We start from the raw sequence: 57671 nt of genomic DNA on the forward strand, positions 1-57671 counted from the left end.
GATATCGGCATCCTGCGCACCATGGGTGCGACGCGCGGGGCGATCATGCGGGTCTTCCTCGTCACCGGCGCCGCCATCGGCGTCGTTGGCACCATCGCCGGCTTCCTGCTCGGGCTGGTGGTGTGCCTGAACGTGGAGGAAATCCGCCAGTTCATTTCCTGGCTCACCGCAACCGAGCTCTTCTCGCCCGAGCTCTATTATCTCAGCCGCCTGCCCGCCGAGATGAACGCCGGCGAGACCGCGACCGTCGTGCTGACCGCGCTCGTCCTGTCCTTCCTCGCTCCGCTCTACCCCTCGTGGCGCGCCGCGCGCCTCGATCCGGTGGAAGCGCTACGCTACGAATAGGGGACCGGTCGTGTCCGCATCGCCGCAGACCGTACTCCGGCTGGAACAGATCGAACGCCGCTACATGCAGGGCGAAGGTACGCTCGACATTCTGCGCGGCGCCGATTTCACCGTTATGGAAGGCCAGTCGGTGGCACTCGTGGCGCCGTCCGGCACGGGCAAGTCCACGCTCCTCCACGTCGCCGGTCTGCTGGAGCATCAGGATGCCGGGGAGGTCTATATCGGCGGCAAGGCGACGGCAGGCCTGCCGGATGCCGAGCGTACCCGTATCCGACGGGTCGACGTCGGCTTCGTCTACCAGTTCCATCACCTCCTGCCGGAATTCTCTGCGCAGGAAAACGTGATGCTGCCCCAGATGATCCGGGGTCTGTCGAAGCGCGAGGCGGCGGTGCGCGCGAAGGAACTGCTCGGCTATCTCGGCCTCGGCAAGAGGCTCGATCACCGGCCGGGCGAACTGTCGGGCGGCGAGCAGCAGCGTGTCGCCATTGCGCGTGCCGTGGCCAATGCCCCGCGCGTGCTATTGGCGGACGAGCCGACGGGAAATCTCGATCCGCACACGGCCGACCATGTCTTTCATGCCCTGTCCCAGCTTGTCGAGGCGACCGGCCTCGCGGCGGTGATCGCGACCCACAATCTCGAGCTCGCGGGGCGCATGCACCGTCGCGTGACGCTGCAGGACGGGCAAGTCGTGGAATTGCCATAGACCTTGCCGTCGTCGCTCCTGTTCGGCGGTAATCTCATGCTATTCTCACCCGCAGCGCCGTAGCGCTCCGGAGTGTCGCCATGCTGGACCGTCTTCTCCAGTACGATCACATGACATTGCTGGCGGGCGCCGTCGCGGGTGCGGTTGCCCTCATCATCCTGCTGCGCTGGGTCGGCCAGCGCGTCGTCGTGCCGAAAACGCGTCTGGCGCTCGTGGGCGACGGCTCCTTCGACTACGACATTGCCGGAACGGACGGCCATCAGCCCGTCCTCGCCCGCATCGCCGGCCGGACGCCATCGTCTCTGGGTGAGGAATGCATCGCCGAACTCCTGACGGCTGTCACCAAAGCTGGCGAGGTCGAGGCGATCGTCGTCCATGTCGAAGGCGCCCGCGTGGGAGAGATCCCGGCACGCGACCTTCTTCATTTTCACGCGGCGGCGAAAGGGCGGCCGGCGCGTTGCGAGGCGGTGGTGCTGCGCGGCCATGCAGAAGATCTGCGGGTCCGGCTCGATGTCGCGTGGCCTCCGCGGCTGAGCTAGCCGGACTGTCCGTTTTCCTTTCTGCTCGCGGGAATCGGCGTGCCGCCGGGCACCGCCGTTTGCCATTTGTCAACCATAGACTGGAACGAAAGAGGAACATGGCTTGATTGTGGGGGTTGCGGGAGTCATGTTCTCTGTATGTTCCATGGAGGTCGACATGATCCGCATCCTCGTTCAGGAAGTTGCCGCGCTCACATCCATCGGGCTGTTCGTTGCCATGATCGGCATCTGGGCAGGGGTCATCACCGGCGTCTGAGGACAGCGGGGAGGACAGCCCCGCATGGGTGGACGCGGCGCCGTCGCATGCTCACCATCTAGACGGCGAGTCGCGGGAGGAAAGAAATGGCTGAGGCTGATGTCGGGTTCGTTCATCTGCATGTCCATTCCGCCTTCTCGCTGCTCGAAGGGGCGCTGACCATCGGCAAGCTGGCCGAGCTCGCCAAGAAGGATCGGCAGCCTGCCATCGCGCTCACCGACACGGGCAATCTGTTCGGTGCGCTGGAATTCTCCGAGAAGATGGCCGGAAGCGGCATCCAGCCGATACTCGGCTGCTCGCTCGCGGTGGACGTGCCCGGCCCCGCGCCACGTGGCCCAGCAGGGCAGGAGCGCCCGCGCATCGCTCTGCTCGCCGCCAGTGAGCAGGGGTGGAAGAATCTGATGGAGCTCGTCTCGCGCTCCTATCTCGACACCGCCTCGGACGGCGCTCCCCACATCAAGCTCGATTGGCTGCAGGGCTTTTCCGACGGCCTGATCGTTCTTACCGGCGGTCCCGCGGGTCCCGTGGACCGTGCGCTCGCCGCGGGTAGTGCGGATCTTGCCGAGCAGAGGCTGGTCGCGCTTTCCGAGCTGTTCGGCGACCGGCTCTATGTCGAAGTCCAGCGCCATGGCGTTGCCGACGAGCGCAAGGTCGAGCCGGCACTGATCGAACTCGCCTACCGGCTCGAGCTGCCGCTCGTGGCGACCAATGAGCCGTTCTTCGCGGCGCAGGAAGACTACGAGGCCCATGACGCGCTGATCTGCATCGCGGAGGGGCGGCTGGTGGCCGAACCCGACCGCCGCCAGCTCACCCCTGAGCACCGGTTCCGCACCAGGGCCGAGATGACGGCGCTGTTCGCAGACCTGCCCGAGGCGCTCGCCAACACCGTCGAGATCGCGCGGCGTTGCGCCTACCGTCCGCGCACGGTCAAGCCGATCCTGCCGCGCTTCACCATGGAGCGCGACGAGGCGGAGGAACTGCGGGTACAGGCGGAGGAGGGGCTCCGGCGGCGACTGGCGATCCACGGCCCGGCGCATGGGCTGGCGGAAAAGGACTACGAGGATCGCCTCGCCTTCGAGCTCGGCATCATCGAGAAGATGAAGTTTCCCGGCTACTTCCTTATCGTGTCGGACTTCATCAAATGGGCGAAGGCACAGGGCATTCCGGTGGGGCCGGGCCGTGGATCGGGTGCCGGCTCGCTGGTCGCCTATTCGCTCACCATCACCGATCTGGATCCGCTGCGCTTCGGCCTGCTGTTCGAGCGCTTCCTGAATCCCGAGCGCGTGTCCATGCCGGACTTCGATATCGACTTCTGCCAGGAGCGTCGCGACGAGGTTATTCGGTATGTGCAACAGCGCTACGGTCGCGATCAGGTAGCGCAGATCATCACCTTCGGTACGTTGCAGGCGCGCGGCGTGCTGCGCGACGTCGGCCGCGTGCTGGAGATGCCCTACGGGCAGGTCGACAAACTCTGCAAGCTGGTGCCGCAGAATCCGGCCAACCCGGTGACGCTGAAGCAGGCGATCGGCGACGAGCCGCGCTTGCAGGCGGAAAGTGAAGCAAACCCCGTCGTGAAGCGGGCTTTCGACATTGCTACCAAGCTCGAAGGCCTGAACCGCCACGCCTCGACCCATGCGGCGGGCATCGTGATCGGCGACCGGCCGCTGGCCAAGCTCGTGCCGCTCTACCGCGATCCGCGCTCCGACATGCCGGTCACGCAGTACAACATGAAATGGGTCGAGCAGGCCGGTCTGGTGAAGTTCGACTTCCTCGGCCTGAAGACTCTCACCGTGTTGCAAACGGCGGTGCGTCTGGTTGCACAGCGTGGCATCCAGCTCGACCTGTCGACTATCCCACTGGGCGACGAGAAGACCTACGCCATGCTGACGCGGGGCGAGACGGTCGGCGTGTTCCAGGTGGAAAGCGCGGGCATGCGCCGCGCCCTCGTCGACATGAAACCGGACCGGCTGGAGGACATCATCGCGCTCGTCGCGCTCTACCGTCCGGGCCCGATGGCCAACATTCCGGTGTATTGCGCGGTGAAGAACGGCCAGGAGAAGGCGGCCTATGCCCATCCCGCGCTGGAAGCGAGCCTGAAGGAAACTTACGGCGTCATCATCTACCAGGAACAGGTGATGCAGATCGCGCAGACGCTGTCCGGCTATTCGCTGGGCGAGGCGGATCTGCTGCGGCGCGCCATGGGCAAGAAGATCCGCGCCGAGATGGACAAGCAGCGTGAGCGCTTCGTCACCGGCGCGGTGGAGCGCGGCGTGCCCAAGGCCAAGGCGTCGGAAATCTTCGACCTGCTCGCCAAGTTCGCCGACTACGGCTTCAACAAGAGCCATGCCGCCGCCTATGCGCTGGTCTCGTACCAGACCGCCTATATGAAGGCGAACTACGCCACGGAATTCCTTGCCGCGTCGATGACGCTCGACATGGGCAACACCGACAAGCTGGCGGAATTCCGCCAGGAATCGCAGCGGCTCGGCATCGAGGTGGTGCCGCCCTCGGTCAACCACTCCGGCCGGGAGTTCGCGGTGAAGGACGGGCGCATCCTCTACGCGCTCGCCGCCATCAAGGGCGTGGGCGTGCATGCGGTGGACGCCATCGTCGAGGCGCGGGGCGACCGGCCCTTCGCCAGCCTTTCGGACTTCGCCTCGCGCATCAACGCCAAAGCGCTGAACAAGCGCACCATGGAGAGCCTCGTCAACGCCGGGGCCTTCGATGCGCTGGAGCCGAACCGCGCCCGCGCGACGGCGGCGATCGAACCGATTCTCGCCCATGCCGCTTCGGTGGGGGCGGAGGTGGCTTCCGGTCAATGGAACATGTTCGGCGGGCCCGCGCAGGCGACGGAGCTGCCGATACCCAACACCGCGCCGTGGCTGCCGGCCGAGAAGCTGCAGCGCGAATATGATTCCATCGGCTTCTTCCTCACCGGCCACCCGCTCGACGACTACGGCAAGGCGCTGGAGCGGCTGCGCGTGCAGCGCTGGACCGATTTCACCCGCTCGGTGCGTGCCGGCTCCATCGCCGGGCGCCTCGCCGCGACCGTGGTGAGCCGGCAGGAGAGGCGCACCAAGACCGGCAACAAGATGGGCATCGTCGGCCTGTCCGATCCTTCCGGGCAGTTCGAGGCGGTGCTGTTCTCCGAGACGCTGGCGCAGTTCCGCGAGCTTCTGGAGCCCGGCAAGGCGCTGCTTCTGCAGGTCTCGGCGGAGCTGCAGGGCGAGGATGTGCGCGCCCGCATCCAGACGGCCGAACCGCTCGACCAGGCGGCCTCGAAGATGCAGAAGAGCATGCGTATCTTCTTGCGCTCGCCCGATCCGCTGGAAAGCGTCGCCTCGCGCCTCGGCTCTCTCGCCAGCGGACGCGGGGACGGGGAGGTGGCGCTGGTACTGCTGCTCGGCGAACAGGGCGCAACGGAGGTGGAAGTGAAGCTTCCCGGCCGCTACAGCCTGTCGCCCCAGATCGCCGGGGCCCTCAAGGCGGTTCCCGGCGTGGTCGCCGTCGAGGCGCATTGAGCGGATGAAGGGGTAGGTCCGGCGCGTTGCCCGGCGGTAGAGCCACACGGCGCTTGCGTGTCGGGGTGTGGTCCCTTATAAGCCGCGCCATTCCGCACGCGGACTCGCGGCCGGGCTCCCATTGTCGTGACTTGTGACGGTGGGTGCCTATCGGTCGCTCCGGTGCCGTAGCCGAATCCCTCGGCACGGCCATGTCCGCGGAGGCTCAACCGGACGAGAGACGACAATGGCGCTTCCTGAATTCTCCATGCGCCAGCTCCTGGAAGCTGGCGTGCACTTCGGGCATCAGTCCCACCGCTGGAACCCGAAGATGGCTCCCTTCATCTTCGGCACCCGCAACAACATCCACATCATCGACCTGGCCCAGACCGTGCCGGCGCTGCATCGCGCGCTGCAGGCGGTGTCCGACACCGTGGCCCGCGGCGGCCGCGTGCTGTTCGTCGGCACCAAGCGTCAGGCGGCGGATGCCGTGGCCGATGCGGCCAAGCGTTCGGCCCAGTACTACGTCAACTCCCGCTGGCTCGGCGGCATGCTGACGAACTGGAAGACCATTTCCCATTCGATCGCCCGCCTGAAGAAGCTGGAAGAGCTTCTGAATGCCGGCGAGGGCGTCGGCTACACCAAGAAGGAGCGCCTGACGCTCCAGCGCGAGAAGGAGAAGCTCGATCGCGCCCTTGGCGGTATCCGCGACATGGGCGGTATCCCGGACCTGCTGTTCGTGATCGACACCAACAAGGAAGACCTGGCCGTCGCCGAAGCGCGTCGCCTCGGCATTCCGGTCGCGGCGATCCTCGACACCAACTGCGATCCGGACGGCATTGCTTTCCCGGTGCCGGGCAATGACGACGCCGGCCGCGCGATCAACCTCTATTGCGACCTGATCGCCCGTGCCGCCATCGACGGCATCGGCCGCGCCCAGGGCGATCTCGGCATCGACATCGGCGCCGCCGATGCGCCGCTCGTCGAGGATCTGCCGGCCGAGACCGTCTGGTCGGGCTTCGAGCCGCTCTCCGGCCCGCGCGGCATTGCCGACGACCTGAAGAAGCTGACCGGCGTGTCGCCGGCGATCGAGAAGAAGCTGACCGATCTCGGCATCTTCCACTATTCGCAGATCGCTGGCCTGAATGCCGACGACGCTCACCGTCTCGGTGAGGAAGTCGGTCTTCCGGGCCGTGTCGACGGCTGGATCGCGCAGGCCAAGGAGCTGACCGCCGAGGTCGAGTGACCACGGCGCCGGTTTCGCAACGGCGTCACATGCGGGCGCCAAACGTTTGGGCGTCAGCCTTTGCATTGCACGGCCGGCCCGGAATTCCTCCGGCCGGCCGTGTCGTCGATTGATACAGAGATCGTTGAGGAACGGAACATGGCCAACATCACCGCGGGCATGGTGAAGGAGCTGCGCGACAAGACCGGCGCCGGCATGATGGACTGCAAGGCCGCGCTGAACGAGGTCGAGGGTGACATCGAGGCCGCCATCGACTGGCTGCGCAAGAAGGGCCTTGCCAAGGCCGCCAAGAAGGCCGGCCGCGTCGCGGCCGAGGGTCTGATCGGCGCCGCCGTCGACGGCGGCAAGGGCGTCGTCGTCGAGGTGAACTCCGAGACCGACTTCGTGGCCCGCAACGAGCAGTTCCAGCAGCTGGTGCGCGGCATTGCCACCGTCGCGCTGACCGCTGGCGCCGATATCGAGGCGATCAAGGCCTCGACCTTCCCGGGCGGCGGCAAGGTCGAGGAGGTCCTCTCCTCCGCGGTTGCCACCATCGGCGAGCACATGACGCTGCGCCGCGCTGCCGCGCTCGAAGTCTCGCCGGGCGTCGTCGGCTCCTATGTCCACGGCTCGGTGGGCGAGGGCCTCGGCAAGATCGGCGTGCTGGTCGCGCTCGAATCCGCCGGCAAGCCGGATGAGCTGGCCGCCCTCGGTCGCCAGATCGCCATGCACGTCGCCGCCGCCAACCCGCAGGCGCTCGACGCCGCCGGCATCGACCCTGAGGTCGTCGCCCGCGAGCGTGGCGTGCTGTTTGAGAAGGCCAAGGCCTCCGGCAAGCCGGACAACGTGGTCGAGAAGATCGTCGAAAGCGGCCTGAAGACCTTCTACAAGGAAGTCACGCTGCTTGAGCAGCCCTTCATCCACGAGCCGTCCAAGACGGTCGCCCAGGCGGTGAAGGAGAGCGAGGGCAAGGTCGGCGCGCCGATCAAGCTCGTTGCTTTCGTGCGCTTTGGCCTCGGTGAGGGCGTCGAGAAGCAGGAGAGCGACTTCGCCGCCGAAGTCGCCGCCGCGGCCGGCGTTTGAGACCTATCTTGCGTTGATAACGTCACGCCGGGCCGCCCAAGGGCTGTCCGGCGTGTTTTACTGTGCGCGCCGCTCGCGAGTCGCGCCAAGCCAGAGGTGCCTCATGTCGACCCCGCCAGACCGCAATGAACTCGCTTATGGGCGTGTCCTGGTGAAGGTTTCCGGCGAGGCGTTGATGGGGAGCGAGGCATTCGGCCTGCACTGGCCGACCATCGAGGGCATCGCGCAGGATCTCGTCGAGGCCCATTCCACGGGCGCCGAGATCGCCGTGGTGGTGGGTGGCGGCAATATCCTGCGCGGCGCCAGCGTGGCGGGGCAGGGGCTCGATCGCGCCACCGCCGACCATATGGGCATGCTGGCCACCGTGATGAACGCGCTGGCACTGGAGAAGGCCGTCGAGCAGGCCGGCAGCCCGGCGCGCACGCTTTCCGCCATTCCCATGCCGACCATCTGCGAGCCCTATGCCCGCCAGACGGCTTCGCGCCACCTGTCGCGCGGGCGCATCGTGCTGCTGGCGGGCGGTACCGGAAATCCGTATTTCACGACTGATACCGGCGCCGTCTTGCGCGCCGCCGAGCTGGAATGCGACGCGGTGATGAAGGCGACCAATGTCGATGGCGTCTACACCGCCGATCCCAAGCGCGATCCCTCCGCGCGCCGCTACGACCGGCTTACCCACGACGAGGCGCTGGCAAAGGATCTGAAGGTGATGGACGCCGCAGCCTTCGCCCTCGCGCGCGAGGCGAAGCTGCCGATCATCGTCTTTTCCATCCGCGAGCCCGGTGCGATCGCGGCGGCCATTCGCGGCCAGGGGCGGGCGACGACGGTGGCGCCGTAGCGCCCCCTCGAGATGCCGGGTGCCGCGTACCGCTTGCCACGCGCGCCGTTAGGTTGGATATAGCCGCCAACCGGGAGCGGTCGGTCGCGTGCCGGACAGATAAGAGAAGAGGTTCGACATGAGCAGTGATCCGATCGACATCGCCGATCTGAAGCGGCGCATGCAGGGCGCCATCGGGGTCCTGAAGCAGGAACTGTCGGGCCTGCGCACCGGCCGTGCGTCGGCCAGCCTTCTGGAGCCGATCCAGGTCGACGCCTATGGCAGCCACATGCCGCTCAACCAGGTCGCCTCGGTGAACGTACCCGAGCCGCGCCTGCTGTCGGTGCAGGTCTGGGATCGCGGCATGGTCGCGGCGGTCGAGAAGGCGATCCGTGAATCCAATCTCGGCCTCAACCCGCAGACCGAAGGCCAGGTGCTGCGCGTGCGCATTCCCGAGCTCACGCAGGAGCGCCGCCAGGAACTGGTCAAGGTTGCCCACAAATACGCCGAGGCGGCCCGCGTCTCGGTGCGCCATGTGCGCCGCGACGGCCTCGATTCGCTGAAGAAGGCGGAGAAGGACGGCGAGATGAGCTCGGACGATCTCGATCGTCTGGCCGATCAGGTGCAGAAGGCGACGGATCAGTCCATCACCGAGGTCGATCAGGTCCTGGCCGCCAAGGAAAAGGAAATCCTGGCGGTCTGACGTTCAGGTCCCGAGACGGGGGCCAGGTCCCGAAGGGGGGCTCCGTGAACCTTGCGAGGCTCGGCGTGCCGTCAGGGGCCGCCATCGAGACGGATACGCGGCAGGCGGCGACGGTCGGCGTGCCGCGTCACGTCGCGATCATCATGGACGGCAATGGCCGCTGGGCGAAGAGTCATGGCCTGCCCCGCTTCGAAGGTCATCGCCGGGGCGCCGAGGCGGTGCGGCGCAGCGTCACCGCTGCGCACGAGCTCGGAATCGAGGCGCTGACGCTCTACAGCTTCTCCAGTGAGAACTGGTCGCGTCCCGAGACGGAGATCGGCGAGCTGATGGGGCTGCTCAAGCGCTTCATCCGCTCCGACCTCCGGGACCTTCACGCCAAGAATGTGCGCCTGCGGATCATCGGGGAGGGGCACCCGACCGATTCCGAGGTGCAGGCGCTGCTCGACGAGGCGCAGGAACTGACCCACAGCAACACCGGGGTCAAGCTGACGGTCGCCTTCAACTACGGCTCGCGGAACGAGATCGCGCGTGCCGCGCAACAGCTGGCCCGACAGGTCGCCGACGGCGTGCTGCGCCCGGAGGACATTACTCCGGAGCGTTTCTCCGATGCGCTCGACACCGCCGGCCTGCCGCCGCTCGATCTGGTGATCCGCACCAGCGGTGAGCAGCGGCTGTCGAATTTCCTGCTTTGGCAGGCCGCTTATGCCGAGCTGGTGTTCCTGCCCGTGTTCTGGCCGGATTTCGACCGGGACTGGATGGAGCGGGCGCTGGTCGAATATGGGCGGCGCGAGCGCCGCTTCGGCGGCGTCGAGGCGAGCGGAAGCTGAGCCGTTGCGGATCGGGGCCGATTTCCTGCCGCGCGCCTGCTCGGCCCTCGTGCTGGCGCCGATCGTGCTGCTGGTCGCCGGCTGGGGCGGGTGGGCCTTCGGCATTCTCGCCACGCTCGCGGCCCTGATCATCCTCTGGGAATGGCTGCGCATGATCGCGGCGAAGCCCAACACCGTTCTGCTCGCGATCGGCGGCGCGGCTCTCGTCGTGGCGATGCTGATGCTGGCCATCCGTCCGCCGCATATGGCCATGGCCATCGTCATTCTCGGCGCGGTCGCGACGGCGCTGGCCGCCCGTGGCGGGCGCGAGAAGCGGCTTTGGGCGCCGTTCGGCCTCGTCTATGCCGGGGCTCTGGCACTGCCGGCGGTGATCCTGCGGGGGGACGCCACCTTCGGGCTGATCAGCCTGATCTGGCTGCTGGCCGTCGTCTGGTCCACTGATATCGCCGCCTATTTCTGCGGCCGCCTCATCGGCGGCCCGAAACTCTGGCCGCGGGTCAGCCCGAACAAGACATGGTCAGGCGCCATCGGCGGCACGCTCTTCGGCATGGTGGCGGGGATGGTGACGCTGTATGCCGCCGGCGTTCATTCAATCCTGCTCGCGGCGCCGGTGGCGCTTCTCGCCAGCGTGGCGAGCCAGGGGGGCGACCTGTTCGAATCGTCCATGAAGCGTCGCTTCGGCGTGAAGGATTCGAGCGCTCTGATTCCCGGCCATGGCGGGCTGATGGACCGGCTCGACGGCTTCATTGCCGCGGCGGCCCTCGCGCTGCTCATCGGCCTGCTGCGCGATCCCGACGCTCCGGCCCGCGGGCTGCTGCTATGGTGAGCTGCCGCTTCCCGACACATGACTGCGACGCTATCACCCGACCCCCGCTATCTTGCGCGAGCGCCTGCGCTTAGCCCAAGTTCGCCTTAAAGCCGCCCTATGGATCACGGGTCGCGCATCCGGCGCGCCTCTCTAGGAATTCGCTGATGGAAATTCTCGCCTCGATGGGAGGCAATGCGAGCTGGCTTCTGGGCTATCTCGTGCCGTTCCTTTTCGTGCTCACGATCGTCGTCTTCTTCCATGAGCTGGGCCACTTCTGGGTGGCGCGGCGCGCGGGGGTGAAGGTGGTGGCCTTCTCCATCGGCTTCGGCCCGGAGATCGTCGGCTTCAACGACCGGCACGGTACGCGCTGGCGTCTTTCGGCGATTCCCCTCGGCGGCTACGTCAAGTTCCTGGGCGACGATAACGCGGCGAGCACGCCCGATCGCGGCGCGCTCGACAGCATGAGCGAGGAGGACCGCCGCGGCAGCTTCTTCCACAAGCCTGTCGGCGCCCGGGCCGCCATCGTCGCCGCCGGCCCCATCGCCAATTTCATCCTGGCCATCGTCATCTTCGCAGGGCTGTTCATGACGGTCGGCCGGCAGGTGACGACGCCGCAGGTCGATGCGGTGCAGGCGGGAAGCGCCGCCGAGCGGGCGGGTTTCCAGCCCAACGACCTGATTCTGACGATCGACGGCACGCCCATCGATTCTTTCGGTGATATGCAGCGCATCGTCAGCACCAAGGCCGACCAGAAGCTGGCGATCGAGGTGGAGCGCGGCGGCCAGCGTCTGACGCTGGAGGCCACGCCGGATCGCCGCGAGATCACCGACAGCTTCGGCAATGTCCAGCGCATCGGCGTGCTCGGCATCTCGCGCAACACGGCGGGCGGTCAGGTCAAGACGGAACGATTCGGTCCCGTCGAGGCCGTCGGCATGGCGACGAAGGAGGTGTGGTTCATCGTCGATCGCACCTTCAGCTATCTCGGCGGCGTGGTGACGGGGCGCGAATCCGCCGACCAGCTCGGCGGCCCGATCCGCATTGCCCAGGTCTCGGGGCAGGTCGCCACTTTCGGCTTCGCCGCGCTGCTGCAGCTCGCCGCCGTCCTGTCGGTCTCGATCGGACTTCTTAACCTCTTTCCGGTACCCCTCCTTGACGGGGGGCACCTGCTTTTCTACGCCATAGAAGCGCTGCGCGGACGTCCGCTCAGCGAGCGGGCGCAGGAGGTCGGATTCCGCATCGGTCTGGCGCTCGTCTTGATGCTGATGTTGTTTGCGACGTGGAACGATATTCTCAGTATATCAAAATCTTGAGCCGGATTCGGGCGGCGTTGCCGACAGGCCACGCCGCCCGGAAAAGGCGTTGATGACGGCCCGTTCGGTTTGCAGCTTCTAGAAAAGTCTGTATCAACGGGATGCAGGGTGAGGATCGCCCGTTTGTGCGCCATGGTGCGTGCCGGCGGGCCGATCCCAGAACAACGGTAAGGTTGCGCACCAAATGGCTCGTTTCCGGTTCGTGAGTAAAATGGCCTCGGTCGTCGGTGTTGTTGCGCTGATGGCTGTGGCGGGGGTCGCCGGATCCGCCGTCGTGCCGGGTGCCGCAATGGCGCAATCGGCCAGCTCCATCATCGTCGAGGGCAATCGCCGCGTCGATGCGGACACCATCCGTTCCTATTTCCAGTCCAAGCCCGGTGAGCCGCTTACCGCGTCCCGCATCGACGAGGGGCTGAAGTCGCTCTACGCGACCGGCCTGTTCTCCGACGTCAATATCAGCCATCGCGGCGGCCGCCTCGTCGTGTCTGTGTCCGAGAACGAGGTGATCAACCGCGTCGCCTTCGAGGGCAACAAGAAGGTCAAGGACGACCAGCTTTCGATGGAAGTGCAGTCGAAGGCGCGCAGCCCGCTGTCGCGGACCACGGTCCAGGCCGACACGCAGCGCATCATTGACGTCTATCATCGCGCCGGCCGGTATGATGTGCGGGTCGAGCCCAAGACCATCGAGCGTGGCCAGGGTCGCGTCGATCTCGTCTTTGAGATCAAGGAGGGCGACAAGCTCGGCGTCGCGGAGATTCGCTTCGTCGGCAACAAGGCCTTTTCGGCCTACAAGCTCCGGGACGAGATCAGCACCACGGAGAGCAACTGGCTCTCCTGGCTGAAGAACACCGACATCTATGACGTCGATCGCATCAATACCGACCAGGAGCTGCTGCGCCGCTTCTACCTGAAGAACGGCTATGCGGATTTCCGCATCGTGTCGGTGACGGCCGATCTCGACCGCGCGCGTGATGGCTTCATCGTCACCTATGTCGTCGAGGAAGGCCCGCAGTACCGGGTCGGTACCGTCGATGTCGTCTCCGGCGTGAAGGACGTCGATGCGTCCCGCCTTCGGTCGGCTCTGCGCGTGTCGCCCGGTCAGGTCTACAATGCCGAGCTGGTCGAGAAGTCGGTCGAGAACGCCACTATCGAAGTGTCGAAGAGCGGCTACGCCTTCGCGCAGGTTCGTCCGCGTGGCGACCGCAATGTCGAAAACCGCACCATCTCGCTGATCTTCTCGGTTGAGGAAGGCCCGCGCGTCTACATCGAGCGCATCGAGATCCGTGGCAACACCCGTACCCGCGACTGGGTCATCCGCCGCGAGTTCGATCTCGCCGAGGGCGACGCCTATAATCGCGTGCTGGTCGACCGTGCCGAGCGTCGCCTGCGCAACCTCGGCTACTTCAAGGACGTCAAGATCAGCAACGAGCCCGGCACGGCGCCGGATCGCATCGTCCTGGTCGTGACCGTCGAGGATCAGCCGACGGGTGAGTTCTCGGTTTCGGGCGGTTATTCGAGCGCTGACGGCTTCATCGGCGAAGTGGCGATCTCGGAGAAGAACTTCCTCGGTCGCGGTCAGTATGTCCGTCTCGCCGGCCAGCTCGGTGAGAACGTGCAGGGCATCGACTTCAGCTTCACCGAGCCCTACTTCCTCGACTACCGCGTGGCGGCCGGCTTCGACCTCTTCTGGAAGGAGACCAGCGCGACCGACTACAGCCCGTACGACACGGAGACCGCGGGCGGCGTGCTGCGCGTGGCTCTGCCGCTCACCGACGAGCTGACCCTCGGCCTGCGCTACACGCTGTCGCAGAAGGAAATCACCATCGACTGGGCCGAGGAGTACCTGGACAACGTCTCCTGGGCGTTGCGTGAGGTGAACGGTGAGTCTGCGATCACCTCGTCGGTCGGCTATACGCTGACCTACAACATGCTCGACAATAACCGCGAGCCGACAAACGGTTATCTGCTCGAGCTGAAGCAGGATCTGGCCGGTCTCGGCGGTGACGTGAACTTCATCCGTTCGACCTTCGACGCGCGGTGGTACCTGCCCGTCACCGGCGACTTCGTCCTGCTGCTGCGCGGTCAGGCCGGTAACATCTCGTCCTGGGGCGGCGAGGACCTGCGCATCCTCGACAACTTCTTCAAGGGCCCGGATCTGGTTCGCGGCTTCGCCCCCAACGGCATCGGCCCGCGCGACCTTGCCTCCGGCTATTTCGGGCAGGACATGGATGCGCTCGGCGGTACGCTCTACTGGGGCACCACGGCCGAAATCCAGTTCCCGCTCTCCTTCCTGCCGAAGGACTTCGGCCTGAAGGCCGCGGTGTTTGCGGATGCTGGTTCGCTGTGGGACTATCAGGGCAACACGACCTTCCCGAATATTGAAGGCTGGAACCTGCCGGCGAATTATGTGAACTGCAGTGCCATCTCGGGCTCTAAGACCAAGGGCTACGCCAATGTCTGCGTGGCCGATAGCGACGAGATCCGCTCCTCGGTCGGCGTCAGCCTGATCTGGAGCTCGCCCTTCGGTCCGCTGCGCTTCGACTACGCCTGGGCGCTGACCAAGGAGTGGTACGACGACATCCAGGAGTTCCGCTTCAGCGGCGGTACGCGCTTCTGATAAGCTGCCTCACGTCATGGTCTGCACGGCGGTCCGGTCACCCGGACCGCTTGTGCGTTTTGCAAACAGGTTGACGGCCGGCAGGCGGCGATGAGCGATCCTTTCTTCCATCCGGCGCCGACGCCGCTCACCCTCGACGAGGTCTGCCAGCTCGTCGGGGCGACAGCAGGCGAGGGCGTTGATCTCTCCCGGCGGATCGCCAATGTGGCGTCGCTGGAGGAAGCCGGAGTCTCGGACCTCGCCTTCATGGACGGGGCGCGCCATGTCGCGGAGCTCACACGCACCCGCGCCGGCGCCTGCTTCATTACCGAGCGCTTTGCCTCTCATGTCCCGGCCGGCACAGTGGCGTTGCGCGTCGCCAGGCCCTATGCGGCTTTCGTCGCCGTGGCCCGCCATCTCCACGAGCCGAGCCTGCGGCCGGGATCGGCCTTCGGCCAGGCCGGTGTCGCGGCCGGCGCGATGGTGCATCCGCAGGCCCGGCTGGAAGCCGACGTCACGGTCGATCCCGGCGCTGTGGTGGGGCCGGGCGCGGAGATCGGGGCGGGGAGTGTCATCGCCTCCGGCGCGGTCGTGGGCCCCGGCGTGCGCATCGGCCGGAACTGTTCCATCGGCGCCGGGGTAAGCCTGCAGCACGCGCTGCTGGGCGACCGGGTGATCGTGCATCCGGGCGCCCGCATCGGGCAGGACGGATTCGGCTATCTCGGCAGCGCCAAGGGCCATGCCAAGGTGCCGCAGATCGGGCGCGTCGTCCTGCAGGACGACGTGGAGATCGGCGCCGGCACGGCGATCGACCGTGGCGGGCTGCGCGACACGGTGATCGGCGAAGGCACCAAGATCGACAATCTCGTCCAGATCGCGCACAACGTCGTCATCGGGCGCCATTGCGTCATCGTCTCCCAGACCGGCATCGCCGGTAGCGCGACGCTCGGCGATTTCGTCATGCTGGGCGGACAGGTCGGCGTGATCGGTCATATCAGGATCGGCGACGGTGCCCGCATCGCGGCGTCGAGCAATGTGAAGGATGACGTGCCGCCGGGCGTGGAATGGGGTGGTTCGCCTGCCAAGCCCATGCGCGAGTGGTTCCGCGAGGTCATGGCCGTTCAGCGCCTGGCGCGCGGCGACCGGCCGGCCGCCGGCGGCCGACAGGAGGGGCAGTGAAGGGAATGGACGTGCAGGCTGAAGCCACGAAGGAAACCGCCGCGCTCGGATCCGCCGACATACTGCGTATTCTGGCGGCGTTGCCGCATCGCTACCCCTTCCTCATGGTCGACAAGATCGTCGGCATCGAGGGGGACAAGAAGGCGATCGGCATCAAGAACGTTTCGGCCAACGAGCCGCATTTCCAGGGGCATTTCCCGGAGAACCCGGTGATGCCGGGCGTGCTCATCCTCGAAGGCATGGCGCAGACGGCGGGAACGATCTGTCTGCTGGAGCGGCAGGAAGACGGGCCGCCGTCTCTCGTCTATTTCATGACCATCGACAAGGCGAAGTTCCGCCGTCCGGTCGTTCCGGGCGATGTGCTGGAGTACCACATGACGCAGATGACGAAGCGCCGCAACATGTGGTGGTTCCGCGGCGAAGCGAAGGTCGACGGCCAGATCGTGGCCGAGGCCGAGGTTGGCGCCATGATCGCCCGCGGGGCAGCGAAATGACGTCATCCTCCGTTCGGATCGACCCGACGGCCCGCGTCGAGGATGGCGCGACGCTTGGCGAGGGCGTCGAGATCGGCCCGTTCTGCACGGTCGGCGCGCATGTCGTGCTCGGGGCCGGCGTGCGGCTGATTTCGCATGTCGCCGTGGCCGGCCGCACCACCATCGGCGAAGGAACGGTCGTCTATCCGTTCGCCTCGCTCGGCTTTCCCCCGCAGTCCTATCATTACAAGGGCGAGCCGAGCCGCCTCAGCATCGGCCGCAACTGCGTGATCCGCGAACATGTGACGATGAATATCGGCACCGAGGGCGGCCATATGGAGACGGTGGTCGGCGAGGGCGGCATGTTCATGGTCGGCAGCCATATCGCGCATGACTGCGTGGTGGGCGCCCGTGCCGTGTTCGCCAACAACGCGACGCTTGCCGGCCACGTGACGGTCGGCGAGAACGTCTTCATCGGCGGCCTTTCCGCCGTGCACCAGTTCGTACGGATCGGCGACCAGTGCATCGTGGGCGGCATGTGCGGCCTTCGCCATGACCTCATCCCCTTCGGGGCGATGGTGGAGGGGCGCCCGGGGCTGGGCGGGCTCAACATCATCGGGCTGAAGCGGCGCGGCTTTACGCGCCCGCAGATCCATGCGCTCCGCGCCGCCTATCGCGAGCTGTTCTATAGCGGGGGCACGCTGGCCGAGCGCACGGATCGCGTGGCGGAGCATTTTGCCGACGAAGCCCATGTGATGCACGTCGTCGACTTCGTCCGCAGCGCCGGCAAGCGGCGCCTGACCGTGCCCATCGACGCGGCCGACCATGTCGTCGAGCCTGAAGCGGCCTGAGCCGACACCACCCCACGTGCTGCCGGATGGAGCGGCGGCGCCCGCCGGCGCGCCGCTGGCCATCATCTGTGGTGGCGGCGCGTTTCCGCTGGCGGTCGCAGAGGCGGCCCGGCGTGCGGGGCGAGAGGTGGTTTTGTTTCCCGTGCGCGGCTTTGCGGATGCGTCCGTGGAGGCGTGGCCGCATGTATGGATCCACATCGGTCGCTTCGGCAGGCTCAAGAGCGAGATGCGGCGTCTCGGTTGCCGGGATGTGGTGTTCATCGGCAATGTGCTGCGCCCGCGCATCCGCGACATCCGCTTCGACTGGACCACGCTGACGCTGCTGCCGCAGGTGTTCCGCATGTTGCGCGGCGGTGACGACCACCTGCTGACCAGCCTCGGGCGCCTGTTTGAGGAAGCGGGCTTCCGTCTGGTCGGGGCGCACGAGATTGCGCCGGAGATCCTCATCCCGGCGGGGCAACTCGGCTCTCTCGCCCCTGCCGCCGAGCAGATGGAGGACATCGCACTCGGTCGCCGGGCGCTCGCCGTCACCGGGCCGCTGGACATTGGCCAAGGGCTGGTGGTGATGAACCGGCATGTGGTCGCCGTGGAAGCGGCGGAGGGCACGGATCTCATGCTCGCGCGCGTGGCGGAACTGCGCACCAATGGCCGCATCAAGGCGCCACCGCGGTGTGGCGTACTGGTGAAGCGGCCGAAAGTTGGGCAGGACAAGCGGCTCGATCTGCCCTCCCTCGGCGTGCGCACGGTGGAGGGCGCGGCGCGGGCGGGGCTTGCCGGTATCGCCGTCGAAGCCGGTGGCGTCATCGTCGCCGATGTAGAGGCGCTGGTGCGCGCGGCCGACAGGGCCGGTATCTTCATCTACGCCTTCGAGCGCGACGGGGCAGGCGAGGCATGACCACGGACAAGCCGCTGGATGTCTTCATCGTGGCCGGCGAGGAATCGGGCGACGCGCTGGCCGCCGGCCTCATGGCGGAGCTGAAGGCGTTGCACCCGGGTGAGGTGCGTTTTCGCGGCGTCGGTGGCGCGCGCATGCAGGCACAGGGGCTCGCCAGCCTCTTTCCCATGGAAGACATCACCGCCATGGGCTTCGCGCAGGTGATCGGCGGCCTGCCGCGTATCCTGCGCCGCATGCGCGAGACGGCGGAAGCCATCGTCGCGACGCCGCCGGACGTTCTCGTGATGGTCGACGCGCCGGACTTCACCCACCGCGTCGCGCACAAGGTCCGCGCCCGGTTGCCGAAACTGCCGATCGTGAAATACGTCGCCCCGACCGTGTGGGTCTGGCGGCCCGGTCGCGCGAAGGCGATGGCTCCGGACTTCGACCGGGTGCTGGCTCTGCTGCCCTTCGAGCCAGAGGCGATGCACGCGCTTGGCGGACCACCGACCACCTATGTCGGCCATCCGCTGCTCGGCGAGCTGGAGCGTTTGCGACCGAATGCGGAGGAGGCTGCGCGCCGGGCAGCCAAGCCGCCGGTTCTGCTGGTGCTTCCGGGAAGCCGGCGTGCCGAGCTCGCGCGGCTCGGCGCCACCTTCGGCGAGGTGCTGGGGCTGCTGCGCTCCCATGTTCCTGCCTTCGAACTGGTGCTGCCTACTCTTCCGCGTCGCCGGCAACAGGTCGAGGAAATGGTCGCGGCCTGGCCGGTGAAGCCGCGCATCGTCGTCAACGAGAACGAGAAGCTGGCGGCGTTCCGCAGCGCCCGGGCGGCGCTCGCCGCGTCCGGCACGGTGACGCTGGAGCTGGCGCTGGCCGGCATACCGACGGTCGCCGCCTATCGCGTGCCGTGGCTGGAGGGGCGCATCGCGCCGTACATCATCAAGGTGAAGACGGCCATCTTGCCGAATCTGATCCTCGGCGAGCCGGCGGTGCCGGAATATCTGCAATGGTACATCGATCCGCCCGCCATGGCGGCGCAACTCGCTCGGCTGATCGAAGGAGGCGATGAGCGGGAATCCCAACTCGCCGCCTTCAAACGGCTCGACGCCATGCTGGGCGAGGGAGGCGAACCGCCGAGCCGGCGCGCCGCCCGGACGGTGCTCGAGACGCTTGGCCTTTCCTTTCGCCCCGTAGCCTGAGGTGCCGGCCGGCATGGACGGGTCGGCAGGCGCGGAAAGCCACCTGACCTCAAATGAAAAACCCCGCCTTCCAGGATTGGAAGGCGGGGTTTTCGTTTCAGAAACCGGCGCTTGTCCGGGAAAGGCTCACTTGCGGCGGGCGATCGGCACGTAGTCGCGATGCGTGGCGCCGGTGTAGAGCTGGCGTGGGCGGCCGATGCGCTGGCCCGGATCCTCGATCATTTCCTTCCACTGGCCGATCCAGCCCACGGTGCGGGCGAGGGCGAACAGCACGGTGAACATGGAAGTGGGGAAGCCGAGCGCGCGCAGCGTGATGCCCGAATAGAAGTCGATGTTCGGGTAGAGCTTGCGCTCGACGAAATACTCGTCCTGAAGCGCGATGCGCTCCAGCTCGACGGCGATGTCGAGCAGCGGATCATCCTTGATGCCGAGCTCGCCGAGCACCTCATGGCAGGTCTTCTGCATGATCTTGGCGCGCGGGTCGTAGTTCTTGTAGACGCGATGGCCGAAGCCCATCAGGCGGAACGGATCGTTCTTGTCCTTGGCGCGCTTGATGTATTCGGGGATCCGTTCCACCGAGCCGATTTCGCCGAGCATCTTGAGCGCTGCCTCGTTGGCGCCACCATGCGCCGGACCCCACAGGCAGGCGATGCCGGCGGCGATACAGGCGAAGGGGTTTGCGCCGGAGGAGCCGGCGAGGCGCACGGTCGAGGTCGAGGCGTTCTGCTCGTGGTCGGCGTGCAGGATGAAGATGCGGTCGATCGCGCGGGAGAGGATCGGGTTGGCCTTGTATTCCTCGCAGGGCACCGAGAAGCACATGCGCAGGAAGTTCGAGGCGTAGTCGAGGTCGTTCTTCGGATAAACGAAGGGCTGGCCGATCGAGTACTTGTAGGCCATGGCGGCCAGCGTCGGCATCTTCGCGATCATGCGGATCGAGGCAATCATCCGCTGCTGGGGATCCGAGATGTCCGTCGAGTCGTGGTAGAAGGCCGAGAGTGCACCGACCGAGGCCACCATGACCGACATGGGATGCGCGTCGCGGCGGAAGCCGTGGAAGAAGCGGCTCATCTGCTCATGCACCATGGTGTGGCGCGTGACGCGGTAGTCGAAATCCGCCTTCTGGGCGGCGGTCGGCAGCTCCCCGTAGAGGAGCAGATAGCAGGTTTCCAGGAAGTCGCCGCTTTCGGCCAGCTGCTCGATGGGGTAGCCGCGATAGAGGAGAATGCCCTCGTCGCCGTCGATATAAGTGATCTGGCTTTCGCAGGACGCGGTCGAGGTGAAGCCGGGGTCGTAGGTGAACTTGCCGGTCTGGGCGTAGAGCTTGCCGATGTCGATGACGTCGGGGCCGACCGTGCCGTTGAGTATCGGGAGTTCCCAGCTTTCGTTGCCAATGGTGAGGGTGGCGGATTTCGCCGAATTGCCGTCGATGGCGTCCATGCGGGGTCTCCCTAAACCTGTGGAACCGGTTAAACGGATCGCGTCTTTGCGGGTGCCGCGCCGTGCCTTTCGGCAAGATGCGCCTGAGACGGGGGCTGGTCTCGCTGCGGCCCGATAGGCAAGTCGTAGCGGTTTCACCCCTCCCTCGCAAGCGCAGCGAAAACGGTGCCGCAATGCGGCGGACAGGGGCTGCGAAAGTCGGTTTCACCTTCGCAGTCGCATCATGCTAGACGGACCCTTCACGCCGTCGCGGCGGCCCCCGTCTGGTCGGCGATGCGGGCGAGCGACTCCTCCCGGCCGAGCACGGCGAGCACGTCGAAAATGCCCGGCGAGGTGGCCTTTCCGGTCATCGCCGCGCGCAACGGCTGGGCGAGGGCACCGAGCTTTACTCCCTTCTCCTCGGCAACGACGCGCACGGCCGCTTCGGTCTCGGCGGCGTTCCATTCGGCCACGGTGGCGAGCTTTTCGGCGGCGGCGGCCAGCAGACGACGGGCATCGTCGGTCAGCAGAGCGCGGGCCTTTTCCTCGATATCGAGGGGACGCGACTTCCAGATATACGCTGCGCTATCAATAAGTTCGACGAGCGTCTTCGCGCGTTCCTTGAGGCCGGGCATGGCGGCCAGAAGCTGGGCACGACGCTCCGGCGTCAGCGCAGCGGCAATCTCGGCGCCATTTGGAAGATGCGGCAGCAGCGCGTCGATGGCGGCGAGCAGCTCGGCATCCGGGGTCGAGCGCATGTAGAGACCGTTGATGCTCTCCAGCTTCGCGAAGTCGAACCGCGCGGCGGAGCGGCCGACCTTGTCGAGGTCGAACAGGCGACTCATCTCCTCGGTGGAGAAGATTTCCTGGTCGCCATGGCTCCAGCCGAGGCGCACGAGATAATTCCGCAGCGCAGCAGGCAGGTAGCCCATCGCGCGGTAGGCATCGACGCCGAGCGCACCGTGTCGCTTGGAAAGCTTGGCGCCATCCGGCCCGTGGATGAGCGGGATGTGCGCCATCTTCGGCACCTCCCAACCCAGCGCATGGTAGATCTGCGTCTGGCGCGCGGCGTTGGTCAGGTGATCGTCGCCACGGATGATGTGGGTGACGTTCATGTCGTGGTCGTCCACCACCACGGAAAGCATGTAGGTGGGCGTGCCGTCCGAGCGCAGCAGCACGAGATCGTCGAGATCCTTGTTCGGGAACACGACGCGGCCCTGCACGAGGTCGTCGATGACGGTCTCGCCCTCAATGGGCGCCTTGAGACGGATGGCGGGCGCGCGGTCGGCCGGGGCCTCGGACGGATCGCGGTCCCGCCAGCGCCCGTCATAGCGCGGCGGGCGGCCTTCCTTGCGGGCCGTCTCGCGCATTTCCTCGAGCTCGGCGGCGGTCGCGTAGCAGGGATAGGCGCGGCCAGCGGCGATCATCTGCTCGACGGCCTCGCGATGCCGCTCGGCGCGGGCGAACTGGTAGATGACGTCGCCCGACCAGTCGATGCCGAGCCAGTTCAGCCCGTCGATGATGGCGTCGATGGCTTCCGGCGTGGAGCGCTGGCGATCCGTATCCTCGATGCGCAGCAGCATCTTGCCGCCCTTGGCGCGGGAATAGAGCCAGTTGAACAACGCGGTGCGCGCCCCGCCGATGTGCAGGAAGCCGGTGGGCGAGGGGGCGAAGCGGGTAACGACGGTCTCGGTCATTTCTCTTCCGTCTCGCGCCGCGAAGCATCAGCGGCGTCAAAGCATGGCGGGCGCGGACGGTGCGTGTACCATAGGTGCGCGACACGGGAAAAGCGCGGCTTTGCCCGGCGGGCGGGTCAATGCGAAACCGCACGACGGGCGCGTGCGCGAAAGGGGCGGGCAGGGCGTGCAGGGGCAGGTGCCGCCGCAGCACGGACCGGAGGGCAAAACGGGTGCGCAGCGGCGGGCCCGAGCGGCGGTGCTCGCCGCCGGAATATCGGTACGACAAACCGGCGTACGGAAGGGGTTTGGGCCGCCTCTTGGTGCGCTCGCGGGCCGTCTCGCCGGCGCCATGGCGCACGAAATCGAGGATCGGCGCGCCTTTCTCTTCCTGCCGATCGGTTTCGCGATCGGCGCCGGGGCGTATTTTGCCGCTCCCTACGAGCCCTTGCCCTATGTCGGATTGGTGCCGGCATTCACCTTCGCGGCACTGGCGCTGTGGTCGCGTGCGCGGCCGTTCGGCTTCCATCTCTTCGCATGGCTGGCCGTCATTGCGCTGGGCTTCGCCGCATCGAGCCTGCAGGTGCAGAGCATGGCGCATCCCGTGCTGGCGGAGACGTTGAATGCGGCGGAGGTGACGGGCTTTGTCGAGGCTGCGGAGCAGCGCCCGCGCGGCAGCCGCATCACGCTGGCGGTAACCGGCTTCACCCGCCCCATGGAACATCCACCGGAGCGCGTGCGTGTGACGCTCGCGGGACGCGATCCGCCCTCGGTCGGCAGCCATGTGAAGCTGCGTGCCTCGCTCGGTCCACCGCCGGGGCCGGCCTATCCTGGCGGATTCGATTTTGGTCGGTCGATCTGGTTCGACGGGATCGGGGCCACCGGCTTCGCGCTCGGACGGCCGCAGGCGAGCCCGGCGCCGAGGCCCCTGCCATGGCGGCTGCGGGCTGCGACATGGCTCGACGAGGTCAGGCACTCCATAGCCGAGCGCATCCGCCACGCGTTGCCCGGCCCGGAGGGAGGGGTAGCGGTGGCGCTGGTCACCGGCCTGCGCGACGCGGTAGGCGAGCCGATCGAGGAGAGCATGCGTATCTCCGGCCTCTCGCATGTGCTCTCGATTTCCGGCCTGCATATGGCGCTGGTGGCCAGCACGGTGTTCTTCCTCGTGCGGGCGCTGCTCGCCCTGGTGCCGGGGCTCGCCCTTTCGTGGCCGATCAAGTCCTGGGCGGCTGTTCCGGCCGCCCTGTCCGCGAGCTTCTATCTGCTGCTGTCGGGCGTCGAAGTGCCGACCCAGAGAGCCTATGTGATGACGCTGCTGGTGCTCGCGGGCGTGATGCTGGGACGCCCGGCTCTCACATTGCGGACGCTGGCGGTGGCGGCGCTGGTGGTCATGGCCCTGACGCCCTGGGCCGTGCTCGATCCCGGCGCGCAGATGTCCTTCGCCGCCACGCTGGCGCTGGTCGCGGCGTATGAGCGCTTCGGTTCCTACGTCACTCGCCCGCCCGGCGTAGCGCAGGACGGCTCCTGGCTCGGCATGCCGCGCCTTGGCATGCCGGTCCGCTATGTGGCGGCGCTGGTGCTGGCCTCGCTGGCGGCCGGGCTCGCCACGGCACCCTATGCCGCCTTCCACTTCCAGCGCCTGGCGCCGCTGAGCCTGCTGGCCAATCTCGCCGCCATGCCGGTGGTTTCCTTCGCCGTCATGCCGGCGGGCCTGATCGGCTCGGTGCTCATGCCGTTTGGCTGGGATGCGCCGGCGTGGCACGTGATGGGGTGGGGGCTCGGCGTCATGCAGGCCATATCCGATGCCGTTGCGGCGCTGCCCGGTGCCGACCGGGGCGTGCGGGCGATGCCCGCGGCAAGCATTGCGCTGTTCAGCCTGGCACTCGTCGTTCTGTGCCTGTCGCGCACGCGCCTGATCCTCCTGGCGCCGGCCTGCGCTGCCGTCGCAGTTGGGCTGGCGGCGATGGCGCCGAGGCCCGATCTTCTCGTCGACGCGCAGGCGCGTACCGTCGCGGTGCGGGGCCCAGACGGCATGCTCGATGTCATGGGCGATCGCCTGCCCGGGCTCTCCGATCGCTTTGCCGTGGAGCAGTGGCTGAACGCGGACGGAGACCGCGCCCGTGTCGGAAAAAAGGAGCTTGTCGCGAGAGCCGCCTGCGACGCCATCGGTTGCACCCTGCCGCTGGCGGATGGGCACCTCGTTGCGCTCTCCCGCCATCGCGACTCGTTGGAGGACGATTGCCGCCTCGCCGCCATTCTGGTGACGCCCTTCGCGCCGCCGCGGGATTGTGCTGCGACGGTGATCCGGGTCGATACACGCAATCCGACCTCAAGCGTAGCCGGCTATTTATTTGGAGATGACGGCGAGCGCTTCATTCCGGGGCGCCCCGCCAAAGGAACGCGACCATGGGAGCCGGACGTCCGCGGCGCTGTTTCCGAGCATCCTGGCGTCATGATCATCAAGTCTGCTTCCCGCTCAACGGGAACCCGGAATCCGCCACCAGTGCGGCCCGATGCCTTCGACAACCTCGATGCAATGCCTCCACCGGACGGCGTCGATGGCGATGCGCCGCCGGAAAATCCCGTGGCTGCTCAGTAGCGGCGGAACAAGCCGACCAGCTTGCCCTGGATGCGTACCCGGTCGGGGCCGAAGATGCGTGTCTCATAGGCCGGGTTGGCGGCCTCCAGAGCCACAGAGGCGCCCTTGCGGCGCAGGCGCTTCAGCGTTGCTTCCTCATCGTCGATCAGCGCTACCACGATTTCGCCGGTGTTGGCGGTGTCGCATTTGCGGATCAACGCCAGATCGCCGTCGAGAATGCCGGCCTCCACCATCGAGTCACCCCGCACCTCCAGGGCGAAATGCTCGCCGCCCGCCAGCATTTCCGGGGGCATGCTGATCGTGTGGTCGCGCGATTGAATGGCCGAGATCGGTGTGCCGGCGGCGATCCGGCCCATTACCGGAATCGGCACCACATGCCGGGGATCTTCATCCTCGTTCGCTGCCTGCGTACGCCCGAGGCTCCCCTCGATGACGCTGGGCGCGAAGGGGCGGGCCGGCTTGGGCGGCTGCGCGTCCTCCGGCAGGCGCACGACTTCCAAGGCTCGCGCCCGATTGGGCAGGCGCCGGATGAAACCGCGCTCTTCCAGCGCCGTGATGAGCCGGTGAATCCCCGACTTCGACCTCAGATCGAGCGCATCCTTCATCTCCTCGAAGGACGGCGGCACGCCGTCCTGCTGCAGGCGTTCATTGATGAACAGGAGCAACTCATGCTGTTTGCGGGTGAGCATCCAACGGATCCCGTCTATCGGCCGGCGCCGAGATGAAACAAATCACGAACAAATACTATCCGTTCCTATTGTGTTCCACAATGGGTAAAGGGTTCGCTAAGGCTGATGCGTGGTGCCGAGGCGAGAGTTTGCAAGGGTTCTGAGCGGAAATGCCGTGCAGCCGGCGGCGCGTACGAGCCGCTCCCGGACCGGCGCGGCCATCGCGAATCGCCCGACTCAGAGAGACTGGGCGTATTGCTCGTAGGCGTCCTGGATGATGGCGATGTGGCTGCGCATGGCGCTTGCTGCGGCCTCGCGTTCTCCGCGAAGGATGGCGGTCGTCACCCGTTCGTGCTCCGTGTGCGAGAGTGCGAGGCGGCCGAGCGCGCGGAATTGAGCACGGCGGAAGGGCGAAAGCCTCTGTCGCGTGCCGATGGCGAGCTCGATGAGGTAGCCATTGTGGCTGCCGGCATAGATCGCGGCGTGGAAGCGCTCATTCGCCTCCCGATAGGCGGCGAAGTCGCCCTGGCGCATCAACTCGCCCATCCGGGCGTGCAGGTCCTCGAGTTCGCGCCGCTCCTGCGGTGTCATGTGGAGCGCGCAGAGGCTCGCGCTGAGTGCTTCCAGCTCCGCCATCACCTGGAACATGTTCTGCAATCGCTCGGCGCCGGGCCGGGCGACGACGGCTCCACGATGGGGACGGGTCTCGACCAGACCGGAAGCGGTCAGTTCGCGGAGGGCTTCACGCACTGGAGTGCGCGAGACGCCGAAGCGGGCGGCCAGCGCGGATTCGTCGAGAGCGGTGCCGGGAAGCAGCAGGCCGCGGGTGATCTCGTCGGCAAGCTGCGTGCGCAGTTCTTCGGCGCGCGTGGGCCGCCCGCGCCGGACATTGCCGGCAGACGGGTCGAGCGGCGGGCGAGAACGAGAGGCCGACATGCGCGACAGACAATCAGGTGAGGCGGCGGGACACCGTCTCCGGCATCCATAAAGGGCAGGCCGCCGGTTACCAAGCGCTTCGTGTGCGACACGCGTGCCCGGGGGAGGGCCGCGGACGCAGCGGTCAATCCTCGAGCGGCAGGATCTCGCAGGGATCGCCCGCGCTGGCGGCAGGTGCGTGCGGCGGGCGTACGAGCAGCACATCGGCGCGGGCGAGGTTGCGCAGCATGGAACTGTCCTGCACGGGGAGCGGGCGCACCACCGGCAGGTCGCCTTCGCGGCCAGTGATCACGGCGCGCTGGAAGTCCATGCGCTGCTCGTTGGCCTTCACGTCGGCGCCGAGCCGTGCAGGGCGAAGGTCCGGCCGGGCGGGAACCGCCAGCCCCTGCATGACCTTCAGCAGGGGCACGAGGAACAGCAGGGCGCAGACATGGGCGGAGACCGGGTTGCCCGGCAGTCCGAGCACCTGGGTGCCGGCGCCGCCGGAACTGCGGCCGAACATCAGCGGCTTGCCGGGGCGCAGGGCGATCTTGTGAACCGCCAGCTCGATGCCCTGCGCCGTCAGCGCGGGCGCGATGAGATCATGGTCGCCGACCGAGGCGCCGCCGGTCGTCACCAGCACGTCGAAGCCTCCATCGAGCGCCGCGCGCACGCCCCGCTGCGTTGCCTCCATGTTGTCGGGCAGAATGCCGAGGTCGATTACCTCGGCGCCTGCGCCTCGGGCGAGGGCGGAGACCGAATAGATGTTGGAGACGATCACCTGATGAGCCTGCGCTCCCGCGCCGGGGCGTACCAGTTCGTCGCCGGTGGAGAGGAGCGCGACGCGGGGGCGGCGGGCCACCCTCACCTCGGCGACATCGGCGGCGGCGACCAGCGCGAGATCGCGCGCGCGCAGCTTGTGGCCGGGGGCTAGCAGCGTCTCGCCAGTCGCGAAATCGCCGCCTGCCTTGCGGATGTGCCGTCCTATGGTGGCGGCCTCGTTCACGGTAACGTTCTTGCCGGCCCGCGTGGTATCTTCCTGGATGACGATGGCATCGGCGCCCGTGGGAAGCACGGCGCCGGTGAAGATGCGCACCGCCGTGCCGGGCTCGACCGGTCCGGGGAAGGGCCGGCCGGCGGCGGATTCGCCGATCAGCCGCAGCGTGGCGGGGATGGTCGCGGTGTCCTGCGCCCGCACCGCATAGCCGTCCATGGCAGAGACGTCCGCGCCGGGCGTGGTGCGGCGGGAAACGACGGGGGCGGCGAGCACGCGCCCCGCCGCTTCGGCCAGCGGAACCGTCTCGGCGGCGAGCGGCTCCGCAGCGCCCAGCAGCCGCGCCAGCGCTTCCTCGACCGGCATCAGGGCCATGACGCGCCTCCGCTATTTATCCTGCCAGTGACCGGAGCGGCCGCCGGATTTCTCGAGCAACCGCACGTTCTCGATCCGCATTCCGCGATCGACCGCTTTCGCCATGTCGTAGACGGTGAGGCAGGCGACGGAGACGGCGGTCAGTGCCTCCATCTCCACTCCGGTCTGGCCGGTGGTGCGGACCATGGCGCGCACGATCAGACCGGGCAGGGACGGGGCGGGCTCGATCTCCACCGCGACCTTGGAAAGCAGCAGCGCATGGCAGAGCGGGATCAGCTCATGCGTGCGCTTGGCGGCCATGATGCCGGCGAGGCGCGCCGTGCCGATCACGTCACCCTTCTTCGCGTTGCCGGAGAGAATGAGGTCGAGCGTCTCGCCCTGCATACGCACGGCGCCCTCGGCGACCGCCACGCGGTCGGTGACGGCCTTGTCGGCGACATCGACCATGTTGGCCGCGCCGGTGGCGTCGAGATGGGTGAGGCGGGGCTCGTCGGCCATCGCCGCGTATCCTCAGCCGACCGCGCGGACGGGGCGCGCCAGCAGCGCGCGCGTCGCCGCCGCGACATCAGCCTGCCGCATCAGGCTTTCGCCGACGAGGATGGTGTCGATATTCACCTTGGCGAGCCGGGCGATGTCGTCCGGAGTGAAGATGCCGCTCTCGCCGACGATGACGCGATCCGCCGGAATGCGCGGTGCCAGCCGCTCGGAGGTTTCGAGCGTCACTTCGAAGGTGCGCAGGTTGCGGTTGTTGATGCCGACGAGCTTGGCCGGCAGCGTCAGTGCGCGGTCGAGTTCTTCGTCGGAATGCACCTCGACCAGCGCATCCATGCCGAGGCCGTGGGCGGTGTCGATGAGGTCGCGGGCGAGCGCGTCGTCGACCGAGGCCATGATGACGAGAATGCAGTCCGCACCCCAGCTCCGTGCCTCGAACACCTGATAGGTGTCGTGCATGAAGTCCTTTCGCAACGCCGGCAGCGAGCAGGCGGCGCGGGCGGCGACGAGGAACTCCGGCGCCCCCTGGAAGGAGGGCTTGTCGGTCAGCACCGAGAGGCAGGCGGCGCCGCCGGCTTCATAGGCGGCGGCCAGGGCGGGCGGGTCGAAATCGGCGCGGATGAGCCCCTTGGATGGGCTCGCCTTCTTGATCTCGGCAATCAGCGCGGTCTGGCCGCGCGCGATCTTCGCCTCGATGGCTTTTGCAAAGCCGCGCGCCGGTGCGGCGGCCTCGGCGGCCGCGCGCACCTCGGGAAGGGGACGTTCGCGCTTGGCGCTCGCGATCTCCTCGCGCTTGTAGGCGCCGATGCGTTCGAGAATGTCGGCCATCTCTCGGCTCCCGCTATTCCGCTGCCGCCAGCGCCGAGACGGCGATCAGCCGGTCCAGCGCCGCTTCGGCATGCCCGCCGCGCAGGCTGTCGCGGGCAATATCGAGACCGGCGGCGAGGTCGTCCACCTTGCCGGCGACGACCAGCGCCGCCGCAGCGTTCAACAGAGCGACATCGGCATAGGCGCTCGGTTCGCCGGCGAGCACGGCCCGCAAAGCGAGGGCGTTGGCGGCGCCGTCACCGCCCTTCAGCGCCTCGGGCGCAGCGCGGGCGATGCCGTAATCCTCCGGCGTAATCTCGAAGGTGCGGATTGCGCCGTCCTTCAGCTCGGCGACATAGGTCGGGCCGGTCGTGGTGATTTCGTCCAGCCCGTCCGAGCCGTGCACGACCCAGCTCTGGGTCGAGCCGAGTGTGCGCAGCACCTCGGCGATGGGCTCGACCCAGGCGCGGGCGAAGACGCCGACCATCTGCCGCGTCACACCCGCCGGGTTCGACAGCGGCCCGATCAGGTTGAAGATGGTGCGCGTCCCCATCTCCACCCGCGTCGGCCCGACATGCTTCATCGCCGGATGATGTGCCGGGGCGAACATGAAGCCAATGCCGGCGTCGCGGATGCAGCGGGCGATCTGCTCGGGTGAGAGGTCGATCTTCACGCCGAGCGCCATCAGAACGTCGGCGGCGCCGGACTTGGAGGATAGCGCCCGGTTGCCGTGCTTGGCGACCGGCACGCCGGCACCGGCGACGATGAACGAGGCGCAGGTCGAGATGTTATAGGAGCCCGAGGCGTCGCCACCCGTGCCCACCACGTCGACCGCTCCCGTCGGCGCTTCCACACGCAGCATCTTGGCGCGCATCGTGGTCACGGCGCCGGCGATCTCCTCGACATCCTCGCCGCGCACGCGCAGTCCCATCAGGATGGCGCCGATCTGCGAGGGCGTGGCTTCGCCCGACATCATCACGTCGAAGGCCGCCGCCGCCTCGGCGCGCGTCAGCGTGGTGCCGGTGGCCAGCTTGCCGATGATGGGCTTGAGGTTGTCCATGTCGCCGCGCGTTCCCGCCTGTTGTTCCGTCGCTGTCACGCCGCCCGCTTCCGGCCGGGACCGGCATTCCAGGCCCGCGCCAGATCGAGGAAGTTCTTGAGGATCGTCTTGCCGTGCTCGGAGGCGATGCTCTCGGGGTGAAACTGCACCCCGTGCACCGGCAGCGCCTTGTGCGACAGGCCCATGATCAGCCCGTCATCGGTCTCTGCGGTGATGGCGAGGTCCGTCGGCAGCGTTTCGCGCTTCACCACCAGCGAGTGGTAGCGCGTCGCCCTGAACGGGCCATTGATGCCGCGGAACACGCCTTCGCCCTTGTGCTTCACGTCCGACAGCTTGCCGTGGATCGGCATCGGCGCGCGGATGACGTCGCCGCCGAACACCTGGCCGATCGCCTGATGGCCGAGGCAGACGCCGAACACCGGCACGCCATCCTTCGCGGCGCGGGCGATGAGGTCGCAGCTGATGCCAGCCTCGTTCGGGGTCGCCGGGCCGGGGGAGATGACGATGGCCTCCGGCTTGAGCGCCATCGCCTCGTCGACGGTGAGGGTGTCGTTGCGGCGCACCTCGACCTCGGCGCCCAGTCCGCCGATATAGTGGACGAGGTTCCAGGTGAAGCTGTCGTAATTGTCGATGAGCAGGATCATCGTGCGTCCATTCGCCGGTCTCATACCGGCTCAAAAGCTCTAGGGGTTCAACCCGCGCGGGGTCAAGCCGCGCCAGTCGGCGACGAGGTTATCGCCAGCCCCGCCATCGCTCGTGTCGCGCCCGCCCGCCCATCCCCGTCACTGTCCCCGACCAGCCCGGGCGGCGAAGCGCACGGCTTCCTCGCCGGCGCGGAACAGTGCCTTGGCCTTGTTGACGCATTCCTGCTGTTCGCTCTCCGGCACGGAGTCGTAGACGATGCCGGCGCCGGCCTGGACATACATGCGCCCGTCCTTCACCACGGCGGTGCGCAGGACGATGCAGGTGTCCATTTCGCCATCGGCGCTGAAATAACCGATGGCGCCGGCATAGATACCGCGCTTGTCGGCCTCCAACTCGTCGATGATCTCCATCGCCCGCACCTTCGGCGCACCGGAGACGGTGCCGGCCGGAAAGCCGGCGGCCAGCGCGTCGAGCGCGTCATGGCGCGGGTCGAGCTCGCCTTCGACGTTGGAGACGATGTGCATCACCTGGCTGTAGCGCTCGACGAAGAAGCTGTCGGTGACGTGCACCGAGCCGATCTTGGAGACGCGGCCGACATCGTTGCGGCCCAGATCGAGCAGCATCAGGTGCTCGGCGCGCTCTTTCGGATCGGCCATCAGCTCATCTTCCAGCGCCTTGTCCTCGTGTGGAGTGGCACCGCGCCGGCGGGTGCCGGCGATCGGGCGGATGGTGACGGTGTCGTCGCGCAGCCGGACCAGGATTTCCGGGCTGGAGCACACCAGTGCGAACCCCCCGAAGTTGAAATAGACGAGGAACGGCGCCGGGTTGATCCGCCGCAGAGCCCGGTAGAGCGAGAAGGAGGGCAGGGTGAAAGGCGCCTCGAAGCGCTGGGAGAGCACCACCTGGAAGATGTCGCCGGCGCGGATGTACTCCTTCGCCCGCTCCACCATGTCGCGATAGACCGCCGGCTCCGTGTTGGACTGCGGTTCGACCGCCTGATGGAAGGCGTCCTCCGCCGGCAGATTCGGCAGCGCGCTGTCGAGAGCGGCGATGACGCGCTCCAGCCGCTCGCGCGCCTTTTCATAGGCCGCGCCGGCCGAAATGCCCGCTTCGGGGCGCACCGGCGTGACAACGGTGATCTCGTCGCGCACCGTGTCGAAGATCACCATCACGGTGGGGCGGATGAACAGCGAATCCGGCACGCCGAGGATGTCGGGCTTGGCTTCCGGGAGGCGCTCCATCTGGCGCACCATGTCGTAGCCGAGATAGCCGAACACGCCGGCCGCCATCGGCGGGGCGCCCGCCGGCAGCTGGATGCGCGATTCCGCCACCAGCTTGCGCAGCGAGACCAGCGGCTTGTCCGTGCAGGGCTCGAAAGCCTCCGGGTCGGTTGCGGCATGGCGGTTGATCTCCGCCCGCTCGCCCCGGCAGCGCCAGATCACGTCCGGCTCGATGCCGATCATCGAGTAGCGCCCACGCGTGGCGCCGCCCTCGACGGATTCCAGCAGGAAGCTGTTCGGCCGCTCGCCGGCGATCTTGAGGAAGGCCGAGACCGGGGTTTCGAGGTCGGCGATCAGCGTGGTCGAAACCACCTGCGCTTCGCCGCGCTCATAGACCGCCGCGAAGGCGGCGGTGTCGGGTGTGAGGCTCATGACGCGGTTCCCGGATCAGTTGACCGCGTCGGTGCCGACGATCTGGTCGAGCGCCGCGCGGTTGATGCGGGCGCCGAGCTGGCCCTGCAGATCGACCAGATATTCCGTCATCAGATCGTTTTCGAAGCTCTGGCGTACATCGGCGACGAGCTTGTCGTTCTGCGTGCCGGCGTCGGGCACGGCCACGCGCAGCACCTGGAACAGCAGGCGGCTGTCGCCCCCTTCCGCCAGGGTGCTGCCAACGCTGCCTTCCGGCGTTTCGAACACCGCGTTGAGGATGTCCTGCGGCACGCCGTCGGCGGTGCGGCCGCGGCGCAGGCCGTTGGCGGCGCGCAGCTCGAGGCCGGATTCCGTCACCACCTTGTCGAAGGCTTCGCCGGCGGCGATCCGGGCCTTGATCTCCTCGACCTTCTTGTCGAGCGCCTCGGCGGCCTTGTCCTGCTTCCAGCGGTCCAGCACCTGGGCGCGCGCCTCCTCGAAGGTGCGATCGCGCGGGGCGGTGACGCCCTCGACCTCATACCAGACATAGCCCCCGTTCTGCGGCAGCTGGATCGGGTCGTTCTCCGTTCCGACATCGGCGGCGAAGGCGCCGCGCAGCACGTCCGAGCGGGAGGGAATGGCCGGGATAGAGGCGCCGTCTGGCATCTGTCCCTGGATATTGGTGTCGAAGCTCTGGAGCGGGAGGCTGACCTTGCCGGCGATCTCGCCGAGCTGGGCGCCCCCGGCGCGCTCGTCCTCGATCTGGTCGTACTTGGTGAGCATCAACCGGCGCCCCGCATCGAGCTGGAGCTGCGAGCGGATGTCGTAGGCCACCTCGGCAAGCGGCTTGGTCGTGCCGGGGGTGACGGCGCCGACATGGACGATCACCGGGCCGAATCGGCCGGCGATCACGCCGCTGGTGCCGTTCGGCGCGAGGGAGAATGCCGCGTCCGCGACTGCCTTGTCGAAGATGTCGCCGCGCGTCACATCGCCGAGATCGACGTCCTTCGGGGCCAGCTTGCGTTCGGCCACGATGTCGGCGAAGGGCGTGCCCGCCGTGATACGGTCGGCGGCCGCTTTCGCTTCTTCCTCATTGGGGAAGACGATCTGCTGGACGACCCGCTTCTCGAGCGTGCCATAGGAAGACACGTTCGCGTTGTACGCGGCCTCGACCTCGGCGTCGGTCACGCTTTCAGCCGTGGCGAGCGCCTCGGGGGTGAGCACCAGCACGCCGAGCTTGCGGTATTCCGGCGCGCGGAAAGCCACCTGGCGTTCATCGAAGAACTTGCGCAGCTCCTCCTCCGACGGATCCGCCGGGGCGGGAAGGGCGGTGGGCGACAGGAGCGCGTAATTGACCGAGCGCTCTTCGCTCTCATAGCGGGCTATGGCGTCCTTGAGGACCTTCGGCACTTCGATGCCGCCGCCGAGCGACTGAATGAGCTGCTGGCGCAGCGCGAGCCGGCGTTCGGCGTCGACGAAGCGCGCCTCGGTGAAGCCGTTCGAGCGCAGCAGCTGCGCGAAGTAATTCGGATCGAAGCTGCCGCCCGGGCCGAAGAAGGCCGGGTTGCTCTGCACCCGCCGGGCGATCTCGGCATCGGACAGCGCGAGCCCGAGCGCGTTCGCCTGGTCATTGAGGGCGGCTTCGGCAAGCTGCTCGTTGAGAAGCTGGTCAGGAATGCCGAGCGCGCGGGCCTGGTCCGGCGTGATGCCGCGCTTGATCTGCTGGCTGATTTGCTGCAGCCGCTCTTGATAGAGCTGACGGAATTCCGGGACGGTGATCTCGCTGTCGCCGATGGTCGCCAGCGTCTGGCTGCCGAAGCCGCGGAACACGTCGGCGATTCCCCACACCGCGAAGCTGAGGATAAGGAGGCTCATCAGGATCTTGGCGACAATTCCGGAAGCGCTCTTGCGCAGCGTCTCAAGCATCTAGTTTCTCGTCTGGCGTCATGCGGGCAGAAGGCCCGGCGCGCGAAAGGCGCGCATCATAAGGAGGCGCCCGGTCCGCCGCAACGGCACTCATGCGCCCTTTTGCCCCCCGTACGCGACGCTGTTAAGGCCGTGGCAGTCTGCTATGAGGCCTTTGTGAAGAGTTTGAGACGGAAGGGGTGAGGGCGTATGTCGAAGCGTCGTCCGCTGGTTGCTGGGAACTGGAAGATGCACGGCGTCAAGGCGTCGGTCGCCGAGTTCGGCCGCATCGCCGAGGGATATGACGCCGGGCTGAAGGCGAAGGTGGATCTGCTGATCTGTCCGCCGGCGACGCTGATGTCGACGCTTGCCGTCGTCGCGCTGGGTACCCGCATCGGCATCGGCGGCCAGGATTGCCATGCCAAGCCGAGCGGCGCCTACACCGGCGACATCGCCGCCGAGATGATCGCCGACACCGGCGCCACTGCCGTTATCCTCGGCCATTCCGAGCGCCGCGCCGACCACGGCGAGACCGACGCCATGGCGCGCGCCAAGGTACTGGCCGCCTGGCGCGCCGGGCTGGTCGCGATCCTGTGCGTCGGCGAAACCCATGCCGAGCGCGATGAATTCCGGGCGCTCGATGTAGTGCGCACGCAGCTCGCCGGCTCGTTGCCGGATGGCGCGACCGCCGCCAATGTCGTCATCGCCTATGAACCCGTCTGGGCCATCGGGACCGGCCGGACGCCGACCATTGACGATATCGCCGAGATGCACGGCGTGCTGCGCGAGGAACTCATTGCCCGGTTCGGCGACGAGGGAGCGGGCATGCGGCTGCTCTATGGCGGCTCGGTCAAGCCGGAGAACGCGGGCGAGATTCTGCATGTGCCCAATGTGGATGGCGCGCTGGTCGGGGGCGCGAGCCTGAAGGCGGAGTCTTTCATCGCCATCGCGCGCGCCTATCTATAGGCGGGCAGCTCTCCCGCTATCGGGTGCGGCGCCGGCTGGAAACGGCGGGCGCAATCGTGTAGGAACGCGCCCAAAGATTGCGGTGGGCATGGCTCGCCCGCCGTCGCACGAGCATTTTGAAGGCGTCAGATGCAAACCGTACTCATCGTCATCCATCTCATGGTCGTGCTGGCCCTGATCGGCGTCGTGCTGATCCAGCGTTCGGAAGGGGGCGGCCTCGGCATTGGTGGCGGCGGCGGTGGCGGTGGTTTCTTCAGCGCGCGCGGCACGGCCAACGTGCTGACCCGCGCCACGGCCATTCTGGCGGCGCTGTTCTTCGTCACCAGCCTGTCGCTGACCATTCTCGCCGGCTGGGGCCGTGGGCCGACGACGATCTTCAACGCACCCGCGACCAGCGTTCCGGGTGCTCCAGGCGCTCCCGCCCCCGGCGGCACGGTGCTCGATCAGCTCAAGGGCGCCCAGCCTGCGCCGCCCGCCGCCCCGGCGGCACCGCAGGTTCCGCAGTCGCAGTGATCCCGGCGCGACCCGATTCCACTGGAGAATTCGGGCCGCGTTTCATTTACCCACAGGCGAGAGCGCGTACGGCAAGACGGGCTCTCGTCGAATCGCGTTTTTGCCGATAAGAACCGGATTCCATGGCGCGCTATATTTTCATCACCGGCGGCGTCGTGTCCTCGCTTGGCAAGGGCCTCGCCTCCGCCGCTCTCGGTGCTTTGCTGCAGGCCCGTGGTTACAAGACCCGGCTGCGCAAACTGGACCCCTACCTGAACGTCGATCCGGGCACTATGAGCCCGTATCAGCACGGCGAAGTCTTCGTCACCGACGACGGTGCCGAAACCGACCTCGACCTCGGCCACTACGAACGGTTCACCGGGCGTCCCGCGACCAAGCAGGACAACATCACCACCGGCCGCATCTATCAGGACATCCTCGCCAAGGAGCGGCGCGGTGACTATCTCGGTGCCACCATTCAGGTGATTCCGCACGTCACCAACGCCATCAAGGACTTCGTCCTCACCGGCAACGAGGGGTACGACTTCGTGCTGGTGGAGATCGGCGGCACGGTCGGCGATATCGAGGCGATGCCGTTCCTCGAGGCGATCCGGCAGATCGGCAACGAGCTGCCCCGCAAGCACTGCATCTACATCCACCTGACGCTGCTGCCCTTCATTCCCTCGGCCGGCGAGCTGAAGACCAAGCCGACCCAGCACTCGGTGAAGGAGCTGCGCTCCATCGGCATCGCGCCCGACATCCTGCTCTGCCGCACCGACCGCGAGATTCCGCGCGAGGAACGCCGCAAGCTCGGCCTGTTCTGCAATGTCCGCGAGAGCGCGGTGATCGAGGCGCGCGACGCCGACAACATCTATGCCGTGCCGTCGGCCTATCACGAAGCGGGGCTCGACACGGAAGTGCTGGCCGCCTTCGGCATCGAGCCGGTGCCGGAGCCGGACCTGACGCGCTGGAAGAAGGTCGAGGCAGGCATCCGCAACCCGGAAGGGGCGGTCACGATCGCCATCGTCGGCAAGTACACCGGCATGAAGGACGCCTATAAGTCCCTCATCGAGGCGCTGACCCATGGCGGTCTCGCCAACAATGTGCGGGTCACGCTCGACTGGATCGAGAGCGAGATCTTCGAGCGCGAGGATCCCGCGCCGTTCCTCGAGCATGTGCACGGCATCCTCGTGCCGGGCGGCTTCGGCCAGCGCGGCGCCGAGGGCAAGATCCGGGCGGCGCAGTTCGCCCGCGAGCGGCGCGTGCCCTATCTCGGCATCTGCTTCGGCATGCAGATGGCGGTGATCGAAGCGACGCGGAACCTTGCCGGCGTCACCGGCGCCAACTCGACGGAGTTCGGCCCTACGAGCGAGCCGGTGGTCGGCCTGCTCACCGAATGGCTGCGCGGCAACGATCTCGAGAAGCGCGGCCTCGGCGGCGATCTCGGCGGTACCATGCGCCTCGGTGCCTATCCGGCGGCGCTGGCGGAAGGCAGCCGCGTGGCGGAGATTTATGACAGCACGATCATTTCCGAACGCCATCGCCACCGCTACGAGGTCAACATGGCCTATCGCGACCGGCTGGAGGCATGCGGTATGAAGTTCTCCGGCCTGTCACCGGACGGGCTGCTGCCGGAGATCATCGAGTATCCCGACCACCCTTGGTTCGTGGGCGTGCAGTTTCATCCGGAGCTGAAGTCGCGCCCGTTCGAGCCCCACCCGCTGTTCGCCTCCTTCATCGGCGCGGCGGCGGTGCAGAGCCGGCTGTTCTGAGAAACATGGCGATCGGGCGGAAAGCCCGATCGCGCTGGGCTTTCCGATCGCCCGCTTCGGGCGCATCTGACGCTGCGCCACACCTTCCGGTAAAATCTTCCTTCTGCCGGTGAATCGCCCCATACGGGCAATCGAGGCTGGATTCGCGCGTCCGGCCCGTGCTCTCTTCACATCCAGGTCAATGTGAGCCGGCTGCGCCGATGGGGCAGCGGTAACGGGAAGAGGAGTGAGCTGGTGGCCCGGGGTCTTGATCATGTCGTCCATGTCGTTCGCGATCTCGATGCGGCGGGCGAGCTGTACGATATGCTTGGCTTCACCGTCGGCACGCGCAACCGCCATCCCTGGGGCACGGACAACCGGCTGGTACAGACGCCCGGCTTCTTCGTCGAGCTGCTCGAGATTTCCGAGCCGGACGCGATTCCTCCGCATGGCGAGACGGCCTTTTCCTTCGGCGCCTTCAATCGCGATTTCCTCGCCGATGTAGGGCCGGGCCTTTCCATGCTGGTTCTGGAAGGCAGCGATCCGGCGGCGGACAAGCTCGAATTCGATACGGCCGGTATCGGCGGTTTCGACGTGTTCGACTTCTCGCGGCAGGGCAAGCGGCCGGATGGCTCCGACGTCGAGGTCGCCTTTTCGCTGGCCTTCGCGCGCGACGCGGCCTCGCCGCATGCCGGCTTCTTCACCTGCCTGCAGCGTCGGCCCGAGAATTTCTGGGCGCCCGACCTGCAGCGCCACATGAACGGCACGACCGGCGTCGCCGGTGTGGTGCTGACGGCGGAGGATCCCGCCGCGCATGTCGACTTCCTCTCGGTTTTCGCCGGCACCGCGCCGCGCCGGGCTGTGGAGGGCTGGTACATCGCGAAGACCCCGCGCGGCGATATCGACCTGATGAGCCAGGCTCTGTTCACCGAGCGTTTCGGCATTGCCGCGCCGGCCGGGCCGGGCCTTCGGCTGGCGGCGATCCGCTTCGCGGTGGCCGATATCGAGCGCCTGCGCCGGCGTGTTTCCGCCTCGCGCATGGCGGCAGAGGAGATCGAAGGACTGGTGGTCGTCGGACCGAAATCGGCCCTCGGCGCGACGCTGGCCTTCGAGCCCGCCGCCTGATCCTCAAGACGGGACCCTGAAAAAGCAAAAGGCCCGGAGAGCATCCGGGCCTTTTGTCATTTCGGTCGGTGGGAGAGGCGCCTCAGCTGCGCACCTTCTCCGGGATCGCTTCCGGCTGCACGGAACGGCCGGGCAGCAGGGCCAGGGCACGGGCGCGCAGCGCGGTCCAGGTGGCGAAGGAGTTCAGGTTCGAACCCTCCAGCCAGCCGATGCCAGCCGCCGCCAGGAAGGGCAGGCTCTGGATGGCGAGGGCGAAGGCGAACAGGTCGATCTCCACCACCGCGTGCCAGTTGGTAAGGCGCAGGCCGATGGCCGAGAGCATGAGACCGGCGCCGATCACCGCCTCCGGCAGGGCCGGGAAGGCGCGGGCGGCGTCCGCCAGCCAGCTGCCCTTGGCCGTGCGGGCGAAGGCGAGGTCCTTGTAGCGGAAGCTGTCATAGACCGCCTTGGCCACGGTGAACTGCACCGCCATCGCCGCGAAGGCCGCACCGATCATGCGGACCGGCGTGGTCGCCACGCGCAGCCGGTAGAGGGCGCAGAAGTGCAGGATGTAGATGCCGAAGCAGAACACGATCGGCACGGTGAGGATGCGCTGCGGCACCGCGATGCCGAGGCCGAGCACGAACGGCACCCAGAGCAGCGACAGGATCGCCATCAGCGCGCCCACGCTCTCCGAGCCGAGCCAGCTCACCCAGCCGATGGCGAACTCGCGACGCTGGGCCGAGGTGAGGCGCGTGCCACCATTCGGCAGCATGCGGCGCCAGTGCTTCTTGATGATCTGCATGCCGCCATAGGCCCAGCGGTGGCGCTGCTTCTTGAACGAGGCGAAGTCGTCCGGCAGCAGGCCCCAGCCGTAGCGGGTGTTGGTGTAGTGGCTCTTCCAGCCGCGCTCGACGATCGCCAGGCCGAGATCGGTGTCCTCGCAGATCGTGTCGCTCGACCAGTCCCCCGCTTCCACCATGGCGGCACGGCGCATCAGGCACATGGTGCCGTGCACGACGATGGCGTCATGCTCGTTGCGCTGGACCATGCCGATGTCGAAGAAGCCGGCATATTCGGTGTTCATTGCCTCGTGCAGCAGGCTGCGGTTGGCGTCGCGGTGATCCTGCGGCGCCTGAACGATGCCTACCGTCGGGTCCTCGAAGGTCGGGACGAGGTCGCTCAGCCAGTTGGGATCGACGACATAATCGGCGTCGATGATGCCGATGATCTCGGCGTCCGGCGCGGTCTGGAGCATGGCGGCGCGCAGCGCGCCGGCCTTGAAGCCCGCGACCTTGGGCAGGTTGATGAACTTGAAGCGATCACCCAGCTCGCGGCAATAGGCCTCGATCGGCTCCCAGAAGGCGGGATCCGGGGTGTTGTTGATGATGACCAGGCACTCGAAGTTCGGCCAGTTGAGCCGGGCGACGCCGTCGAGCGTCTGCTTCAGCATCTCCGGCGGCTCCTTGTAGGCCGGGATGTGGATCGAGACCTTCGGCGTGCGGGCCGGCGTCGCCGCCGCATGGTTGCGCAGCAGGCGGCGCGGCGTGCGACCGAAGGCGATGGTGGCCAGCTCTTCCACGCGGTACAGCATGACGATGACCAGCGGCACCAGCAGCACGAGGCTGATGATGAACGTCACCTTGTTGCCGCCCACGACATAGTGGGTCAGCCAGTAGTCCGTCACGGTGGCGATCCACGCGCCGACGAGGCTGGCGGCGCCGGCCATTACGACGGCCTGCGTCATGGTCAGCCGCGCGAAGCGGAAGACCGGCAGCGAGAAGGCGATGCCCAGCAGGAGGGCGATGGCGGCCGTCGCGGTATAGGTCGACGGGGTGATCGGGCCGGTGAGCGGGAACTTGACCGCGCGGTCGGCGTCGAGAACGCCCCAATACTGGCCGACGCTGCCCTCGAAGCTCTTCCACGGAGCGTCGAAGGCCTCGATCAGGTTGTATTCGATGCCAAGCGCGTCGGCGCGGGAAGCGAAGGAACGGATGACCTGGGCCTGTTCCATCTCGCCGGGAACGGCGGCGTCGCGGTTGTAGCCCGCGCTCGGCCAGCCGAATTCGGCGATGACGATGCGCTTGCCCGGATAGGCGGCGCGCAGGCGCTCATAGATGCCGATGGAGCGCTCGACGACCTGATCGGCCGGAACGCCCTCCCAATAGGGCAGGATGTGAGCGGCGATGTAGTCGACCGCCGAGACGAGCTCGGGGTGGTCGAGCCAGACGTCCCACGTCTCGCCGGTGGTCACCGGGACGTTGGTCTGGCTCTTCACCTTGCGGATGATTTCGACGAGTTCTTCCGGCGTCTTCTCGGCGCGCAGGATGGACTCGTTGCCGACCACGATGCCGACCACGTTGGGGTTCTTGCGCGCCGCGTCGAGCGCGTTGGCGATCTCGCGCTCGTTGCGCTTCTCGTCGGTGTCGATCCACGCGCCGACCGTGGTCTTCAGGCCCTTCTCGCCGGCCAGCTTGGCGACGAGTTCCAGATTGCCGGTCGAGGCATAAGTACGTACCGCGCGGGTGTAGGGCGCCACCGCGTCGATGTCGGAGCGGATCTGGGCCTCGGTCGTCGCCTGCCCCTTATCGGGGTTCGCGTCACGCCCGTAAGGCGCAAAGGACATGCTCTGGAAGCGGTCGGGCACGGCGGGCGCCGTTACCTCGTCGCGCAGGGCGAACCAGACAAAGGCGTGTACGCACGTGACGACCGCAACAGCGGCGGCAGCGACACGAACAGCGGGACGCATGAGACCTACCCACGAAAGGGAGTGAGGATACAGGGCGGAATATAGTACAGTTTCAACGCGGTTGCAGCACGATTGGCGCCGCATTGCGGCAAAACGCTGGGCGTCTTCCAAAAGCGCCGGTTCGCAACTGCAAACACGTTAGCACGGATATTTGTTCCGCACTGTGGCAAGCCCATGTCGCACCGGTGTCGGGCGATGGGCCGCCACGCGAAATTATTGTTGCGCGGGAGGAGCCGCGGGAGCGGTTGCCGCAGGGGCCGGCGGCGGCGCGTCGGGGTTGACCCAGCACGCATGCGCACGCTCGGACAGGCGCTCCTGTGCCTTGCTGTCGATGTTGCCCTGCCGCACGAGGCAGCGGAACGCGATCTTCAGGTGCTCGGTCGGGCAACCGAAGCGCTCGTAGAGTTCCATGTGGCGGCGCGCGGTGTCGATATCGTCGCGCCACAGCAACATGGCGATACGCCGCCCGCTCCACACGCATTCCGGCAGGCCGGCATTGCCCGGCAGCTTGGCCGCCTCGGCATATTCCTCGACGGAGCGGCGCAGCGCCTCCTCCTTCGCCTGTTCCTCCGGCGACTTCTGCTCGGCCGGCTTCTGCTCCGGCGCGGCACTCTGGGCGAGGGCGCCGCCGGAAGCGGCAGCCGTCAGGATGAAGCCGCCGAGCAGGGCGGCGGCGAGGGTACGAACGGAGCACAACATGAGGGAAACGTCACACGCGAAAGAGGAAACACCGGACGGGTTCAGACAGTAGGAGAAGCGGTGGAATTTGTCAGCATGACGGCGTTGCCGGAAACTCGTCGGTGCAAAATTCTGCCGCTTTCCGACCGCCTCCTGCCCGCCCCCTCTTGCTCCCGCACCAAAGCGCCGCTACCCGGCAGGGTAAACGTATCAGGTCGATCTTCCGGAGATGTCTCGCATGCGACTGCCCCTCGCGCTTGCCGCCGTGGTCTGTGCGGCGATCGTTGCCGTCTGGGCGTGGCTCGGTCAGCCGGTGCCGGCGCCGTCCTCGCCCCTGACCGCCGGCGAGAAGCTGCCCTGCGTCTCCTATGCGCCGTTCCGGCCCGGTCAGTCGCCCTTCATAGAAGGGCTGGTCATCCCGCCGGAACAGATCGACGACGATTTCGCCCGTCTGTCGAAGATCACCCATTGCGTGCGCACCTATTCCACGGAAATGGGCCTCGACGTGGTGCCGGAGCTCGCCCGCAAGCACGGTCTCACCGTGCTCCAGGGCATCTGGATCGGCCGGGAGGCGGCGAAGAACCGGGTGGAGATCGACGCGGCGGTGAAGGCGGCGCAGGACAATCCGGATGTCATCAAGGCCGTGATCGTCGGCAATGAGGTGCTGCTGCGCGGAGAGCTTTCCGCCATCGATCTCGCCGCCCTCATCAAGGAGGTGCGGGAGAAGGTTCCCGCCGGCGTCGAGGTCACCTATGCCGATGTGTGGGAGTTCTGGGAGCGGAACCGCGACCTCGCCAACTCGGTCGACTTCGTCACCGTCCACATCCTTCCGTTCTGGGAGGACCTGCCGGTCGCTGCCGAGGATTCCGTCGCCCATCTCGGCGCGATCCGCGAGCATGTCGGGCAGATTTTCGCCGGCAAGGAGATCCTGATCGGCGAGACCGGCTGGCCCAGCCAGGGGCGCATGCGCGAAGGCGCTCTGCCGTCGCCCTCGAATCAGGCCTATGTGATCCAGGAACTGCTGGCGCTGGCCAAGGCCAAGAACTACCGGCTCAACGTCATCGAGGCGTTCGACCAGCCGTGGAAGCGCGCCTCCGAAGGCACGGTGGGCGGACATTGGGGCTTCCTCGATGCCTATACGCGCGACTTCAAGTTCGCCTGGGGCGAGGCTGTCTCCGACCACCCGGAGTGGAAGCTGCAGGCGTTCGTCGGCGTGTTGTTCGCCGCGGCGGTGTTCTTTGCGGCTGGTGCGGCGAACCGCCGCGCCGGCGCGCGGCCGCTGGAAGCGCGCGAATGGCTCGGCGTCGCCGGCATTGCCTTCTTCGCCGGCCTGCTCTACGGCCGCCTGCTGGCGACGGTGCCGGTGGAGAGCCTTGGCGTCGGCGGCTGGATCCGCGGCGTCGCGCTGCTGGTGCTGGCGGTGCTGGTGCCACTCGGCTGCGCCATGGCCATCGGCCTGCGCACGCGCCGCATTGCGCTCGCCGTTGCGCTCAACCCTGGTGCGACGCCGGGTGCGACGGTGTTCGAGCGTGTGCTCGCCTTGCTGCTGGCGGCGTCGGTGGTGCTGACGGCGCAGATCGCTCTCGGGCTGGTGTTCGACCCGCGCTACAAGGACTTCCAGTTCGCCGGTCTGACCCCGATCATCGCGGCCTTCGCCTTTTATGCGCTGGTGGCCGGCAGCCGGCGGGAGGACGAGGGGCGCCACGCGGAACTGGTCGCCGCCGGCATTTTCCTCGGCAGCGGGCTCTACGTGGCGATCAACGAGACGCTGGCGAACTGGCAGGCGCTGTGGACGGGCGGCCTGCTGGTCGTGCTGGCCTTCACCCTCTGGCGCCTCGCCACGGTCGGGCGAAGGATATGAGCAGCAGCCCTCCCGCCAGTGCGGCGAGGTTGTTGTTGTACATGACCACGCCGATCGACATCGCCATCAACGCGATGGTGAACATCACCAGCGAGGGGCGGACGAGCTGGATGAGCGAGGCGATTAGCGCGGCGATGCCGAACACGGAATAGCCGAACAGCGTGATGACCAGCGCGCGGGTCTCGCAGGTCGCGGTCTCGACGCCGCGGCAGGCGAGGCCGACCGCCGACTGTTCGACCAGGGCGTAGCGCATATAGATCGCCCAGCCGAGCGCGAGGCCGCCGAGGGCGATGATGACGTTGGCGGCGCGGGCGCCGGGCAGGAAGCTGCGATCGGCCAAGGCGTAAGTCTCCTGAGCTCTTCCGGATACCGCCTGCATCGCATGGCGCGGGCGGTGGATCAACGTGCCGGGCGGCGGGTGGCGAGGATCACGCCGCCGAGGATCAGCACGAAGCCGACGGCGTGATAGAGGTGCAGTTCCTCTCCGAGCAGCAGCACGGCGAGGACCACGCCATAGACCGGCATGAGATAGAGGAAGTTCGCCGTTACCGAGGCGCCCGCCACGCGGACGCAGTACTGGAACAGGCCGAAGGCGAGCACCGAGGGGAAGATCGCGAGGAAGACGATGGCGCCCCACGCCTCGCCCGTCCGCGGCAAGGGCGCCCCGCTCGCCATCTCCCACAGGGCGAAGGGAGCCAGCAGCAGCGTTCCGGCGATGGCGTTTGCGGTGAAGCCGGGCAATGCGTCGAGCTGGGTCAGCGGGCCGGAGCGCAGCATCAGCGAATAGGCGGCCCAGGACACGGCCGCGACGAGGATGCCGAGGTCGCCGGTGTTGAACTCGAGGCCGAGCAGCCGGCCGAGCTCACCGTGCACGGCGATGAGCGCGATGCCGGCGAAGCCCGCCAGCGTGCCGAGCAGCTGTATGGCGGGCAGCTTCCGGCGGGCCAGCACAGCGTCCATGACCACGATCATGATGGTGGAGGTGGTGTAGATCAGCGTCGCGTTGGTCGCGGTGGTGTGCCCCAGCGCGACATAGACATTGCCGCCGCAGATCACCATGCCGAGCAGGCCCAGGATCGACAGGCGCCGCCATTGCCCGAGCAGCAGGTCCCGGCGACGGAGCAGGGCGGGGGCGGCGAACGGCAGCAGGATCGCCACCGCGACCGCCCACCGCCAGAAGGCGAGGGACCAGGGCGGCACGACCCCGGCCACCGCCCGGCCGATGACGAGATTCGTCGCGAAGAACAGCGGCATCGCCATGAGCGCCACCAGCGCCCGCGGCTCGATGGAGCGGGAGGCGGCGGGTGTTTCGGGAGAAGCCGGCGTGGGATCGGTCATGCCCCATCCTGATACACACTTCCCCATGCGCCGTCGCCGGGGCTTTCGTGGGGAACGGCGAAGGCGCGCCGCCCGTCTTCCGCCGATGCGCGAGGCAGGCTAGATACCGCCCACCGTCCGGGCAGATGCCCGATCCCAGCCGTCACGCCGTCCTTCGGAGTTCGCCGATGCGCCAGCTTCTCGTCATCGTTCTCGCGGCCGGGGAGGGCACCCGCATGCTCTCCTCCCTGCCGAAGGTGCTGCACGCCGTCGCCGGTCGGCCGATGGTTTCCCACGTGCTCGACGCGGCGCTGGCTGCCGGCGCGGCGAAGATTGCCGTCGTGGTCGGACCCGATCACGACAAGGTCGCCGCCGAGGTGCGCCGGGTGGCGCCGGATGCGGAGGTCTTCGTCCAGTCCGAGCGGCGCGGCACCGCCCATGCCGTGCTGGCGGCGCGGAGCGCGCTGGAGCGCGGCTATGACGATGTCGTGGTGATGTATGGCGATACGCCGCTAGTGCGGCCGGAGACCATCGGCGCCCTGCGCGGGCCGCTGGCCGGCGGAGCTGCCGTCACCGTTCTGGGTTTCCGGCCGGACGATCCGTTCGGCTATGGCCGGCTGGTGACGCAGGGCGGCGCCCTCGTCGCCATCCGCGAGGAGAAGGACGCGAGCGAGGCCGAGCGTGCCATCGGCCTGTGCAATGCCGGCCTGATGGCCCTCGACGGCCGCGCCGCGCTCGACATTCTCGACCGCATCGGCGACGCGAACGCCAAGAAAGAATTCTACCTCACCGATGCGGTGGAGGTCGCCCGCGGTCTCGGCCGGGCGTCAATGGTGCATGAAGCCGCCGCGGAAGAGGTCGTCGGCGTCAACAGCCGTGCGCAGCTGGCGGAGGCCGAGGCGATCCTGCAGGGACGGCTGCGCCGGCGCGCGCTGGACGGCGGCGTGACGCTGGTGGCGCCCGAGACGGTGTTCCTCTCCGCCGATACCAGCTTCGGCCGCGACGTCATCGTCGAGCCGAACGTCGTCTTCGGGGCCGGCGTGCGGGTCGAGGACAGCGCCACCATCCGCGCCTTCAGCCATATCGAGGGCGCGCATGTCGGCGCCGGCGCCATCGTCGGGCCCTTCGCCCGGCTGCGCCCCGGAGCGGAGCTGGGGCAGGGGGTGCATGTCGGCAACTTCGTGGAGATCAAGGCCTCGGATCTCGCGCCGGGTGTGAAGGTCAACCACCTCTCCTATGTCGGCGACACCAGCGTGGGCGCGAACACCAACATCGGCGCGGGTACCATCACCTGCAACTACGACGGCTTCCGCAAGCACCGCACGACCATCGGCGCCAACGCTTTCGTGGGCACGAACAGTCTGCTCGTCGCTCCGGTGACGGTTGGGGACGGCGCCTATCTCGGCACGGGCTCCGTCATCACCGAGGACGTTCCGGCGGATGCGCTGGCCATTGGCCGGGCCCGGCAGGTCAACAAGCCCGGCCTGGCGGCGCGGCTGCGGGCCAAGCTCTCGGCCGGCCTCGCGCCGAAGAAATGACACGAAGCGGGCGATACGAAACGACATTCGAATTGATTTCGGCGCTGCGGTGACGGGCGGTTAAACCCTGAATCGTAGCCTCGCAGATCGTCGCTTTCCGAAGGGCACCCGTCTCATGTGTGGAATCATCGGCATCGTCGGCACCGCTCCTGTCGCCGACCGGCTCGTGGAGTCGCTGAAGCGGCTGGAATATCGCGGCTACGACTCGGCCGGCATCGCCACGCTCGAGAAGGGGCACCTCTCCCGCCGCCGTGCCGAAGGCAAGCTGCGCAATCTGGATGCCGTCCTTCGCGAGGCGCCGCTGGAAGGGCATATCGGCATCGGCCATACGCGCTGGGCGACCCATGGCCGCCCCAGCGTCGCCAACGCCCATCCCCATGCCACCACCGAGGTGGCGGTGGTCCATAACGGCATCATCGAGAATTTCCGCGAGCTGCGCGACGAACTGCTGGAATCCGGTGCCAATTTCGAGAGCGAGACCGATACCGAGGTAGTGGCTCACCTTGTCACGCGCGAGCTGCGTGGTGGGCTGGGCCCGGTCGACGCGGTGGCGGCGGCGCTGCCGCGCCTTCAGGGCGCCTTCGCGCTCGCCTTCCTGTTCGACGGCGAAGAGAACCTGCTGATCGGCGCCCGCAAGGGCAGCCCGCTCGCCATCGGCTATGGAAATGGCGAGATGTATCTCGGTTCCGATGCCATCGCGCTCGCCCCGTTCACCGACACCATCTCCTATCTCGACGACGGCGACTGGGCGGTGCTGAGCACCACCAGCGCGGAAATCCGCAATTCCGCCAATGCCCGCGTCACACGCGCGGTGCAGAAGACCACGACGGGTTCCTTCCTCGTGGAGAAGGGCAACTTCCGCCACTTCATGGCGAAGGAAATGCACGAGCAGCCCGAGGTCGTCGCGCATACGCTGGCGCATTATCTCGACATGGCCAACGAGACGGTGCAGCTGCCCGAACTGCCCTTCGACTTCGCCCGCCTGGAGCGGGTTTCGATCGCCGCCTGCGGCACCGCCTACTATGCCGGCCTCGTCGCCAAATACTGGTTCGAGCGTTTCGCCCGCCTGCCGGTGGAGATCGATGTCGCTTCCGAGTTCCGCTACCGCGAGGCGCCGCTGCCGGCCAACGGGCTCTCCATCGTCATCTCGCAGTCCGGCGAGACCGCCGACACGCTCGCCTCGCTGCGCTATGCGCGGCAGGAGGGGCAGCATCTGCTCGCGGTGGTGAACGTGCCGACCTCGACCATCGCCCGCGAGGCGGATGTCGTGCTGCCGACGCTGGCGGGGCCGGAGATCGGCGTGGCCTCGACCAAGGCGTTTACCTGCCAGCTGGCGACGCTCGCCGCGCTCGCGGTGGCGGCCGGGCGGGCGCGCGGCGCTCTCTCGACGGAAGAGGAGCGCAGTCTCGTCCATGCGCTGGTCGAAGTGCCACGCCTGATGAACGAAGCGCTCAGTCTCGGCGGCGACATCGAGCATCTCGCCCGTTCCTTCGCCAAGACGCAGGACGTGCTCTACCTCGGCCGTGGCACCTCCTTCCCGCTGGCGCTCGAAGGGGCGCTGAAGCTGAAGGAGATCTCCTACATCCACGCCGAGGGCTACGCGGCCGGCGAACTCAAGCATGGCCCCATCGCGCTGATCGACGAGAAAATGCCGGTGGTGGTGATCGCTCCGCATGACGCCGTGTTCGAGAAGACCATGTCGAACATGCAGGAGGTTGCCGCGCGCGGCGGCCGGATCATCCTGCTGACCGACACTTCCGGCGCGCAAAAGGCCTCGCTGGAGACCGAGGCGACCCTGGTGTTGCCGGACATGCACCCGCTGGTGGCGCCGCTGGTCTATGCGATCCCGATCCAGTTGCTCGCCTATCATACGGCGGTGGTGATGGGCACGGACGTCGACCAGCCACGCAACCTCGCCAAGTCGGTGACGGTGGAGTAGGGCGCTCTGCCCTATGGAAGCTTGCCCCCAGTCTGCCGTCATCCTGAGATGCGAGCGTAGCGAGCCTCGAAGGATGGTCGTTGCAGCGCGCCCGGATGAGCATCCTTCGAGGCCCGGCCGCTGGCCGGGCACCTCAGGATGAGACGGTCATTGGACTGAAATAGGGGCTACCCCCGCCCGCGATAGGGCGGCACGCCCTGGTCCGGCAGCCAGACCTCCTTCGGTGGCGCGCCGCTCTGCCAGAACACGTCGATCGGAATGCCGCCGCGCGGATACCAGTAGCCGCCGATGCGCAGCCAGTGCGGCTGCAGCAGGTCGTGGATACGCCGGCCGACGGCGACGGTGCAGTCCTCATGGAAGGCGCCGTGGTTGCGGAAGCTGGCGAGATAGAGCTTTAGCGATTTCGATTCGACCAGCCAGTCATTCGGCACGTAGTCGATCACCAGATGGGCGAAGTCCGGCTGTCCCGTCACCGGGCAGAGCGAGGTGAATTCGGGCGCCGTGAAGCGCGCCACATAGAGCGTGTCGGCCTGCGGGTTGGGTACGCGGTCGAGCACGGCCTCCTCCGGCGAGGCCGGCATCGTCGTGGGACGGCCGAGCTGGAGCGGGCCCTCCTGCGGGTTCGTCATGGTTCCCCTCCTGTCGGGTCGGGCGATATGTCCGTGGCACCTCTTTCGCATGTCACATCGGTCGAGTAGAAGCGCTCGACCATTCTGGCCGAGTGAGAAGTGGGGAAACGCATGACCGCCATCGTCGATATCATTGGGCGTGAAATCCTGGACAGCCGTGGCAATCCGACCGTCGAGGTAGATGTGGTGCTGGAGGACGGCTCCAAGGGCCGCGCCGCTGTTCCCTCGGGCGCCTCGACCGGTGCGCATGAAGCCGTCGAGCTGCGGGACGGCGACAAGGGCCGCTATCTCGGCAAGGGCGTTTCCAAGGCGGTCGACGCGGTCAATGGCGAGATCTTCGACGCCATCGGCGGCATGGATGCCGAGGAGCAGGCGGCGATCGACAAGATCCTGATCGAGCTCGACGGTACGCCGAACAAGGCGCGTCTCGGCGCCAACGCCATTCTCGGCGTCTCGCTCGCCCTGGCCAAGGCGGCGGCCGCCGCCCGCGAACTGCCGCTCTACCGCTATGTCGGCGGCGTCAACGCGCGCGTCCTGCCGGTGCCGATGATGAACATCGTCAATGGCGGCGCCCATGCCGACAACCCGATCGACTTCCAGGAATTCATGATCCTGCCGGTCGGCGCCCCGACCTTCGCCGAGGCCCTGCGTACCGGTGCCGAAATCTTCCACACGCTGAAGAAGGCCCTCAAGGACGCCGGCCACAACACCAATGTGGGCGACGAGGGCGGCTTCGCGCCGAACCTGCCGTCGGCCGATGCGGCGCTGGGCTTCGTCATGAAGGCCATCGAGAGCGCCGGCTACAAGCCGGGCGAGGATGTGTATCTCGGCCTCGACTGCGCCTCGACCGAGTTCTTCAAGAACGGCAAGTACGATTACGAGGGCGAAGGCGTCGTGCGCGACGTTGAGGCCCAGGTGAAGTACCTCGCCGATCTCGTCGCCCGCTACCCGATTGCCACCATCGAGGACGGCATGGCCGAGGACGATTGGGCGGGCTGGAAGCTGCTGACCGACACCATCGGCTCCAAGTGCCAGCTGGTCGGCGACGACCTGTTCGTCACCAACGTCACCCGCCTTTCCGCCGGCATCAAGCAGGGCGTGGCGAACTCCATCCTCGTGAAGGTGAACCAGATCGGCTCGCTGACCGAGACGCTCGACGCGGTCGAGATGGCGCACAAGGCGGCCTACACCGCGGTCATGTCGCACCGCTCCGGCGAGACGGAGGATTCGACCATCGCCGACCTCGCGGTGGCCACCAACTGCGGTCAGATCAAGACCGGCTCGCTGGCGCGTTCGGACCGCACGGCCAAGTACAACCAGCTCCTGCGTATCGAGGAAGAGCTGGGGCCGCAGGCGATCTATGCCGGCCGCGCGGCGCTGAAGGCGCTCGCCTGATCTCTTTTTCTACCGGAAGCCCGCTTCCGGCCGACACGGTTAACGGAGTCTCAACCGACCCCGGTTAGGCTCCGTTTCCATGATTATACGCACCCGCTGGCGCTCCATCTTCCAGACCGTCACCCTGCATCTCGGGGCGGCGGCGCTCATCGGCTATTTCGCGGTTCAGGGCTATAACGGCCAGTACGGCCTCATCGCCCGCCGCACCTTCGAGCAGCAGCACGCCGAGCTGACCGAGGAGCGCGACAAGCTGCGCACCCAGCGGCAGGCGTTGGAGGCGAAGGTTCGGCTACTCTCGCCCGATCTCATCGATGCCGATATGCTCGACGAGCAGGCGCGCGTGCTGCTCAATCTCATCAATCCTAGGGATTTGGTGCTGCTGCGCGCTCCCGCGGCGCCGCAGGTGCAATGATCGCGAAAAATAGGTGAGCGACCCGTTTTCTGGCATGCCAGGGCATTGCCGTTGGGAAATGACGGAATTCCAGAAACTTAACTTGATACAAGTTAAGTCTTGATATGAACTGAAAATAAGTTCAAATCGGGAAACCATTGCGCCAGCAACATGTTGTGCGGCGCAGCATTGCATTGCGCGCGTAGCGCTATGGGTGAAGGTGCGTTATGAAGCTCGACGACATAAGTCTCGAGCTGAGGAAGCGCCATGGTAGTTGCCGCCAAGAAATCGCCCGTCAGCAAGACCGTCGGAAAGGCCGCCGCTCCGAAAGCCCCGGCCAAGGCGGCCGCGGCCAGGAGCCCGGCGCGCCGGTCTGACAAGGCCGCCGCGGTTCTCGACTTCTCCAAGGACGATGAACTCGACGCCTACCGCCGGATGCTCGAAATTCGCCGATTCGAGGAAAAGGCCGGCCAGCTCTACGGCATGGGTCTCATCGGCGGCTTCTGCCATCTCTATATCGGCCAGGAAGCGGTCGTCGTCGGCATGCAGGCCGCCCTCAAGGATGGCGATCAGGTCATCACCGGCTATCGCGATCACGGCCACATGCTGGCCTGCGGCATGGACCCCAAGGGCGTGATGGCCGAGCTCACCGGCCGCCGCGGCGGTTATTCCAAGGGCAAGGGCGGCTCGATGCACATGTTCAGCATCGAGAAGGGCTTCTTCGGTGGTCACGGCATCGTTGGCGCTCAGGTTTCTCTCGGCACCGGCCTCGCCTTCGCCGATCACTACCGCGGCAATGGCGGCGTCTGCCTGACCTATTTCGGTGACGGCGCCGCCAATCAGGGCCAGGTCTATGAGAGCTTCAACATGGCGGAGCTCTGGAAGCTGCCGGTCATCTACATCATCGAGAACAACAAGTATGCGATGGGCACCGCGGTGAACCGCGCGTCCGCCCAGACCGATTTCTCCAAGCGCGGCACCTCCTTCAACATTCCCGGCGAACAGGTCGACGGCATGGACGTGCGGGCGGTCAAGGCCGCCGGCGCCCGCGCGGTCGAGTTCGCCCGTTCCGGCAAGGGGCCGTACATCCTCGAGATGCTCACCTACCGCTATCGCGGCCACTCCATGTCGGACCCGGCCAAGTACCGGTCCAAGGAGGAGGTGCAGAAGATGCGCACCGAGCACGATCCCATCGAGCAGGTGCGCAACCGCCTGCTGGAGAAGAAGTGGGCGACCGAGGACGAGCTGAAGGCGATCGACGCCGAGATCCGCGACCAGATGAACGCGGCCGCCGACTTCGCCAGCGCCGATCCGGAGCCGGACGCCTCCGAGCTCTACACCGACGTGCTGCGCTGAACGGCGGAACGCGCGGATGCTCGCCGAGCTGTTCTGGGTCACGCTGGTCGCCGGTGTATCGGCGGCGGTGGTCATCTGGGTCTTCGCGGCCCGGCTTGCCCTTCGCCTCGCCGGTGCCCGGCAAGCTGGCCCGCTCGGCTGGGTTCTCGCCGTGCTCTGGCCCTTCGGGGCACGTCAGACCGCCGGCGCCAGTGCCGAAACGGCGACCATGCTGAACAAGATGATGGTCGCCTTCTTCATTGCCATTCTCGTCGCCATCGCCTCGATGGCCGTCTACAGCAACCTGACGTTCGTTCCGCCGGTACGGACGCAGTGACGCGCGATTGTTGACGCACGTTTCTTTGGGGAACGCCGCCATGCCGACCGAAGTCCTTATGCCTGCGCTCTCTCCGACCATGGAGAAGGGCAACCTAGCCAAGTGGCTCAAGAAAGAGGGCGACACGGTCAAGTCCGGCGACGTGATCGCCGAGATCGAGACCGACAAGGCGACCATGGAGGTCGAGGCCATCGACGAGGGCACCCTCGGCAAGATCCTCGTGCCGGAAGGCACGCAGGATGTCGCGGTGAACACGCCGATCGCCGTCATCCTCGCCGATGGCGAGGATGCGAGCGCGGTCAGTGTGCCGAGCCCGAAGGCCGCCGCGCCGGTCCCAACCGCACCGGTCGAGCCCTCGCCGGTGGCGGTGTCCGCCCCGGCGACGCCCGCTGTCGTCACCTCCGCCGTCGCCGCGCCGCCTCAGCCCGAGGTTCTGCCCGAGCCGGACGTTCCGGAAGGCACCGAGTTCGTCAACCAGACCATGCGCGAGGCGCTGCGCGACGCCATGGCCGAGGAGATGCGCCGCGACGGCGACGTCTTTGTCATGGGTGAGGAGGTCGCCGAGTATCAGGGCGCCTACAAGATCACCCAGGGGCTGCTGCAGGAATTCGGCGCGCGGCGCGTGATCGACACGCCGATCACCGAGCACGGCTTCGCCGGCGTCGGCGTCGGCGCGGCGATGGCGGGCCTCAAGCCCATCGTCGAGTTCATGACCTTCAACTTCGCCATGCAGGCGATCGACCAGATCATCAACTCCGCCGCCAAGACGCACTACATGTCGGGCGGCCAGATCGGCTGCTCCATCGTGTTCCGCGGCCCGAACGGCGCCGCCGCCCGCGTCGCCGCCCAGCACAGCCAGGATTATTCCGCCTGGTACAGCCACATTCCGGGCCTCAAGGTGGTCGCGCCCTATACGGCGGCCGACGCCAAGGGGCTTCTCAAGTCGGCGATCCGCGATCCCAACCCGATCATCTTTCTCGAGAATGAGATCCTGTATGGGCACGCCTCCCCGGTGCCGAAGCTGGACGACTATACCGTTCCGATCGGCAAGGCGAAGATCGCACGTCCCGGCAAGGACGTGACGCTGGTCGCCTGGTCCATCGGCATGAACTACGCGCTGAAGGCCGCTGAGGAGCTGTCCAAGCTCGGCATCGAGGCCGAGGTGATCGACCTGCGCACCATCCGCCCGCTGGACATCGAGACCATCATCGCCTCGGTCCAGAAGACCGGGCGCTGCGTCACGGTGGAGGAGGGCTGGCCGCAGTCGGGTGTCGGCTCCGAGATCGTCGCCCAGCTGGTCGAGAAGGCGTTCGATTATCTCGACGCCCCCGTGCTGCGGGTGACCGGCAAGGACGTGCCGATGCCTTACGCCGCGAACCTCGAAAAGCTCGCCCTTCCGTCGGTGCAGGACGTCATCGACGCCGCCCGGGCCGTCACCTATCGCTGAGGACGGAGATCGCCATGTCCATCGAGATCCTCATGCCGGCCCTGTCTCCCACCATGGAGAAGGGCAACCTGGCCAAGTGGCTGAAAAAGGAGGGCGACAAAGTCGCCCCCGGCGACGTGATCGCCGAGATCGAGACCGACAAGGCCACGATGGAAGTCGAGGCCATCGACGAGGGCACGCTGGCCAAGATCGTCGTGCCGGAAGGCACAGTCGACGTGCCGGTGAACCAGCTCATCGCCGTGCTTGCCACCGATGGCGAGGACGTGAAGGCCGTGGCAGCCGGCAGTGGTGCCGCGCCGGCCAAGGCTGAGGCCCCGAAGGCCGAAGCTTCGAAGGTGGAGGCGCCCAAGGCTCCGGAGCCGGCCGCGCCTGTTCCGGCCCCGGCGGCTCCCGCGGCTCCGGTTTCGGCGCCCGCCGCTTCCGGCGCTCGTGTGTTTGCCTCGCCTCTGGCCCGTCGCCTCGCGAAGGAGAAGGGCATCGACCTCTCCGTGGTGAAGGGTTCCGGCCCGCGCGGCCGCGTCGTTGCGGCGGATGTCGTTGCCGCCCCGGCTGGCGGTGCCGCGAAGCCGGCCGTCGCACCGGCTGCGGGTTCGGCTCCCGCCGCCCCGGTTGCTGCTCCGCTGTCCAACAGCGCACTGCTGGAGCAGGTGAAGGCCTACTACGAGCCCGGCACCTATGAGGAAGTGCCGCTCGACGCCATGCGCCGGGTCATCGCCCAGCGCATGACCGAGGCCCGGCAGACGGTGCCGACCTTCTACCTCACCGTCGATTGCGACGTGGATGCGTTGCTGAAGCTGCGCGAGGAACTGAACAAGGCGGCCCCCGAGAAGGATGGCAAGCCAGCCTACAAGCTCTCGGTCAACGACTTCGTCATCAAGGCCTACGCGCTCGCCTTCCAGCAGGTTCCGGATGCCAACCAGGTGTGGGGCGGCGACCGCTATCTCAAGCTGAAGCATTCCGATATCGGTGTCGCGGTGGCGATCGACGGCGGCAAGGGCCTTCTGACTCCGATCATCCGCAAGGCGGAGACCAAGACTCTGTCGGCGATCTCCAACGAGACCCGCGATTTCGCTGCCCGCGCCCGCAACAAGAAGCTGATGCCGCATGAATATCAGGGCGGATCGTCGGCGATTTCGAACCTCGGCATGTTTGGAATCAAGGACTTCACGGCAATCATTAATCCGCCGCATGCAACGATCCTTGCGGTCGGCACCAGCGAGCAGCGTGCGGTGGTGAAGGGCGGGCAGCTGGCGGTGGCGACGCAAATGACTGTCACCGTCTCCTGCGACCATCGGGTGATGGACGGCGCCATGGGCGCGCAGCTCCTCACCGCCTTCAAGCAGATCATCGAAAAGCCGATGTCGATGCTGGTCTGAGGTACGATCATGGCGAACAACTACGACGTCCTCATCATCGGTTCCGGCCCCGGCGGGTATGTCGGCGCCATTCGCGCCGCGCAGCTCGGCCTCAAGGTCGGCGTGGTGGAGCGCTCCTTCGTGGGCGGCATCTGCCCGAACTGGGGCTGCATCCCGGCCAAGGCGCTGCTGCGCTCGGCCGAGATCATCCACTACATCGAGCATGCCAAGGACTACGGCCTCATCGCCGAGAAGACCGGCGTCGACATCGCCGGCGTGGTGAAGCGCTCGCGCGGCATCGCCGCGCAGATGAGCAACGGGGTCGGCTTCCTGCTCAAGAAGAACAAGGTCGACATCATCTGGGGGCAGGCGACCATCACCGCTCCCGGCAAGGTGTCCGTCGCCGCCTCGTCCGAGCCCGCGCCCAAGGGCGCATTGCCGGCCGGTGAGTACACCGCCAAGAACATCGTCATCGCCACGGGCGCCCGCCCGCGCGCGCTGCCCGGCATCGAGCCGGACAAGAAGCTGATCTGGACCTATTTCGAGGCGCTGGCACCGGCGAGCGTTCCGAAGTCGCTGCTGATCATGGGCTCGGGCGCCATCGGCGTCGAATTCGCCTCTTTTTACAAGGCGATGGGCTCGGATGTGACGATCATCGAGCTGCTGCCGCAGATCCTCCCCGTCGAGGACGAGGAGATCGCCGAGCACGCCCGCAAGCGCTTCGAGAAGCAGGGCATCAAGATCCTCACCGGCGCCAAGGTTTCCAAGGTCGTGAAGGGCGCCGACAGCGTGACTGCGACGGTGGAGACGGCGGACGGCAAGAGCCAGACGCTGACCGCCGACCGGCTGATCTCGGCCGTCGGCGTCGTCGGCAACATCGAGAATCTTGGCCTCGAGAAGCTCGGCGTGAAGACCGATCGTGGCTGCGTGGTGGTCGATGGCCTGTGCCGCACCAACGTACCCGGCATCTGGGCCATCGGCGATGTCGCTGGTCCGCCCATGCTCGCTCACAAGGCGGAGCACGAGGGTGTCATCGCTGCCGAGGCCATCGCCGGCAAGCATGCCCACCCGATGGACAAGCTGATGATTCCCGGCTGCACCTACTGCATGCCGCAGGTGGCCTCCGTCGGTCTCACCGAGAAGAAGGCCAAGGAGGCAGGCTACGAGATCAAGGTCGGCCGCTTCCCCTTCATCGGCAACGGCAAGGCCGTGGCGCTCGGCGAGCCGGAGGGGCTGGTGAAGACGATCTTCGACGCCAAGACGGGCCAGCTGCTGGGCGCGCACCTCGTCGGCGCGGAGGTGACCGAGCTCATCCAGGGCTTCGTTCTGGCGATGAATCTGGAAACCACTGAGGAAGAGCTGATAAACGCCGTCTTCCCGCATCCGACGGTTTCTGAGACGATGCACGAGAGCGTGCTCAATGCCTATGGGCGCGCGATTCATATCTGAAGTCGGGCCGGGGCGGCCCGTACGGGGGTAGGAGCCTTTGATGGACGGACAGATCTATTCGGCCTTGAACGAGCCGGGCGTCGGCTGGTTCGCGATGATCATCATCGGCCTGCTCGCGGGCTGGATCGCCGAGAGGGTCACCGAGAGCGACCATGGGCTCCTCGGGAACCTGCTCTTCGGTCTTATCGGCGCTTTCGTTGGCAAGTACCTCGCCGAGATCGTCGACATTCCCGTCTTCGGCTTCTTCCGCACGCTGATCGCGGCGACGGTGGGCGCCATCCTCGTGCTGTTCGTCTGGCGGAAGATCCGCACCGGCCGATAGGCCGCCGGAGGGCGGCGCGTCGCGAGGCGTGCCGCTCCCATGTCCTGGCGCCGGGGTTCGGTGTCATGCGTCCGGCACGGGGCGGGTGCGTTGGCGCTCCCCTTTCGCAACGGCGGGACGAGGCTTAACTGTGGGGCAACCGGCT

At 67.2% G+C, this 57671-nt stretch carries 49 protein-coding genes (1 of these 49 running past the window's edge); 33 read left to right on the forward strand and 16 right to left on the reverse strand.

Annotated elements, in window-relative coordinates; all coding sequences use genetic code 11:
- The 17 genes from FO470_RS13220 to lpxB form a co-directional block, all read left to right on the forward strand.
- Positions 1 to 345, forward strand: partial view of a lipoprotein-releasing ABC transporter permease subunit gene (locus FO470_RS13220; RefSeq protein WP_144343706.1) — the 3' portion only. It extends 879 nt beyond the left edge of the window; 345 of the gene's 1224 nt are visible here — the last part of the coding sequence; its start codon lies off the left edge, out of view; its stop codon occupies positions 343 to 345.
- A 64-nt stretch (positions 346 to 409) separates the two neighbouring features.
- Positions 410 to 1048 (forward strand): ABC transporter ATP-binding protein, encoded by a 639-nt coding sequence (locus tag FO470_RS13225; protein ID WP_244616883.1) that lies wholly within the window; start codon positions 410 to 412, stop codon positions 1046 to 1048.
- Positions 1049 to 1128: 80 nt separating this feature from the next.
- Positions 1129 to 1587 (forward strand): hypothetical protein, encoded by a 459-nt coding sequence (locus FO470_RS13230; RefSeq protein ID WP_144343444.1) that lies wholly within the window; start codon positions 1129 to 1131, stop codon positions 1585 to 1587.
- Positions 1588 to 1929: 342 nt separating this feature from the next.
- Entirely contained in the window at positions 1930 to 5364 is a 3435-nt protein-coding gene (gene dnaE / locus FO470_RS13235; protein ID WP_144343445.1) for a DNA polymerase III subunit alpha, read from the forward strand.
- A 226-nt stretch (positions 5365 to 5590) separates the two neighbouring features.
- Positions 5591 to 6589, forward strand: coding sequence for a 30S ribosomal protein S2 (locus FO470_RS13240; RefSeq protein WP_144343446.1), 999 nt, complete (start codon positions 5591 to 5593; stop codon positions 6587 to 6589).
- Positions 6590 to 6727: 138 nt separating this feature from the next.
- On the forward strand, positions 6728 to 7651 hold the full coding sequence (tsf, locus tag FO470_RS13245; RefSeq protein ID WP_144343447.1) for a translation elongation factor Ts: 924 nt from the start codon (positions 6728 to 6730) through the stop codon (positions 7649 to 7651).
- 103 nt (positions 7652 to 7754) lie between these two features.
- The gene (gene pyrH, locus FO470_RS13250) at positions 7755 to 8489 is read left to right on the forward strand and encodes a UMP kinase (protein WP_144343448.1); all 735 of its coding nucleotides are present in this window, start codon (positions 7755 to 7757) and stop codon (positions 8487 to 8489) included.
- Between the two features lie 118 nt (positions 8490 to 8607).
- On the forward strand, positions 8608 to 9171 hold the full coding sequence (gene frr / locus FO470_RS13255; protein WP_144343449.1) for a ribosome recycling factor: 564 nt from the start codon (positions 8608 to 8610) through the stop codon (positions 9169 to 9171).
- 143 nt (positions 9172 to 9314) lie between these two features.
- On the forward strand, positions 9315 to 9998 hold the full coding sequence (locus FO470_RS13260) for an isoprenyl transferase (protein WP_246659597.1): 684 nt from the start codon (positions 9315 to 9317) through the stop codon (positions 9996 to 9998).
- A gap of 4 nt (positions 9999 to 10002) precedes the next feature.
- The gene (locus tag FO470_RS13265) at positions 10003 to 10824 is read left to right on the forward strand and encodes a phosphatidate cytidylyltransferase (RefSeq protein WP_144343450.1); all 822 of its coding nucleotides are present in this window, start codon (positions 10003 to 10005) and stop codon (positions 10822 to 10824) included.
- A gap of 146 nt (positions 10825 to 10970) precedes the next feature.
- The gene (gene rseP / locus FO470_RS13270) at positions 10971 to 12116 is read left to right on the forward strand and encodes an RIP metalloprotease RseP (protein WP_144343451.1); all 1146 of its coding nucleotides are present in this window, start codon (positions 10971 to 10973) and stop codon (positions 12114 to 12116) included.
- Positions 12117 to 12390: 274 nt separating this feature from the next.
- Positions 12391 to 14733: an outer membrane protein assembly factor BamA gene (gene bamA / locus FO470_RS13275; RefSeq protein WP_335880725.1), complete on the forward strand. Its 2343-nt coding sequence runs from the start codon at positions 12391 to 12393 to the stop codon at positions 14731 to 14733.
- Positions 14734 to 14823: 90 nt separating this feature from the next.
- Entirely contained in the window at positions 14824 to 15891 is a 1068-nt protein-coding gene (lpxD, locus tag FO470_RS13280) for a UDP-3-O-(3-hydroxymyristoyl)glucosamine N-acyltransferase (protein WP_144343453.1), read from the forward strand.
- A 5-nt stretch (positions 15892 to 15896) separates the two neighbouring features.
- Positions 15897 to 16385 carry a 3-hydroxyacyl-ACP dehydratase FabZ gene (fabZ, locus tag FO470_RS13285; RefSeq protein WP_144343708.1) on the forward strand — a complete coding sequence of 163 codons (489 nt, stop codon included), beginning with the start codon at positions 15897 to 15899 and terminating at the stop codon, positions 16383 to 16385.
- The gene (lpxA, locus tag FO470_RS13290; protein ID WP_144343454.1) at positions 16382 to 17215 is read left to right on the forward strand and encodes an acyl-ACP--UDP-N-acetylglucosamine O-acyltransferase; all 834 of its coding nucleotides are present in this window, start codon (positions 16382 to 16384) and stop codon (positions 17213 to 17215) included. Before fabZ ends, lpxA begins: the two co-directional genes overlap by 4 nt.
- Positions 17190 to 18110: an LpxI family protein gene (locus tag FO470_RS13295; RefSeq protein ID WP_144343455.1), complete on the forward strand. Its 921-nt coding sequence runs from the start codon at positions 17190 to 17192 to the stop codon at positions 18108 to 18110. The genes lpxA and FO470_RS13295 overlap by 26 nt, the downstream gene beginning before the upstream one ends.
- Positions 18107 to 19288 carry a lipid-A-disaccharide synthase gene (gene lpxB, locus FO470_RS13300; protein WP_144343456.1) on the forward strand — a complete coding sequence of 394 codons (1182 nt, stop codon included), beginning with the start codon at positions 18107 to 18109 and terminating at the stop codon, positions 19286 to 19288. The genes FO470_RS13295 and lpxB overlap by 4 nt, the downstream gene beginning before the upstream one ends.
- A gap of 126 nt (positions 19289 to 19414) precedes the next feature.
- On the opposite strand, the gene gltA is transcribed toward lpxB, so the two are convergent.
- Positions 19415 to 20725: a citrate synthase gene (gene gltA / locus FO470_RS13305; protein WP_144343457.1), complete on the reverse strand. Its 1311-nt coding sequence runs from the start codon at positions 20723 to 20725 to the stop codon at positions 19415 to 19417.
- A 239-nt stretch (positions 20726 to 20964) separates the two neighbouring features.
- Positions 20965 to 22401 (reverse strand): glutamate--tRNA ligase, encoded by a 1437-nt coding sequence (gltX, locus tag FO470_RS13310; RefSeq protein ID WP_144343458.1) that lies wholly within the window; start codon positions 22399 to 22401, stop codon positions 20965 to 20967.
- A 43-nt stretch (positions 22402 to 22444) separates the two neighbouring features.
- Here gltX and FO470_RS13315 point away from each other — a divergent pair, with 43 nt between their 5' ends.
- Complete coding sequence (locus tag FO470_RS13315) at positions 22445 to 24979, forward strand: ComEC/Rec2 family competence protein (RefSeq protein WP_144343459.1); 2535 nt, start codon at positions 22445 to 22447, stop codon at positions 24977 to 24979.
- Here the strand turns inward: FO470_RS13315 and lexA are convergent.
- The 9 genes from lexA to FO470_RS13360 all read right to left on the reverse strand — a co-directional run bounded on the left by lexA (position 24973) and on the right by FO470_RS13360 (position 34492).
- Positions 24973 to 25668 carry a transcriptional repressor LexA gene (lexA, locus tag FO470_RS13320; protein ID WP_144343460.1) on the reverse strand — a complete coding sequence of 232 codons (696 nt, stop codon included), beginning with the start codon at positions 25666 to 25668 and terminating at the stop codon, positions 24973 to 24975. The genes FO470_RS13315 and lexA overlap by 7 nt on opposite strands.
- A gap of 216 nt (positions 25669 to 25884) precedes the next feature.
- Positions 25885 to 26583 carry a GntR family transcriptional regulator gene (locus FO470_RS13325; protein WP_144343461.1) on the reverse strand — a complete coding sequence of 233 codons (699 nt, stop codon included), beginning with the start codon at positions 26581 to 26583 and terminating at the stop codon, positions 25885 to 25887.
- Positions 26584 to 26707: 124 nt separating this feature from the next.
- Positions 26708 to 27931, reverse strand: coding sequence for a molybdopterin molybdotransferase MoeA (locus FO470_RS13330; protein ID WP_144343462.1), 1224 nt, complete (start codon positions 27929 to 27931; stop codon positions 26708 to 26710).
- 12 nt (positions 27932 to 27943) lie between these two features.
- Positions 27944 to 28429: a cyclic pyranopterin monophosphate synthase MoaC gene (moaC, locus tag FO470_RS13335; protein ID WP_144343463.1), complete on the reverse strand. Its 486-nt coding sequence runs from the start codon at positions 28427 to 28429 to the stop codon at positions 27944 to 27946.
- A 12-nt stretch (positions 28430 to 28441) separates the two neighbouring features.
- Entirely contained in the window at positions 28442 to 29251 is an 810-nt protein-coding gene (trpC, locus tag FO470_RS13340; protein WP_144343464.1) for an indole-3-glycerol phosphate synthase TrpC, read from the reverse strand.
- A gap of 13 nt (positions 29252 to 29264) precedes the next feature.
- A complete protein-coding gene (gene trpD, locus FO470_RS13345) occupies positions 29265 to 30290 on the reverse strand; it encodes an anthranilate phosphoribosyltransferase (protein ID WP_144343709.1) in 1026 nt (341 codons plus the stop codon).
- Between the two features lie 35 nt (positions 30291 to 30325).
- Positions 30326 to 30934 carry an anthranilate synthase component II gene (locus FO470_RS13350; RefSeq protein ID WP_144343465.1) on the reverse strand — a complete coding sequence of 203 codons (609 nt, stop codon included), beginning with the start codon at positions 30932 to 30934 and terminating at the stop codon, positions 30326 to 30328.
- 138 nt (positions 30935 to 31072) lie between these two features.
- Complete coding sequence (trpE, locus tag FO470_RS13355; protein ID WP_144343466.1) at positions 31073 to 32587, reverse strand: anthranilate synthase component I; 1515 nt, start codon at positions 32585 to 32587, stop codon at positions 31073 to 31075.
- Positions 32588 to 32602: 15 nt separating this feature from the next.
- Positions 32603 to 34492 (reverse strand): peptidylprolyl isomerase, encoded by a 1890-nt coding sequence (locus tag FO470_RS13360; RefSeq protein ID WP_144343467.1) that lies wholly within the window; start codon positions 34490 to 34492, stop codon positions 32603 to 32605.
- Positions 34493 to 34681: 189 nt separating this feature from the next.
- Here FO470_RS13360 and tpiA point away from each other — a divergent pair, with 189 nt between their 5' ends.
- From tpiA to FO470_RS13380, 4 genes are all read left to right on the forward strand, one after another.
- Positions 34682 to 35437 carry a triose-phosphate isomerase gene (gene tpiA, locus FO470_RS13365; protein WP_144343468.1) on the forward strand — a complete coding sequence of 252 codons (756 nt, stop codon included), beginning with the start codon at positions 34682 to 34684 and terminating at the stop codon, positions 35435 to 35437.
- 129 nt (positions 35438 to 35566) lie between these two features.
- A complete protein-coding gene (secG, locus tag FO470_RS13370; protein WP_144343469.1) occupies positions 35567 to 35950 on the forward strand; it encodes a preprotein translocase subunit SecG in 384 nt (127 codons plus the stop codon).
- A gap of 122 nt (positions 35951 to 36072) precedes the next feature.
- A complete protein-coding gene (locus FO470_RS13375) occupies positions 36073 to 37701 on the forward strand; it encodes a CTP synthase (RefSeq protein WP_144343470.1) in 1629 nt (542 codons plus the stop codon).
- Between the two features lie 234 nt (positions 37702 to 37935).
- On the forward strand, positions 37936 to 38805 hold the full coding sequence (locus FO470_RS13380; protein ID WP_186291954.1) for a VOC family protein: 870 nt from the start codon (positions 37936 to 37938) through the stop codon (positions 38803 to 38805).
- A gap of 82 nt (positions 38806 to 38887) precedes the next feature.
- On the opposite strand, the gene FO470_RS13385 is transcribed toward FO470_RS13380, so the two are convergent.
- Positions 38888 to 41533: a glycosyltransferase gene (locus FO470_RS13385; protein WP_246659583.1), complete on the reverse strand. Its 2646-nt coding sequence runs from the start codon at positions 41531 to 41533 to the stop codon at positions 38888 to 38890.
- Positions 41534 to 41746: 213 nt separating this feature from the next.
- Entirely contained in the window at positions 41747 to 42232 is a 486-nt protein-coding gene (locus FO470_RS13390) for a hypothetical protein (protein WP_144343471.1), read from the reverse strand.
- A gap of 217 nt (positions 42233 to 42449) precedes the next feature.
- Here FO470_RS13390 and FO470_RS13395 point away from each other — a divergent pair, with 217 nt between their 5' ends.
- Positions 42450 to 44072, forward strand: a complete 1623-nt coding sequence (locus tag FO470_RS13395) for a glycoside hydrolase family 17 protein (RefSeq protein ID WP_144343472.1) — start codon at positions 42450 to 42452, stop codon at positions 44070 to 44072.
- On the opposite strand, the gene FO470_RS13400 is transcribed toward FO470_RS13395, so the two are convergent.
- Both FO470_RS13400 and FO470_RS13405 read right to left on the reverse strand, forming a co-directional pair.
- The gene (locus tag FO470_RS13400; protein ID WP_144343473.1) at positions 44032 to 44412 is read right to left on the reverse strand and encodes a hypothetical protein; all 381 of its coding nucleotides are present in this window, start codon (positions 44410 to 44412) and stop codon (positions 44032 to 44034) included. The genes FO470_RS13395 and FO470_RS13400 overlap by 41 nt on opposite strands.
- A gap of 59 nt (positions 44413 to 44471) precedes the next feature.
- Positions 44472 to 45410: a DMT family transporter gene (locus FO470_RS13405; protein WP_186291955.1), complete on the reverse strand. Its 939-nt coding sequence runs from the start codon at positions 45408 to 45410 to the stop codon at positions 44472 to 44474.
- 167 nt (positions 45411 to 45577) lie between these two features.
- On the opposite strand from FO470_RS13405, the gene glmU reads away from it, so the two are divergent.
- Positions 45578 to 46927 (forward strand): bifunctional UDP-N-acetylglucosamine diphosphorylase/glucosamine-1-phosphate N-acetyltransferase GlmU, encoded by a 1350-nt coding sequence (glmU, locus tag FO470_RS13410; RefSeq protein WP_144343475.1) that lies wholly within the window; start codon positions 45578 to 45580, stop codon positions 46925 to 46927.
- A gap of 115 nt (positions 46928 to 47042) precedes the next feature.
- Positions 47043 to 48866 carry a glutamine--fructose-6-phosphate transaminase (isomerizing) gene (gene glmS / locus FO470_RS13415; RefSeq protein WP_144343476.1) on the forward strand — a complete coding sequence of 608 codons (1824 nt, stop codon included), beginning with the start codon at positions 47043 to 47045 and terminating at the stop codon, positions 48864 to 48866.
- 167 nt (positions 48867 to 49033) lie between these two features.
- Here the strand turns inward: glmS and queF are convergent, their stop codons facing one another.
- On the reverse strand, positions 49034 to 49495 hold the full coding sequence (gene queF, locus FO470_RS13420; RefSeq protein ID WP_144343477.1) for a preQ(1) synthase: 462 nt from the start codon (positions 49493 to 49495) through the stop codon (positions 49034 to 49036).
- A 111-nt stretch (positions 49496 to 49606) separates the two neighbouring features.
- Here queF and eno point away from each other — a divergent pair, with 111 nt between their 5' ends.
- From eno to FO470_RS13460, 8 genes are all read left to right on the forward strand, one after another.
- Entirely contained in the window at positions 49607 to 50890 is a 1284-nt protein-coding gene (eno, locus tag FO470_RS13425) for a phosphopyruvate hydratase (RefSeq protein ID WP_144343478.1), read from the forward strand.
- 79 nt (positions 50891 to 50969) lie between these two features.
- Positions 50970 to 51302, forward strand: a complete 333-nt coding sequence (locus tag FO470_RS13430) for an FtsB family cell division protein (protein ID WP_144343479.1) — start codon at positions 50970 to 50972, stop codon at positions 51300 to 51302.
- Between the two features lie 246 nt (positions 51303 to 51548).
- On the forward strand, positions 51549 to 52637 hold the full coding sequence (gene pdhA, locus FO470_RS13435; protein WP_144343480.1) for a pyruvate dehydrogenase (acetyl-transferring) E1 component subunit alpha: 1089 nt from the start codon (positions 51549 to 51551) through the stop codon (positions 52635 to 52637).
- 16 nt (positions 52638 to 52653) lie between these two features.
- Positions 52654 to 52953 carry a hypothetical protein gene (locus FO470_RS13440; RefSeq protein WP_144343481.1) on the forward strand — a complete coding sequence of 100 codons (300 nt, stop codon included), beginning with the start codon at positions 52654 to 52656 and terminating at the stop codon, positions 52951 to 52953.
- 40 nt (positions 52954 to 52993) lie between these two features.
- The gene (locus FO470_RS13445; protein ID WP_144343482.1) at positions 52994 to 54400 is read left to right on the forward strand and encodes a pyruvate dehydrogenase complex E1 component subunit beta; all 1407 of its coding nucleotides are present in this window, start codon (positions 52994 to 52996) and stop codon (positions 54398 to 54400) included.
- Between the two features lie 14 nt (positions 54401 to 54414).
- The gene (locus FO470_RS13450) at positions 54415 to 55776 is read left to right on the forward strand and encodes a pyruvate dehydrogenase complex dihydrolipoamide acetyltransferase (RefSeq protein ID WP_144343483.1); all 1362 of its coding nucleotides are present in this window, start codon (positions 54415 to 54417) and stop codon (positions 55774 to 55776) included.
- A gap of 9 nt (positions 55777 to 55785) precedes the next feature.
- Positions 55786 to 57204 (forward strand): dihydrolipoyl dehydrogenase, encoded by a 1419-nt coding sequence (lpdA, locus tag FO470_RS13455; protein ID WP_144343484.1) that lies wholly within the window; start codon positions 55786 to 55788, stop codon positions 57202 to 57204.
- Positions 57205 to 57244: 40 nt separating this feature from the next.
- On the forward strand, positions 57245 to 57526 hold the full coding sequence (locus FO470_RS13460) for a GlsB/YeaQ/YmgE family stress response membrane protein (RefSeq protein ID WP_144343485.1): 282 nt from the start codon (positions 57245 to 57247) through the stop codon (positions 57524 to 57526).
- The last annotated feature ends 145 nt before the right edge of the window (positions 57527 to 57671 follow it).

The organism is Ancylobacter moscoviensis, from assembly GCF_007559435.1.
In the GTDB taxonomy this organism is placed as follows: Bacteria; Pseudomonadota; Alphaproteobacteria; order Rhizobiales; family Xanthobacteraceae; genus Ancylobacter; species Ancylobacter moscoviensis.

Bases quoted from the DNA above. Each gene is read 5' to 3' on its own strand.
- FO470_RS13225 (WP_244616883.1), top strand. From the start codon at position 410: ATGCAGGGCGAAGGTACGCTCGACATTCTGCGCGGCGCCGATTTCACC.
- FO470_RS13230 (WP_144343444.1), top strand. From the start codon at position 1,129: ATGCTGGACCGTCTTCTCCAGTACGATCACATGACATTGCTGGCGGGC.
- dnaE (WP_144343445.1), top strand. From the start codon at position 1,930: ATGGCTGAGGCTGATGTCGGGTTCGTTCATCTGCATGTCCATTCCGCC.
- FO470_RS13240 (WP_144343446.1), top strand. From the start codon at position 5,591: ATGGCGCTTCCTGAATTCTCCATGCGCCAGCTCCTGGAAGCTGGCGTG.
- tsf (WP_144343447.1), top strand. From the start codon at position 6,728: ATGGCCAACATCACCGCGGGCATGGTGAAGGAGCTGCGCGACAAGACC.
- pyrH (WP_144343448.1), top strand. From the start codon at position 7,755: ATGTCGACCCCGCCAGACCGCAATGAACTCGCTTATGGGCGTGTCCTG.
- frr (WP_144343449.1), top strand. From the start codon at position 8,608: ATGAGCAGTGATCCGATCGACATCGCCGATCTGAAGCGGCGCATGCAG.
- FO470_RS13260 (WP_246659597.1), top strand. From the start codon at position 9,315: ATGGACGGCAATGGCCGCTGGGCGAAGAGTCATGGCCTGCCCCGCTTC.
- rseP (WP_144343451.1), top strand. From the start codon at position 10,971: ATGGAAATTCTCGCCTCGATGGGAGGCAATGCGAGCTGGCTTCTGGGC.
- lpxD (WP_144343453.1), top strand. From the start codon at position 14,824: ATGAGCGATCCTTTCTTCCATCCGGCGCCGACGCCGCTCACCCTCGAC.
- fabZ (WP_144343708.1), top strand. From the start codon at position 15,897: ATGGACGTGCAGGCTGAAGCCACGAAGGAAACCGCCGCGCTCGGATCC.
- lpxA (WP_144343454.1), top strand. From the start codon at position 16,382: ATGACGTCATCCTCCGTTCGGATCGACCCGACGGCCCGCGTCGAGGAT.
- FO470_RS13295 (WP_144343455.1), top strand. From the start codon at position 17,190: ATGTCGTCGAGCCTGAAGCGGCCTGAGCCGACACCACCCCACGTGCTG.
- lpxB (WP_144343456.1), top strand. From the start codon at position 18,107: ATGACCACGGACAAGCCGCTGGATGTCTTCATCGTGGCCGGCGAGGAA.
- gltA (WP_144343457.1), bottom strand. From the start codon at position 20,725: ATGGACGCCATCGACGGCAATTCGGCGAAATCCGCCACCCTCACCATT.
- gltX (WP_144343458.1), bottom strand. From the start codon at position 22,401: ATGACCGAGACCGTCGTTACCCGCTTCGCCCCCTCGCCCACCGGCTTC.
- FO470_RS13315 (WP_144343459.1), top strand. From the start codon at position 22,445: ATGGCGGGCGCGGACGGTGCGTGTACCATAGGTGCGCGACACGGGAAA.
- lexA (WP_144343460.1), bottom strand. From the start codon at position 25,668: ATGCTCACCCGCAAACAGCATGAGTTGCTCCTGTTCATCAATGAACGC.
- FO470_RS13325 (WP_144343461.1), bottom strand. From the start codon at position 26,583: ATGTCGGCCTCTCGTTCTCGCCCGCCGCTCGACCCGTCTGCCGGCAAT.
- FO470_RS13330 (WP_144343462.1), bottom strand. From the start codon at position 27,931: ATGGCCCTGATGCCGGTCGAGGAAGCGCTGGCGCGGCTGCTGGGCGCT.
- moaC (WP_144343463.1), bottom strand. From the start codon at position 28,429: ATGGCCGACGAGCCCCGCCTCACCCATCTCGACGCCACCGGCGCGGCC.
- trpC (WP_144343464.1), bottom strand. From the start codon at position 29,251: ATGGCCGACATTCTCGAACGCATCGGCGCCTACAAGCGCGAGGAGATC.
- trpD (WP_144343709.1), bottom strand. From the start codon at position 30,290: ATGGACAACCTCAAGCCCATCATCGGCAAGCTGGCCACCGGCACCACG.
- FO470_RS13350 (WP_144343465.1), bottom strand. From the start codon at position 30,934: ATGATCCTGCTCATCGACAATTACGACAGCTTCACCTGGAACCTCGTC.
- trpE (WP_144343466.1), bottom strand. From the start codon at position 32,587: ATGAGCCTCACACCCGACACCGCCGCCTTCGCGGCGGTCTATGAGCGC.
- FO470_RS13360 (WP_144343467.1), bottom strand. From the start codon at position 34,492: ATGCTTGAGACGCTGCGCAAGAGCGCTTCCGGAATTGTCGCCAAGATC.
- tpiA (WP_144343468.1), top strand. From the start codon at position 34,682: ATGTCGAAGCGTCGTCCGCTGGTTGCTGGGAACTGGAAGATGCACGGC.
- secG (WP_144343469.1), top strand. From the start codon at position 35,567: ATGCAAACCGTACTCATCGTCATCCATCTCATGGTCGTGCTGGCCCTG.
- FO470_RS13375 (WP_144343470.1), top strand. From the start codon at position 36,073: ATGGCGCGCTATATTTTCATCACCGGCGGCGTCGTGTCCTCGCTTGGC.
- FO470_RS13385 (WP_246659583.1), bottom strand. From the start codon at position 41,533: ATGCGTCCCGCTGTTCGTGTCGCTGCCGCCGCTGTTGCGGTCGTCACG.
- FO470_RS13390 (WP_144343471.1), bottom strand. From the start codon at position 42,232: ATGTTGTGCTCCGTTCGTACCCTCGCCGCCGCCCTGCTCGGCGGCTTC.
- FO470_RS13395 (WP_144343472.1), top strand. From the start codon at position 42,450: ATGCGACTGCCCCTCGCGCTTGCCGCCGTGGTCTGTGCGGCGATCGTT.
- FO470_RS13405 (WP_186291955.1), bottom strand. From the start codon at position 45,410: ATGACCGATCCCACGCCGGCTTCTCCCGAAACACCCGCCGCCTCCCGC.
- glmU (WP_144343475.1), top strand. From the start codon at position 45,578: ATGCGCCAGCTTCTCGTCATCGTTCTCGCGGCCGGGGAGGGCACCCGC.
- glmS (WP_144343476.1), top strand. From the start codon at position 47,043: ATGTGTGGAATCATCGGCATCGTCGGCACCGCTCCTGTCGCCGACCGG.
- queF (WP_144343477.1), bottom strand. From the start codon at position 49,495: ATGACGAACCCGCAGGAGGGCCCGCTCCAGCTCGGCCGTCCCACGACG.
- eno (WP_144343478.1), top strand. From the start codon at position 49,607: ATGACCGCCATCGTCGATATCATTGGGCGTGAAATCCTGGACAGCCGT.
- FO470_RS13430 (WP_144343479.1), top strand. From the start codon at position 50,970: ATGATTATACGCACCCGCTGGCGCTCCATCTTCCAGACCGTCACCCTG.
- pdhA (WP_144343480.1), top strand. From the start codon at position 51,549: ATGGTAGTTGCCGCCAAGAAATCGCCCGTCAGCAAGACCGTCGGAAAG.
- FO470_RS13440 (WP_144343481.1), top strand. From the start codon at position 52,654: ATGCTCGCCGAGCTGTTCTGGGTCACGCTGGTCGCCGGTGTATCGGCG.
- FO470_RS13445 (WP_144343482.1), top strand. From the start codon at position 52,994: ATGCCGACCGAAGTCCTTATGCCTGCGCTCTCTCCGACCATGGAGAAG.
- FO470_RS13450 (WP_144343483.1), top strand. From the start codon at position 54,415: ATGTCCATCGAGATCCTCATGCCGGCCCTGTCTCCCACCATGGAGAAG.
- lpdA (WP_144343484.1), top strand. From the start codon at position 55,786: ATGGCGAACAACTACGACGTCCTCATCATCGGTTCCGGCCCCGGCGGG.
- FO470_RS13460 (WP_144343485.1), top strand. From the start codon at position 57,245: ATGGACGGACAGATCTATTCGGCCTTGAACGAGCCGGGCGTCGGCTGG.